At 72.7% G+C, this 57,671-nt stretch carries 47 protein-coding genes, 2 pseudogenes and 1 riboswitch (2 of these 50 cut by a window edge); of the genes and pseudogenes, 16 read left to right on the forward strand and 33 right to left on the reverse strand.

The window, feature by feature from the left end; all coding sequences use genetic code 11:
• From tsaD to tsaB, 3 genes are all read right to left on the reverse strand, one after another.
• Positions 1-454 carry the start of a tRNA (adenosine(37)-N6)-threonylcarbamoyltransferase complex transferase subunit TsaD gene (gene tsaD / locus ACWDVW_RS00255; protein ID WP_449942938.1) on the reverse strand. It extends 593 nt beyond the left edge of the window, so the window shows 454 of its 1,047 coding nt (coding positions 1-454); its start codon is at positions 452-454; the stop codon falls past the left edge of the window.
• A 6-nt stretch (positions 455-460) separates the two neighbouring features.
• A complete protein-coding gene (gene rimI, locus ACWDVW_RS00260) occupies positions 461-904 on the reverse strand; it encodes a ribosomal protein S18-alanine N-acetyltransferase (protein ID WP_449943491.1) in 444 nt (147 codons plus the stop codon).
• Positions 905-987: 83 nt separating this feature from the next.
• A complete protein-coding gene (tsaB, locus tag ACWDVW_RS00265) occupies positions 988-1,665 on the reverse strand; it encodes a tRNA (adenosine(37)-N6)-threonylcarbamoyltransferase complex dimerization subunit type 1 TsaB (protein WP_449942941.1) in 678 nt (225 codons plus the stop codon).
• Positions 1,666-1,845: 180 nt separating this feature from the next.
• Here tsaB and ACWDVW_RS00270 point away from each other — a divergent pair, with 180 nt between their 5' ends.
• The gene (locus ACWDVW_RS00270; protein ID WP_449942943.1) at positions 1,846-2,379 is read left to right on the forward strand and encodes a SigE family RNA polymerase sigma factor; all 534 of its coding nucleotides are present in this window, start codon (positions 1,846-1,848) and stop codon (positions 2,377-2,379) included.
• Positions 2,363-3,529: a hypothetical protein gene (locus tag ACWDVW_RS00275; RefSeq protein ID WP_449942945.1), complete on the forward strand. Its 1,167-nt coding sequence runs from the start codon at positions 2,363-2,365 to the stop codon at positions 3,527-3,529. Before ACWDVW_RS00270 ends, ACWDVW_RS00275 begins: the two co-directional genes overlap by 17 nt.
• Before the next feature lie 94 nt (positions 3,530-3,623).
• Here ACWDVW_RS00275 and ung read toward each other — a convergent pair whose 3' ends face one another.
• The 5 genes from ung to ACWDVW_RS00300 all read right to left on the reverse strand — a co-directional run bounded on the left by ung (position 3,624) and on the right by ACWDVW_RS00300 (position 8,649).
• Positions 3,624-4,325 (reverse strand): uracil-DNA glycosylase, encoded by a 702-nt coding sequence (gene ung, locus ACWDVW_RS00280; protein WP_449942948.1) that lies wholly within the window; start codon positions 4,323-4,325, stop codon positions 3,624-3,626.
• Between the two features lie 74 nt (positions 4,326-4,399).
• A complete protein-coding gene (tsaE, locus tag ACWDVW_RS00285) occupies positions 4,400-4,888 on the reverse strand; it encodes a tRNA (adenosine(37)-N6)-threonylcarbamoyltransferase complex ATPase subunit type 1 TsaE (RefSeq protein WP_449942950.1) in 489 nt (162 codons plus the stop codon).
• On the reverse strand, positions 4,885-5,979 hold the full coding sequence (locus tag ACWDVW_RS00290) for an alpha/beta fold hydrolase (protein WP_449942952.1): 1,095 nt from the start codon (positions 5,977-5,979) through the stop codon (positions 4,885-4,887). Before ACWDVW_RS00290 ends, tsaE begins: the two co-directional genes overlap by 4 nt.
• Complete coding sequence (alr, locus tag ACWDVW_RS00295; RefSeq protein WP_449942955.1) at positions 5,976-7,094, reverse strand: alanine racemase; 1,119 nt, start codon at positions 7,092-7,094, stop codon at positions 5,976-5,978. Before alr ends, ACWDVW_RS00290 begins: the two co-directional genes overlap by 4 nt.
• 85 nt (positions 7,095-7,179) lie before the next feature.
• A complete protein-coding gene (locus tag ACWDVW_RS00300; protein WP_449942958.1) occupies positions 7,180-8,649 on the reverse strand; it encodes an NAD(P)H-hydrate dehydratase in 1,470 nt (489 codons plus the stop codon).
• 219 nt (positions 8,650-8,868) lie between these two features.
• On the opposite strand from ACWDVW_RS00300, the gene ACWDVW_RS00305 reads away from it, so the two are divergent.
• Together ACWDVW_RS00305 and ACWDVW_RS00310 are read left to right on the forward strand one after the other, a co-directional pair.
• On the forward strand, positions 8,869-9,165 hold the full coding sequence (locus ACWDVW_RS00305) for a hypothetical protein (protein ID WP_449942960.1): 297 nt from the start codon (positions 8,869-8,871) through the stop codon (positions 9,163-9,165).
• Positions 9,162-10,775 (forward strand): alpha/beta hydrolase, encoded by a 1,614-nt coding sequence (locus ACWDVW_RS00310; RefSeq protein WP_449942963.1) that lies wholly within the window; start codon positions 9,162-9,164, stop codon positions 10,773-10,775. The genes ACWDVW_RS00305 and ACWDVW_RS00310 overlap by 4 nt, the downstream gene beginning before the upstream one ends.
• An 11-nt stretch (positions 10,776-10,786) precedes the next feature.
• Here ACWDVW_RS00310 and glmS read toward each other — a convergent pair whose 3' ends face one another.
• The gene (gene glmS / locus ACWDVW_RS00315) at positions 10,787-12,700 is read right to left on the reverse strand and encodes a glutamine--fructose-6-phosphate transaminase (isomerizing) (RefSeq protein ID WP_350692812.1); all 1,914 of its coding nucleotides are present in this window, start codon (positions 12,698-12,700) and stop codon (positions 10,787-10,789) included.
• 156 nt (positions 12,701-12,856) lie between these two features.
• Here glmS and ACWDVW_RS00320 point away from each other — a divergent pair, with 156 nt between their 5' ends.
• On the forward strand, positions 12,857-14,050 hold the full coding sequence (locus ACWDVW_RS00320) for a pyridoxal phosphate-dependent aminotransferase (RefSeq protein WP_350692814.1): 1,194 nt from the start codon (positions 12,857-12,859) through the stop codon (positions 14,048-14,050).
• Positions 14,051-14,058: 8 nt separating this feature from the next.
• On the opposite strand, the gene ACWDVW_RS00325 is transcribed toward ACWDVW_RS00320, so the two are convergent.
• The 8 genes from ACWDVW_RS00325 to ACWDVW_RS00360 all read right to left on the reverse strand — a co-directional run bounded on the left by ACWDVW_RS00325 (position 14,059) and on the right by ACWDVW_RS00360 (position 20,621).
• Positions 14,059-15,099: a hypothetical protein gene (locus ACWDVW_RS00325; RefSeq protein ID WP_449942966.1), complete on the reverse strand. Its 1,041-nt coding sequence runs from the start codon at positions 15,097-15,099 to the stop codon at positions 14,059-14,061.
• Positions 15,100-15,221: 122 nt separating this feature from the next.
• The gene (gene glmM, locus ACWDVW_RS00330) at positions 15,222-16,574 is read right to left on the reverse strand and encodes a phosphoglucosamine mutase (RefSeq protein ID WP_449942969.1); all 1,353 of its coding nucleotides are present in this window, start codon (positions 16,572-16,574) and stop codon (positions 15,222-15,224) included.
• A 117-nt stretch (positions 16,575-16,691) separates the two neighbouring features.
• Positions 16,692-17,156 (reverse strand): 30S ribosomal protein S9, encoded by a 465-nt coding sequence (gene rpsI / locus ACWDVW_RS00335; protein ID WP_102658823.1) that lies wholly within the window; start codon positions 17,154-17,156, stop codon positions 16,692-16,694.
• A gap of 20 nt (positions 17,157-17,176) precedes the next feature.
• A complete protein-coding gene (gene rplM / locus ACWDVW_RS00340) occupies positions 17,177-17,620 on the reverse strand; it encodes a 50S ribosomal protein L13 (protein WP_350692820.1) in 444 nt (147 codons plus the stop codon).
• Positions 17,621-17,827: 207 nt separating this feature from the next.
• Positions 17,828-19,198 carry an MFS transporter gene (locus ACWDVW_RS00345; RefSeq protein ID WP_449942973.1) on the reverse strand — a complete coding sequence of 457 codons (1,371 nt, stop codon included), beginning with the start codon at positions 19,196-19,198 and terminating at the stop codon, positions 17,828-17,830.
• Between the two features lie 105 nt (positions 19,199-19,303).
• On the reverse strand, positions 19,304-19,609 hold the full coding sequence (locus tag ACWDVW_RS00350) for a type II toxin-antitoxin system PemK/MazF family toxin (RefSeq protein ID WP_449942975.1): 306 nt from the start codon (positions 19,607-19,609) through the stop codon (positions 19,304-19,306).
• Entirely contained in the window at positions 19,587-19,874 is a 288-nt protein-coding gene (locus ACWDVW_RS00355; RefSeq protein ID WP_387260316.1) for a hypothetical protein, read from the reverse strand. The genes ACWDVW_RS00350 and ACWDVW_RS00355 overlap by 23 nt, the downstream gene beginning before the upstream one ends.
• Positions 19,875-19,901: 27 nt before the next feature.
• The gene (locus tag ACWDVW_RS00360; RefSeq protein ID WP_449942979.1) at positions 19,902-20,621 is read right to left on the reverse strand and encodes a class I SAM-dependent methyltransferase; all 720 of its coding nucleotides are present in this window, start codon (positions 20,619-20,621) and stop codon (positions 19,902-19,904) included.
• Between the two features lie 163 nt (positions 20,622-20,784).
• Between ACWDVW_RS00360 and ACWDVW_RS00365 the strand changes: the two are divergent.
• From ACWDVW_RS00365 to ACWDVW_RS00390, 6 genes and pseudogenes are all read left to right on the forward strand, one after another.
• Positions 20,785-22,290 (forward strand): annotated as a pseudogene (locus ACWDVW_RS00365) (molybdopterin oxidoreductase family protein); the annotation flags it as partial.
• Positions 22,291-22,485: 195 nt separating this feature from the next.
• Positions 22,486-23,064, forward strand: a pseudogene (locus ACWDVW_RS00370) (molybdopterin oxidoreductase family protein); the annotation flags it as partial.
• 149 nt (positions 23,065-23,213) lie between these two features.
• Entirely contained in the window at positions 23,214-24,653 is a 1,440-nt protein-coding gene (locus ACWDVW_RS00375) for an FAD-dependent oxidoreductase (RefSeq protein ID WP_449943493.1), read from the forward strand.
• A complete protein-coding gene (gene nirB, locus ACWDVW_RS00380) occupies positions 24,650-27,172 on the forward strand; it encodes a nitrite reductase large subunit NirB (RefSeq protein WP_449942981.1) in 2,523 nt (840 codons plus the stop codon). The genes ACWDVW_RS00375 and nirB overlap by 4 nt, the downstream gene beginning before the upstream one ends.
• Positions 27,169-27,519 (forward strand): nitrite reductase small subunit NirD, encoded by a 351-nt coding sequence (nirD, locus tag ACWDVW_RS00385; RefSeq protein ID WP_396741657.1) that lies wholly within the window; start codon positions 27,169-27,171, stop codon positions 27,517-27,519. The genes nirB and nirD overlap by 4 nt, the downstream gene beginning before the upstream one ends.
• Positions 27,520-28,608, forward strand: coding sequence for a uroporphyrinogen-III synthase (locus ACWDVW_RS00390; RefSeq protein ID WP_449942984.1), 1,089 nt, complete (start codon positions 27,520-27,522; stop codon positions 28,606-28,608).
• A gap of 70 nt (positions 28,609-28,678) precedes the next feature.
• Here ACWDVW_RS00390 and ACWDVW_RS00395 read toward each other — a convergent pair whose 3' ends face one another.
• From ACWDVW_RS00395 to ACWDVW_RS00410, 4 genes are all read right to left on the reverse strand, one after another.
• Positions 28,679-29,302 (reverse strand): GTP-binding protein, encoded by a 624-nt coding sequence (locus ACWDVW_RS00395; protein ID WP_117226207.1) that lies wholly within the window; start codon positions 29,300-29,302, stop codon positions 28,679-28,681.
• On the reverse strand, positions 29,283-29,648 hold the full coding sequence (locus tag ACWDVW_RS00400; protein WP_117226208.1) for a DUF742 domain-containing protein: 366 nt from the start codon (positions 29,646-29,648) through the stop codon (positions 29,283-29,285). Before ACWDVW_RS00400 ends, ACWDVW_RS00395 begins: the two co-directional genes overlap by 20 nt.
• A gap of 86 nt (positions 29,649-29,734) precedes the next feature.
• Positions 29,735-30,142: a roadblock/LC7 domain-containing protein gene (locus ACWDVW_RS00405; protein ID WP_007465177.1), complete on the reverse strand. Its 408-nt coding sequence runs from the start codon at positions 30,140-30,142 to the stop codon at positions 29,735-29,737.
• Positions 30,139-33,267, reverse strand: coding sequence for a sensor histidine kinase (locus ACWDVW_RS00410; protein WP_449942987.1), 3,129 nt, complete (start codon positions 33,265-33,267; stop codon positions 30,139-30,141). The genes ACWDVW_RS00405 and ACWDVW_RS00410 overlap by 4 nt, the downstream gene beginning before the upstream one ends.
• Before the next feature lie 447 nt (positions 33,268-33,714).
• Here ACWDVW_RS00410 and ACWDVW_RS00415 point away from each other — a divergent pair, with 447 nt between their 5' ends.
• Positions 33,715-34,896, forward strand: coding sequence for an ABC transporter substrate-binding protein (locus tag ACWDVW_RS00415; RefSeq protein ID WP_449942990.1), 1,182 nt, complete (start codon positions 33,715-33,717; stop codon positions 34,894-34,896).
• Between the two features lie 6 nt (positions 34,897-34,902).
• Here the strand turns inward: ACWDVW_RS00415 and ACWDVW_RS00420 are convergent, their stop codons facing one another.
• The gene (locus tag ACWDVW_RS00420) at positions 34,903-35,763 is read right to left on the reverse strand and encodes an ABC transporter permease (protein ID WP_449942993.1); all 861 of its coding nucleotides are present in this window, start codon (positions 35,761-35,763) and stop codon (positions 34,903-34,905) included.
• Between the two features lie 105 nt (positions 35,764-35,868).
• On the reverse strand, positions 35,869-36,891 hold the full coding sequence (locus ACWDVW_RS00425; protein WP_449942996.1) for an ABC transporter substrate-binding protein: 1,023 nt from the start codon (positions 36,889-36,891) through the stop codon (positions 35,869-35,871).
• 267 nt (positions 36,892-37,158) lie between these two features.
• On the opposite strand from ACWDVW_RS00425, the gene ACWDVW_RS00430 reads away from it, so the two are divergent.
• The 3 genes from ACWDVW_RS00430 to ACWDVW_RS00440 all read left to right on the forward strand — a co-directional run bounded on the left by ACWDVW_RS00430 (position 37,159) and on the right by ACWDVW_RS00440 (position 41,594).
• Positions 37,159-37,941, forward strand: coding sequence for an ABC transporter ATP-binding protein (locus tag ACWDVW_RS00430; RefSeq protein ID WP_449942999.1), 783 nt, complete (start codon positions 37,159-37,161; stop codon positions 37,939-37,941).
• Positions 37,942-37,943: 2 nt separating this feature from the next.
• The gene (locus ACWDVW_RS00435; RefSeq protein WP_449943002.1) at positions 37,944-38,894 is read left to right on the forward strand and encodes an LLM class F420-dependent oxidoreductase; all 951 of its coding nucleotides are present in this window, start codon (positions 37,944-37,946) and stop codon (positions 38,892-38,894) included.
• A 144-nt stretch (positions 38,895-39,038) separates the two neighbouring features.
• Entirely contained in the window at positions 39,039-41,594 is a 2,556-nt protein-coding gene (locus ACWDVW_RS00440) for a hypothetical protein (RefSeq protein ID WP_449943005.1), read from the forward strand.
• Positions 41,595-41,607: 13 nt separating this feature from the next.
• Here ACWDVW_RS00440 and thiC read toward each other — a convergent pair whose 3' ends face one another.
• The 7 genes from thiC to ACWDVW_RS00475 form a co-directional block, all read right to left on the reverse strand.
• Positions 41,608-43,200 (reverse strand): phosphomethylpyrimidine synthase ThiC, encoded by a 1,593-nt coding sequence (gene thiC / locus ACWDVW_RS00445; protein WP_449943007.1) that lies wholly within the window; start codon positions 43,198-43,200, stop codon positions 41,608-41,610.
• A gap of 15 nt (positions 43,201-43,215) precedes the next feature.
• Positions 43,216-44,007, reverse strand: a complete 792-nt coding sequence (gene thiD / locus ACWDVW_RS00450) for a bifunctional hydroxymethylpyrimidine kinase/phosphomethylpyrimidine kinase (RefSeq protein WP_350692845.1) — start codon at positions 44,005-44,007, stop codon at positions 43,216-43,218.
• Between the two features lie 431 nt (positions 44,008-44,438).
• The gene (locus ACWDVW_RS00455; protein ID WP_449943495.1) at positions 44,439-45,143 is read right to left on the reverse strand and encodes a thiamine phosphate synthase; all 705 of its coding nucleotides are present in this window, start codon (positions 45,141-45,143) and stop codon (positions 44,439-44,441) included.
• Positions 45,144-45,202: 59 nt separating this feature from the next.
• The gene (locus ACWDVW_RS00460; protein ID WP_449943009.1) at positions 45,203-46,021 is read right to left on the reverse strand and encodes a thiazole synthase; all 819 of its coding nucleotides are present in this window, start codon (positions 46,019-46,021) and stop codon (positions 45,203-45,205) included.
• Between the two features lie 5 nt (positions 46,022-46,026).
• Positions 46,027-46,227 (reverse strand): sulfur carrier protein ThiS, encoded by a 201-nt coding sequence (thiS, locus tag ACWDVW_RS00465; protein WP_396690286.1) that lies wholly within the window; start codon positions 46,225-46,227, stop codon positions 46,027-46,029.
• Between the two features lie 14 nt (positions 46,228-46,241).
• Positions 46,242-47,387 (reverse strand): glycine oxidase ThiO, encoded by a 1,146-nt coding sequence (gene thiO, locus ACWDVW_RS00470; protein ID WP_449943013.1) that lies wholly within the window; start codon positions 47,385-47,387, stop codon positions 46,242-46,244.
• On the reverse strand, positions 47,381-48,007 hold the full coding sequence (locus tag ACWDVW_RS00475; protein WP_449943015.1) for a thiamine phosphate synthase: 627 nt from the start codon (positions 48,005-48,007) through the stop codon (positions 47,381-47,383). Before ACWDVW_RS00475 ends, thiO begins: the two co-directional genes overlap by 7 nt.
• A riboswitch (TPP riboswitch) is annotated at positions 48,002-48,111 on the reverse strand. Its footprint overlaps the gene before it by 6 nt.
• 391 nt (positions 48,112-48,502) lie before the next feature.
• Between ACWDVW_RS00475 and ACWDVW_RS00480 the strand changes: the two genes are divergently transcribed.
• On the forward strand, positions 48,503-54,280 hold the full coding sequence (locus ACWDVW_RS00480) for a ThuA domain-containing protein (protein ID WP_449943017.1): 5,778 nt from the start codon (positions 48,503-48,505) through the stop codon (positions 54,278-54,280).
• Between the two features lie 96 nt (positions 54,281-54,376).
• Here ACWDVW_RS00480 and ACWDVW_RS00485 read toward each other — a convergent pair whose 3' ends face one another.
• The 3 genes in view from ACWDVW_RS00485 to ACWDVW_RS00495 are tightly spaced (at most 56 nt apart) and all read right to left on the reverse strand, a layout consistent with a single transcriptional unit that may run on beyond the window.
• Positions 54,377-55,327: an aldo/keto reductase gene (locus ACWDVW_RS00485; RefSeq protein WP_449943498.1), complete on the reverse strand. Its 951-nt coding sequence runs from the start codon at positions 55,325-55,327 to the stop codon at positions 54,377-54,379.
• A gap of 19 nt (positions 55,328-55,346) precedes the next feature.
• The gene (locus ACWDVW_RS00490; protein ID WP_449943019.1) at positions 55,347-57,035 is read right to left on the reverse strand and encodes an ABC-F family ATP-binding cassette domain-containing protein; all 1,689 of its coding nucleotides are present in this window, start codon (positions 57,033-57,035) and stop codon (positions 55,347-55,349) included.
• A gap of 56 nt (positions 57,036-57,091) precedes the next feature.
• On the reverse strand, positions 57,092-57,671 hold the 3' portion of the coding sequence (locus ACWDVW_RS00495; RefSeq protein ID WP_449943021.1) for a class I SAM-dependent methyltransferase. The gene runs 23 nt beyond the window's last position; only the last 580 of its 603 coding nucleotides appear in the window; its start codon lies beyond the right edge, outside the window; its stop codon occupies positions 57,092-57,094.

Genomic DNA, 57,671 nt, shown 5'->3' on the forward strand with positions numbered 1-57,671 from the left:
CCAGGTCGTCGACGAGCAGCAGCGACGAGTGCCCGCCGGAGACCAGCAGCGCGATCGCCGGCTCGGGCAGCGGCCCGTGTTCCAGCGTGTCCACCGCCACGTGGGCGGCCAGGTGGTTGACCCCGTAGACGGGCTTCTCGGCGGCGACCGCGTACCCCTTGGCCGCGGCCACCCCCACCAGCAGCGCACCGGCCAGCCCCGGACCGGCGGTGACCGCGATCGCGTCGACGTCGGCGAGGGTCACCCCGGCCTCGGTCAGCGCCCGCTGCATGGTCGGCACGATCGCCTCCAGGTGCGCTCGGCTGGCCACCTCGGGCACCACGCCACCGAACCGGGCGTGCTGGTCCACACTGGACGCGAGCGCGTCGGCGAGCAGGGTGTGCCCGCGCACGATGCCGACACCGGTCTCGTCGCACGAGGTCTCGATGCCGAGGATCAGTGGTTCGTCAGCCATGGGTTCTCAGTCCTGGTTGCGCTGCATCACCAGCGCGTCGGTATTGCTCGGTTGGTAGTAGCCGCGCCGCACGCCGATCGGTTCGAAGCCGTACGACGCGTAGAGGTGCTGGGCCGGCGCGTTGTCCGCCGCGACCTCCAGCAGCACGCTGCGTACGCGCCGCCGGGCGGCCTCGGCGAGCAGGGCCTCCAGCAGCACCCGCCCCACGCCCCGGCGCTGCGCGTCCCGCCGTACCGCGATGTTCTGCACCCACGCCTCGTCGGGCGGCGCGACGGCCAGCCCGGCGTAGCCGAGCACCGCGCCGTCGTCGTCGGTCGCGACCAGATAGAAGTGCCCGTGGGACAACTCGTTCCAGAACATCGCCGCGGACCACTGCTCGGCGCCGAAGAGGTCCACCTCGATCGGCAGCACCTCGTCGATGTGCCACCACCGGAGCCGCCCGAGCCGCACCGGGCCGGGCCGCACCAGATCGGGCCGCACCAGATCGGGCCGCACCGGATCCGGCCGCACCGGTTCGGTGCGCTGCGGCTCGGTCATGGCAGGACCGGTTTGCGGGCGGTGGCCGCCACGGCGTCCGGACGTCGCAGGTAGAGCGGGGTCAGCGTCTCGCCGGGTGCACCGGCCCGGATGCGCTCGGCGGCCAGGGTGGCCAGCGCGGACGCGTCCGGGTAGCGCGGTTCCGGTCGCAGCGGCAGCCCGAGCGTCTCCGCGTACCGGTGCGCGCCGTCGCCGACCGCCGCCGTGACACCTAGCTCCCGGGCCCGCTCGGCGGCGACCGCCGGCGCGCCGACCTCCGGCCCGACGAGCCGCTGCCCGGCACCGTCGTAGACCGCCCAGTAGACCTCCCGCCGTCGCGCGTCACCGGCGGCCAGCACCGGCTCGCCGCTCGCCGCCGGGTACCCGATCGCGTCCAGCGAGCAGACACCGTACGTCGGGACGTCGAGCACCTGGCCCATCGTGGCGGCGGTGACCAGCCCGACCCGCAGCCCGGTGAACGGCCCCGGACCGAGTCCGGCGACGATCGCGTCGAGGTCGGCCGGGCGGACGCCGACGTCGGTCAGCACCGCGTCGACCTGAGGCGCGAGCAGCTCGCCATGGGCGCGGGCGTCGACGGTGCACCGGTGTGCCCGGGTCGTCACCGCCGTCGCGGTGACCTCGACCAGGGCCGCCGTCACCGCCGGCGTCGAGCTGTCCACCACGAGTACGAGCACAATGAGCCAGCCTAGCCGCACCGCCGACCGCCCCGTGGCGCCCCGCCCGCCCTCGATGGAAGCCGCCGCTCCGACGACCACCGCCGCTACCGGGAGTTGCCGGGCAAGTACTTCTGTTCGCCGAGCAACTTCTGCTCCCGCCACCACCGTCCCACCTCCGGACAGAGGAGGAATGTCGATTTGAAGGCCGCAGACGAGCAAGCGTTCCGGGAGTTCGTGACGTCCGAGATGGCGTCACTGCGCAAGCTGGCCTATGTGACCTGCGGGGACTGGCACGCGGCGGATGACGCGGTGGCCAACACACTGATCAAGCTGTACCCGCGCTGGCGCAAGGTGGAGCGCCCGGACCTGTACGCCAAGACCATGGTGTACCGGGCCGCCGTCGACGAGACGCGCAGGCCCTGGCGTCAGGGGCGGGAGCGGTCGGCCGGCTACGGCATTCCGGACGTTGCGGTGGACGACCCGAACGGCGCCACCGACGAGCGGCTACGGCTGCGGGCGGCGTTGAACGCCGTACCCACCGGCCAACGGGCCGCCGTGGTGCTGCGCCACTATCTCGGACTCAGCCTGGAGGAGACGGCCCAGGTCCTGGGCTGCACCGTCGGCACGGCGAAGAGCCAGACGTCGCGCGGTCTCGCCAAGCTCCGCGAACTACTCGGAGCCGACCGGCTCACCAACATCGAGGACAAGGAATGGAATGTCGCAATTGCATGAGATCGTGGCGGCGGTGACCGTGGACGAGCCGCCCATGTCGCGTTCCGTCGACCAGATCGTCACGGCCGGTCGCAAGGCCGAACGTCGCCGTCGGGCGGGATTCGCTTCCGCAGGTGCCGCCGGCCTGGTCGCGGCCGTGGTCGCCGGCACGTTCGCGCTGACGCCGGGCGCTCCGGGGACCGCCGAGCCGCCGACCACCATCGTCGCCGGGGCCGCACCGGACGCGGAAGCCACCTGGTCGGACGCGCCGCCGTTCAGCTTCACGTTCCGCGCGTTCGACGCCGGTCCGCTGCGCGTGCAGGACCCCGTGGTGGTCTCCACCGCCTATCAGATCGCCTCGGTCTACATGGACGGCAGAGTCACCCACGACCGGCCGGTCGAGGACTCCGAGACGCCCGTCCGTCGGAATGGGAAGCGCCCCCCGGCTGCCGGCACCGACTCGACCCAGCGACCGCTGTACGCCTACCTGACGCTCTACCGGCCGGGCGCGTTCGACCCGGCGGGGATCGTCGGCGGCACCTCGTCGACGATCGCCGGCCGCCAGGCCGTCGAGTCGACCGTCGAGCCGGCCGGCCGGCAGTTGGCCTGGGAGTACGCCGACGACGCGTGGGCCGTGGTGACCGCGTACACCGGCACCCCCGAACCCTCCATCGCGGACCTGTCGGCGCTGGTGACCGCCCTGAAGCCGAGCCCGGCGGTGCCCGCCACGCTGCCGTTCCGGGTCGGCTACCTGCCCGCCGGCCACACCCCGGTGGAGGTCGGCACGCACGCCCTGCCCGGCCTGGTCGGCATCTCGCAGGCCCGCGCGGGCAACTTCGGCGGCGCGACCTACGCCGACCCCGCCCCGGCGACCACCGGACTGACCGCGCCGTACGGCGACAACGAGAGCGACACCATCCCGGACAGTGTCAGCATCCACGTCACGCCCGCCTCCTCCTCGAACCAGCAGGCGAAGGCCGGCAAGACGAAGTGCTACCAGGTGTCGGGTGACCCGTTCTGCAACCGCTGGACCGCCGACGGCACGGTGCAGGTGCAGGTCCTCAGCACCGGCGGGCTCTCGGTCGCGGAACTGACCAGGATCGTCGAGTCGGTCGAGGTGGTCGACGTGAACGACGGGAACACCTGGGTTCCGGTGCTCCAGGCGCGGTAGCCCCTAACCCACATCGGCGACCCCGCACGTCCGGCGCCGTGTCCCCGCCCCCGGGGGCACGGCGCCGGACGTCTCGGGCGCAGCGCCGGACGGCTCAGCCGGCGCTGCGCTCCCAGTCGACGGTGGGCAGGCCGGCGTCGGCGAGCGCCTTGTTGGCCGCGCTGAACGGACGACTGCCGAGGAAGCCACGCGGGTTCATCGGGCTGGGGTGCCCCGCCTCCAGCACCACGTGCTGCGGGTTGGTCACCAGCGCCGCCTTCTTGCGTGCGTAACCGCCCCAGAGCAGGAACACCACCCGCGACTGCTGGGCGTCCAGCGCCCGGATCGTGGCGTCGGTGAACTCCTCCCACCCCCGGTTGGCGTGCGAGCCGGGAGTGCCCTGCCGCACGGTCAGCACCGAGTTGAGCAGCAGCACCCCCTGTGCCGCCCAGCCGTCCAGGTTGCCGCTGCGCGGCTTGGGCACGCCCAGGTCCTCGCCCAACTCCTTGAAGACGTTGCGCAGCGACGGCGGCACCGAGACCCCCTCGCGCACACTGAAGCTCAGCCCGTGCGCCTGGCCGACCCGGTGGTAGGGGTCCTGCCCGAGGATCAGCACCCGGCAGGCCGACGGCGCGCAGAGCCGGTAGGCGGAGAAGAGGTCCTCCACCGGCGGGAAGACCGTCTGCGTCGCGTACTCCCCGGCGACGAAGTCGGCCAGCGCGGCCGTACGGGCCGGGTCGAGGTGCGGGGCGAGCACCTCGCGCCACTGCTCGGGAAGCAGAGCCGGCAGGTCGAGAGCGGGGGTGTCGTCGGGCATCGGCGGCCTTTCACCGGTCGGATCGTTTCCGGGCACTGTAGGCAGTGGGTACGACAGCGCTGGGCGCAGGGCGGTCAGCGCGGCACGGTCAGGACGGCCAGTCGCGTCGCCCAGTCGCCGCCGCCCGGCTCCAGCTCGACGACCCGGGTGTCGTCGTCGCGCCGGTCGAGGCGGACCCGTAGGTGCGCGTCGACCAACTGCTCGACCAGCCCCTCGCCCCACTCGACCACGGTGACCGAGTCCTCCACCGAGGCGTCCAGGTCCAGGTCGTCGATCTCGGCCCGGGGATCGCTCGCCGCCCCCAGCCGGTACGCGTCGGCGTGCACCAGGGCCACCCCGCGCCCGGTGGCCGGGTCCGGCCGGTGCACCCGGGCGATCACGAAGGTCGGCGAGGTGATGTCGCCGAGCACGCCCAACCCGGCACCGATCCCCTGGGTCAGCGCGGTCTTGCCGGCGCCCAGCGGGCCGGTCAGCAGCACCAGGTCACCGGCGCGCAGCAGCCCCGCGAGGCGACGCCCGAAGGCGTGCGTGTCCGCGACGGTCGGCAACTCGACGCGGGTCACGGGCGGTCCCGCTCACACGAGTCGAGAAACCGGCTGACCGCGATGTTGACCTCGTCGGCGTGCTCCAGCATCACCACGTGCCCACTGTCGTGGATCTTGACGAACTCGGCGTGCGGCAGCCGCCGGACGATCTCCTCGGAATGCGTCACCGGCGTGATCATGTCCTTGTCTCCGACGATCACCAACACCGGCGTGTCCTCCAACGCGGCCAGCGCCGGGAACCGCGAGTGCGTCGCCAGCGTACGCAGGTAGCGGGTCACCGTGTCGGCCGAGGTACGCGAGTTCATCTCCTCCACGTACGACACCAGGGAGGGGCTCGGCTTGCGGGTGCCGAAGCCGTACCTGCGGGTGAGCAGCCAGGCCACGTTGCTGGTGGACTTGCGGGCCCGGTCGATCACCGTCCCGCCGTAGCGGGTGACGTAGCCGGCCGTGTAGAGCACCGGCGCGCCGACGCGCCCGAGCAGGGCGGGCGCGACCAGCTTCGTCTCCGCCAGCAGACCACCGGAGGTGGCCATCAGCACCGTGCCGACCACCCGGTCGTCGAACATCTCCGGGTACAGCTCGGCCAGCGACATGATGGTCATGCCGCCCATCGAGTGCCCGATCAGCACCAGCGGCCCGTCCGGTGCCACCTCGTCGATCACCCGGCGCAACGTGTGCCCGAGCGCGACCAGGTCGTACTCGCCGCCCTCCAGCCGCCCCGAGCGGCCGTGCCCGGGCTGGTCGTACGCCACGATCCGGTGCTCGCCCCGCCCGGCCAGCATCTTGCGTTGGAAGTGGAAGGTGCCCATGTCCAGGCAGAAGCCGTGCACCAGCACGACCGTCGGGTTGCCCGCGACGGGACGGATCGGCTCGACCACCTCCACGTGCACGTCGGTGCCGTCGGGCAGCTCCAGCCGGTACGCCGCGTCGTAGTGCTGCTCGCCGAAGACCTCGTCGACGTACGGGTCGGCGGGATCGGCCTTGAGCCGGCGGACCAGGGCCCGTTCGGTGGCGACACCGGCGGCGAGCCCGGCGGCGGCCACGCCGAGCGCCGCACCGACCAGCCCGGCGGCCCGGCCGGCGGCGGTACGCGGTCGGGGGACCCTCACGCCGACCCGCCGTCATAGATCCGGGGCACCCGCGTGCTGCCGAACCGGGTGACGATCTCGTAGTTGATGGTGCCGGCCGCCTCGGCCCAGTCGTCGGCGGTGGGCGCGCCGTCCGTGCCGTCGCCGAAGAGGGTGACCACGTCACCGGCGACCACCGGATCGTCGCCGCAGTCCAGCACGAACTGGTCCATGCAGACCCGGCCGGCGACGGTCCGCCGCTTCCCGCCGAGCTGCACCGGGCCGGTGCCCGAGGCGTGCCGTGGCACCCCGTCGGCGTAGCCCAGCGGCACCACGGCCAGTGTCGCGTCGCGCTCGGTGAGGTAGGTGTGCCCGTAGGAGACACCGGCACCGGCCGGTACCCGTTTGGTCAGCATCACCCGGGCCCGGGCGGTCATCGCCGGCCGCAGCCCGTACGTCTGCCCGGCCACCGGGCAGAGGCCGTACACGGCCAGCCCGGGACGGACCAGGTCGAAGTGGGTGTCGGGCCGGGTCAGCGTGGCCGCCGAGTTGGCCAGGTGCCGGTAGCGCGGGCGCAGTCCGGCCCGCTCGACCATGGCCAGCCCCTCGTGGAAGACCGCCAGCTGCCGGTCCGTGGTGGGGTGGCCGGGCAGGTCCGCGTAGACGAAGTGGCTCCACACCCCGACCACCTCGACCAGCCCGTCGGCCTGGGCCTTGGCGGCGGCGTCGAGCAGGGCCGGCCAGTCGGCGACGGTCGCGCCGCCCCGGGCCAACCCAGTGTCGATCTTGAGATGCAGCCGGGCCGGGCGTTCCGCGCGCCGGCTCGCCTCGACCATCTCGTCGAGCTGCGCGAGGCTCGCCACCCCCAGGTCGACGCCGGCCGCGACGCCGGTGTGCAACGGCAACCCGGGCACCAGCAGCCAGGCCAGCACCGGAGCGTCGATGCCCGCCGCCCGCAGGGCCAACGCCTCGTCCAGGGTGCAGACCCCGAGCCAGTCCGCGCCCGCCTCCAGGGCGGCACGGGCGGCCGGGACCATGCCGTGGCCGTAGCCGTCACCCTTCACCACCGCCATCAACTCGGCGCTGGTGCCGGTGCGCAACCGGTCCACGTTCTCCCGGATCGCGTCGAGGTCGACGCGTACCTCGGCCTGCCACATGCCTCCCACCCTACTTCCGCGCTGATCACCCGGGGTCGCCCCCGGCCGAGTACGGGGTGTCGGGCGGGTCCCGCGACGACGGAGGTCAGGTGATCCGGGCCAGTACGGGCCGCAGCGCGTCGGCCACGTCCGCGGCGGCCACCGGACCGCCCCGCGCCGCCTCGCGACCGGCCAACCCGTGCAGGTACGCCGCCGCCGCGGCGGCACGCTCCGCCGCCAGGCCGGACGCGAGCAGCGCACCGAGCAGCCCGGCCAGGACGTCCCCGGTGCCGCCGGTGGCCAGGGCCGGAGTGCCGGTCGGATTGACGTACGCCCGGCCGTCCGGCGTGCCGATCACCGTGCGGTTGCCCTTGAGCAGCACCACCGCGTTCGTCCATGCTGCCAGCCGCAGCGTCGCGGCGACCCGGTCCGCGCCGGGCTCCTCGCCGCAGAGCCGGCTGAACTCCCGGTCGTGCGGAGTGATCACGATGGGCGCGTCACGGCGCCGGAGCTGGTCGGCGAGCCGGCCGTCGACCAGCAGCGTCAGCGCGTCGGCGTCCAGCACCACCGGCACCGGCGCGGCGAGCACCGCGCGCAGCTCGGCGGCGGCCCGCTCGTCCGTGCCCAGGCCCGAGCCGCACACCCACGCCTGCACCCGGCCCGCGTCGACCACCCGGTCGGTGGCGATCACCGACGGGTAGCGGCGCACCACCTCCTCGCGGGCGCCTCCCGCGTAGCGGACCAGGCCGGTCGGCCCGGCGAGCGCGCCGCCGACCGACAGCACCCCGGCACCCGGGTACGTCGCCGACCCGGTGGCCACCCCCACCACGCCCCGGGTGTACTTCTCCGAGGCCGCGCCGAGCCGGGGCCACCAGTCGACGACGTCGGACTCCTCCACCACGTGCAGCGCCGGGCTGCCCCGCAGCCACGGTCCCAGCCCGATGTCGACCAGCTCCACCTGTCCGGCCAGCGCGGCGGCGGGGCCGACCGCCAGGGCCGGCTTCCACGCGCCGAAGACCACCGTCACGTCGGCCCGCACCGCCTTGGGCCGACCGGACGAGGTCAACGGCACCGCCCCGGTGTCCACCTCGACACCGCTGGGCACGTCCACCGCCACCACCGTCGCCCGGCCGCCGTCGCGCCCGTGCTGCCGCAGCAGGCTCGCCGCCAGTTGCTCGGCGGTCTCCCGCAGCCCGCCACGCCCACCGATGCCCACGATCCCGTCGAGCACCAGGTCGACCACGACCGGCGGACGGTCCACCACCCGGCCACCGGCGGTCCGCAACGCGGCCAGCCCCGGCGCGTGTACGCGCTCCGGGTCGAGCAGCAACGCCGACACGGCCGCACCGCGCCGGGCCAGCCGGGCGCCTGCGTACAGGGCGTCGCCGCCGTTGTCGCCGGAGCCGACGAGCAGCAGCACCGGTGCCGCGTACACCCCGCCCCGGTCGGCGAGCAGCAACGCGCACCGGCGGGCCAGCCCGGCGGCGGCGCGCTGCATCAGCGTGCCGGGGGGCAGCTCGGCCATCAGTGCCTTCTCGGCCGCGCGTACCTCCGCCACCCGCCAGACCGGCCGCATGTCACACCCCGTCTCCCGCGCCCCGCACGCGATCGGTACCGACGATCACGCGCCACCCTACCGGCGGGCGGGCCGCAGGATAGCCCCTTGTCCACATACCTCACGGCCCCTGTGGACGACGGTCGGGTACGCCTGCCGCCGTCGTCCACAGGGCACGCGACCGACGCCCGGCCCCGCCTAGCGTCTGCGCCGTGCGGGAGCCGAGGGCGGGAGGGGCCGATGGCGCAGGAGGAGTTGACCGTGCGGCCGGAGACGCTGCACCGGGTCGGGCGAGCGCTGGGCGACACCGCCTACCGGCTGGCCCACGGGCCGGCGGGCGTACCGGGATTGGCGGCACCGGACCGCCAGTGGGCAGCGGCGGGGGCGCTGGCCGCGCTGGAGAGGTCGGTGCACACCTGGTGCGGGCGGCTCGGCGCGCAGGTGGCCGAGACCGGGGACGCGGTACGCGCCGCCGCCGGGGCGTACGAGTCGGTGGACGGTCGGGCCGCTACCCGGCTCTCCGCGGTGACCCGGTGACCGGCGCGACGCCGACCCGGCCCACGGCCGTCGGTTACGTCCAGCTCTCCACGGCCGACCCGGGCGGCTGGCGGACCACCGGCACCGCCTGGTCGAGCCTGGCCGGGCTCGCCCGGCGACGCGCCGACGAACTCGCCGAGGGCACGACGGCACTGCGCACCGGCTGGTCCGGTCGGGCCGCCGGGTCGGCCGGGACCCGGCTGGGCGGGCTGCGGACCGAGCTGACCGCGCTCGTCCCGGCCGCCGTCGAGGTCGACCAGGTGCTCGCCGGGTTCGCCGCCCGGCTCGCGGCGGCCCGGGCCCGGCTCTCCTCGGCCGTCGAGCTGGCCGCCGCCACCGGAGTGCTGATCGACCGGTCGGGTCGGGTGCGCCCCGACCCGGCGCGGGTGCCGCCGGAGCGGGCCGCCGCCACGGTGGCCCCGGTCGCCACCGGCCTCCGGGACGCGCTCGACCTGGCCGGGGCGGCCGACCGCGAGGCCGCCGGACGCCTCGGGCAGTTGTCGCGGGACGCCGCCGCCGGCTGGGTGGTCCCGCCACCACCGGGCCGACCCGCACCACACACCGACCCGGGCCGGGTGCGGCTCTGGTGGGCCGGGCTCAGCTCGGCACAGCGCCGCTGGCTGGTGCTGCACGAACCGGAGCTGGTCGGTCGGCTCGACGGGGTGCCGGCGACCGACCGGGACCAGGCCAACCGGTCGTTGCTGGGCACGCGGCGGAAGGAGCTACGGGCGCGCTGGGAACGGCTGCTCGCCCGGGTGCCGCGCGGGCCGGCGGAGATGGCCGGGCTGCGGGCGGTGGACGCCGCACTGACCGGGCTGGACGCGCTCGCCACCCGGCTCGACGCGACGGAGTCGCCCCGGGCCTACCTACTCGGGTTGGACGTGGGCGGCGAGGGACGCACGGTGGTGGCGCTGGGCGACCCGGACCGTGCCTCCGGCGTGGTCACGTACGTGCCGGGGATGACCGCCGGGCTGGACGACGCCACCGGCGAGCTGGGCCGGGCGGCGCGGGTGCTGTCCCGCTGCGCCGACCTGGCACCGGGCCAGGAGACCTCGGCGGTGCTCTGGCTGGACTACGACGCACCGGACTTCCTGCACGAGGCGGCCCGGGACGGGCAGGCCCGCGACGCGGGCGACGCACTGCACCGGTTCCAGGAGGGACTGCGGGCCACCCACGACGGGCCACCGGCCCGGCAGACGGTGCTCGGCCACAGCTACGGGTCGCTGGTGGTCGGCACCGCCGCCCGCGACCACGGGCTCGCCGCGGACGCGCTGGTCTTCGTCGGCTCGCCCGGCGTCGGCGTGGGACACGCCTCCGAGCTGGGCGTACCGCCCGAGCAGGTGTGGGCCAGCACCGCGCCGGACGACGTGATCCGGCTGACCCGCCCACCGGACGAGCTGGCCCGGCAGTCGGTGCTCGGTGCCTCCCCGGTCGGCACGATCGTCGACTGGCTGGCCGGGCCGCGCGACGAACGCTGGTTCGGGCGCGACCCGGCCGAGCCGGGTTTCGGGGGCCGGACGTTCCCCAGTGGCCGGTACGGGCACACCGGCTACTGGGACCCGGCCAACCCCGCCCTGGACGGTATGGCGCGAGTGGTGCTCGGCCGGTGAGCGTCCGCGTGCTACTCGACGGTGACCGACTTCGCCAGGTTGCGCGGCTGGTCGACGTCGTGTCCCCGGGCGGCGGCGATCTCGGCCGCGAGCACCTGCAACGGCACGGTGGTCACCAGCGGGGCGAGCAGCGTCGGGGTACGCGGGACGTAGATCAGATGGTCGGCGTAGCGGACGACCGCCTCGTCGCCCTCCTCGGCGATCACGATGGTGCGGGCGCCCCGGGCGCGTACCTCCTGGATGTTGGAGACGACCTTGTCGTGCAGCAGCCCGCGACCGACCGGCGACGGCACCACGCAGATCACCGGGGTGCCCTGGTCGATCAGCGCGATCGGGCCGTGCTTGAGTTCACCCGCGGCGAAGCCCTCGGCGTGCATGTACGCCAACTCCTTGAGCTTGAGCGCACCCTCCAGCGCCACCGGGTAGCCGACGTGGCGGCCGATGAACAGCACCGTCGGCGCGGACTTCAGCTCCCGGGCCAGCTCCCGGACCGGCTCGATCCGCCCGAGCAGTTCCCGCAGCTTGTCCGGCACCTGGTGCAGTTGGTCGAGCACGGCCGCCACCTCGTCGGCGAACTTGACCCCTCGCACCTGGGCCAGGTGCAGACCGATCAGATAGCAGGCGGCCAACTGGGTGAGGAACGCCTTGGTCGAGGCGACGGCGATCTCCGGCCCGCCGTGGGTATAGAGCACCGCGTCGGACTCCCGGGGGATGGTGGAGCCGTTGGTGTTGCAGATGGCCAGCACCCGGGCCTTCTGCTCCTTGGCATGCCGCAACGCCATCAGGGTGTCCATGGTCTCGCCGGACTGCGAGATCACCACGATCAGGGTGGACCGGTCCAGCACCGGGTCGCGGTAGCGGAACTCGCTGGCCAGCTCCACCTCGCAGGGGATCCGGGTCCAGTGCTCGATGGCGTACTTGGCGACCATGCCGGAGTGGTACGCGGTGCCGCAGGCGACGATGAAGATCTTGTCGACGTCGCGCAGGTCCTGGTCGCTGAGGCGGACCTCGTCGAGCATGATCTCGCCGGTCTCGGTCATCCGGCCCAGCAGCGTGTCGGCGACGGCCTGCGGCTGCTCCTCGATCTCCTTGAGCATGAACCAGTCGTAGCCACCCTTCTCCGCGGCCGAGGAGTCCCAGTCGATGTGGAAGTCCTTGCCGGTGGCCGGCTGACCGGCGAAGTCGGTGATCTCGATGGTGTCGGCGGTGATCAGGACGATCTGGTCCTGGCCCAGCTCGACCGCCTCGCGGGTGTGCTCGATGAACGCGGCCACGTCGCTGGCGAGGTAGTTCTCCCCGTTGCCGCGTCCCACCACCAGGGGCGAGTTGCGCCGCGCGCCGACGACGGCCCCGGGCACCCCGGAGTCCACCGCGAGCAGCGTAAAGGCGCCCTCCAGCCGCTGGCAGACCACCCGCATGGCGGCGGCGAGCAACTGCGGCCCGTCCGGGTGGCCGGCGGCCCGCAGCTCGGCCAGCGCCTTGGCGAGCAGGTGCGCGGCACACTCGGTGTCGGTGTCGCTGGCGAACTGGACGCCGTCGTCCTCCAGCTCGGCGCGGAGCTTGGCGAAGTTCTCGATGATGCCGTTGTGGATCACCGCGACCCGGCCGTCGGGCGACAGGTGCGGGTGGGCGTTGCGGTCCGTGGGGCCGCCGTGGGTGGCCCACCGGGTGTGTCCGATGCCCGTGGTGCCGTCGCCGATGCCGATCGGGCTGGCTCCGCAGGCGTCCGGGTCCTCGGCGGCGCGCTCCGAGAGCACCTTCTCCAGGTTGGCCAGCTTGCCGGCCTTCTTCTCGGTCAGCAGTTGCCCGTCGCAGACCACGGCGACGCCCGCCGAGTCGTAGCCGCGGTACTCCAGCCGCCGCAGGCCGTCGAGCACGATACCGAGCGCCGGCCGACTGCCGGCGTACCCCACGATTCCACACATGGGTCGCAGCCTAACTAGATCCGCTCACGATGTCTGCGCGAAAGCGGGGTAAACAATCACTGAATTTGAGCGATTAGCGCAACACCGGTGATCAGCGTCACCGAACACCCAGCCGGGCCGGGGCGGGACGACCGGGCCCACCCGTACCCTGACGGTGTGACGAGCACCGATGTCGACCCGCTGGTGAGCCGGATGCGCCCGTTCGGGACGACGGTTTTCGCCGAGATGTCCGCTCTGGCCGTCCGTACCGGTGCGGTGAACCTCGGGCAGGGTTTCCCGGACACCGACGGCCCGCCCGAGATGCTGGCCGCCGCCGCCGAGGCGCTGCGTTCCGGACGGAACCAGTACCCACCCGGCCCCGGCGTCCCGGAGTTGCGCGCGGCCGTGGCGGCACACCAACGTCGCTTCTGGGGCCTGGAGTACGACCCGGACGGCGAGGTGGTGATCACCGCAGGCGCCACCGAGGCGATCGCCGCGGCGATCCTCGGCCTCTGCGAGCCGGGCGACGAGGTGGTCTGCTTCGAGCCCTACTACGACTCGTACGCCGCCTCGGTCACCCTGGCCGGCGCGGTCCGGCGACCCGTCACGCTGCGGCCCGCCGACGACGGCCGGTACGCCTTCGACCCGGCGGAGCTGCGGGCCGCGTTCGGGCCCCGGACCCGACTGGTGCTGCTGAACTCCCCGCACAACCCGACCGGCAAGGTCTTCACCCCGGCCGAGTTGTCGCTGATCGCCGAGCTGTGCCAGGAGCACGGCGCGTACGCGGTCACCGACGAGGTGTACGAGCACCTGGTCTTCACCGACGCGTCGACCGGGCACGTCCCGCTGGCCACGCTGCCCGGAATGCGCGAGCGCACGTTGCGCGTCTCGTCGGCCGGCAAGACCTTCTCCTGCACCGGTTGGAAGGTGGGCTGGGTCAGCGGCCCGGCGGCCCTCGTCTCGGCGGTGCTGCGGGTCAAGCAGTTCCTCACCTTCGTCAACGCCGCGCCGCTGCAACCGGCCGTCGCGGTGGCCCTCGCCCTGCCCGACGCCTATTTCACCGAGTTCCGGGCCGGCATGCAGGCCCGCCGCGACCAGCTGATCAGCGGGCTCGGCGACGCCGGCTTCGACGTGCTCACGCCGGAGGGGACGTACTTCGTCACCACCGACATCACCGGGCTCGGCGGCACCGACGGTGTCGACTTCTGCCGTACGCTGCCGGACCGCTGCGGCGTGGTGGCGGTACCCACCCAGGTCTTCTACGACGATCCGGAGGCGGGCCGACGGCTGGTGCGGTTCGCGTTCTGCAAGCGCCCCGAGGTGCTGACCGAGGCGGTGGCCCGCCTACGCCGGGCAGGCGCGCACGCCTGACCCGGCGGTCACTGTGCCCGGGTCCGGCGGCGCGCCGCCGACCAGGTCAGCACCATCGCGACGAGAAGGAGCACCGGCGCGAGCTGAGCCAGCTCGGCGGCGGACCGGATGTCGTGGGTGACCGCGAGGAAGCGGGCCCGCTCGGCGGCGTCCTGCCACTGCTCCGGGTTCAGCCGGAGGAAATCGTGGGCGATGAAGAGCGCGAGCGCCACCGGCACCGTCACGAGCAGCAGCGGCAGCCGCCACCGGGTCGACCGGCGCGCCGCAGCCCACCAGACCAGGGCGGCCAGCGCCACGGTGCCGACCATGACGACCACCGAGGCGGTGCCCAGGCCGAACCATCGGTAGGTGCTGCGGTCCAGCTCGGTGGCGGTCACGCCGTACACGGTCACCCACGGTGCCGCGAGGCCGGCGAGCAGGGCCACGGTGCCGGCGCCCGCCACCACGAACCGGCCGGCACCCGGCCACCAACTTGCCAGGACGACCCCCGCCAGGGTCGCCACGCCGAGCACCGCGAACGTCAGGCCCAGGCTGTCGTAGCCGAACCGGATCGCCCCGTAGTCGTCGTCGAGCACCGGCGTCAGCCGCCGGACGACCTCCGCCCAGCGGGTCGCGGCCTCGTCCGGCCCGGACGAGACCCGGTGGGCGGCACCGACCAGCACCGTCGACATGGCCAGCAGGGCGCCGCCCGCCGCCACGGCCGCCGCGCGTCCGGCCCGCCCGTCCAGCACCGTCGCGGCCAACGCCAGCATGATCAGCGGCAGCAGTACGGCCAGGTAGGCCCAGCCCCAGCCGCCGATCTCGGTGAGACTCAGCGCGGCGGTGGAGTCCTGGTGGATCAGCGAGTCGTCCCGGCTGCCCAGCACCCGCAGCGACACCTCGGACCACGGCACCGCCACCGAGGCGGCGATCAGCCCCAACGCCAGCAGGATCGCGAGCAGCCGTCCCCAGCGGGCCCCGAGCCAGCTCTCCGGCGCGTCCGACGCGGTCGCGTCCGACGGGAGGTCGGCGGGCTGGTCGACGGCGCCGAGGGAGCCGGGGTGAGACACGGTCACCTCCAGGAAAGGGGGCGGTCGGGCGGGACGGCGGTCGTCATGGTCGCACGACACACCTCCGGGCAGGGGGCAGCACGGCCGTCATGCCGCGTGTAGCGGCTCGGCCGTCACCTCGGTCAGGCCGGGCTGGCCGTGCGGACGTGTTCGGCGATCCGCTCGGCGACCTCCCGCGCGGTCGCCTCGGTGGCCGCCTCGACCATCACCCGCACCAGCGGCTCGGTGCCCGAGGGCCGCAGCAGCACCCGTCCGGTCTCACCCAGCTCGGCCTCGGCGCGTTCCACCTCGGCGCGCACGGCGGGCGCGGCGGCACCGACGGTGCGGTCACCGACCGGCACGTTGATCAGCACCTGCGGCAGCTTGGTCACCACCGCCGCGAGGTCCGCCAGGGTACGGCCGGTGGCGGCCATCCGGGCCATCAGGTGCAGCCCGGTCAGCACCCCGTCGCCGGTGGTGGCGTACGCGGGCAGGACGATGTGTCCACTCTGCTCGCCGCCCAGCGCCAGCCCGGAGGCGCGCAACTCCTCCAGCACGTACCGGTCGCCCACCTTGGTCTCGACTAGCCGGATGCCCTCGGCGGACATGGCCAGGCGCAGACCGAGGTTGCTCATCACGGTGGCGACCAGGGTGTCCCCGGTCAGCGTGCCGGCCTCCCGCATGGCCAGCGCCAGGATCGCCATGACCTGGTCGCCGTCGACCTCGTCGCCGTCGGCGGTGACCGCCACGCAGCGGTCGGCGTCGCCGTCGTGCGCGATGCCGAGGTGCGCGCCGTGCTCGACCACGGCCTGTTGCAGGGCGGCGATGTGGTTCGAGCCGCACTCGTCGTTGATGTTGAGCCCGTCCGGCTCGGCGTAGATCGCGACGACCTCGGCACCGGCCTCCCGGTACGCGGCCGGGGCGACCTCGGCGGCGGCGCCGTTGGCGCAGTCCACCACGACCTTGATCCCGTCGAGCCGATGCGGCACGGTGCCGGCCAGGTGCTGCACGTAGTGGTCGGCACCGTCGAGCAGGTCGTGCACCCGCCCCACCCCCGCGCCGACCGGCCGCTTCCAGGCGGTGGTGGCGTTGGCCTCGATGGCCGCCTCGATCCGCATCTCGATCTCGTCGGGCAGCTTGTGCCCACCGGCCGCGAAGAGCTTGATCCCGTTGTCCGGCATCGGGTTGTGCGAGGCGGAGAGCATCACCCCGAGATCCGCCTTGGCCTCGGCGGTGAGGAACGCCACCGCCGGGGTGGGCAGCACGCCGACCCGGACCACCGTCGCACCGGCGCTGGTCAGTCCGGCGACCACGGCCGCCTCCAGCATCTCGCCACTGGCACGGGTGTCCCGACCGACCACGGCGATCGGGGCGTGACTGCGATCCGACTCGGCGAGGGTGTGCGCGGCGGCGACGGCCACCGAGAGCGCCAACTCCGGGGTGAGGTCGACGTTCGCCCGCCCGCGTACGCCGTCCGTGCCGAACAAGCGGCCCATACCCACCAACCTCCGATGAAACTGCCGTTGTAGGTGAAAAGCGGACGGCCGGTCCACCTCCCCGTGTCGAGGGAGGTGGACCGGCCGTCCGTCAGAAGTACAAGGTGCGGCTGGAGATCAGCGCTTCGAGTACTGAGGAGCCTTACGGGCCTTCTTGAGGCCGTACTTCTTGCTCTCCTTGACCCGGGCGTCACGGGTCAGGAAGCCGGCCTTCTTCAGGGCCGGGCGGTCGTCGGGCTCGTTGACGATCAGCGCCCGGGCGATGGCCAGCCGCAGCGCACCGGCCTGGCCGGTGGTGCCGCCGCCCCGCAGGTTGGCGATCACGTCGAACGCCTCGGGCTTCTCGGCGGTGACCAGCGGGTCCTTGATGAGCTGCTGGTGCACCTTGCTCGGGAAGTACGCTTCGAGGTCGCGCCCGTTGCAAGTGATCTTGCCCGTGCCCGGCACGATCCGGACCCGGACGATGGCTTCCTTGCGCCGACCCACGGTCTGGATCGGGCGGTCACCACGAGGCGCGCGGGCGACGGGCGCCGGCGCCTCGGTGGCCTCGGGGGCGACCTCGGTGGCGGTGATGTCGGTCATGCTGCTTCCTTCGCCCGCGCTCACTGCGCGATCTGCTTGATCTCGAACGGCGCCGGCTGCTGCGCGCCGTGCGGGTGCTCGGCACCGGCGTAGACCTTCAGCTTCTTGATCAGCTGACGGCCGAGCTTGTTGTGCGGGAGCATCCCCTTGACAGCCAGCTCGATGGCCCGCTCGGGGCGCTTGGCGAGCAGCTCCTCGTAGCCGACCTGCTTCAGGCCGCCCGGGTAGCCGGAGTGGCGGTAGGCGATCTTCTGCTGACGCTTGTTACCGGTCAGCGCGACCTTGCCCGCGTTCACGATGACGACGAAGTCGCCCGTGTCGACGTGCGGCGCGAAAGTCGGCTTGTGCTTGCCCCGCAGCAGCGTGGCGGCGTGGGTGGCCAGGCGGCCCAGCACGACATCAGAGGCGTCGATGACGTGCCACTGACGCTCGATCTCACCCGGCTTCGGGCTGTACGTACGCACAGGTCTACCTTGTCTCGTCGTCGGTCTGGGGTAGCGCGCCGAGGTGACCAGGGCTTCCCGGTCGGACCAGCGCGCACGAACGACCAAGCGTACCTTAGGCGGCACGCCCACAGATGTCGTACAACAGCAGGCAACGATACCCGTAGCCCCGTCGGCCGGTCAAAACGGGGGTCCGGTTGGCGCGCCGGATGGAGGGACAATACCCCCTCAGACCCGGGCCCGCGCCATCCGGGACCCCGGTCGCAGGTACGCCACCCAGGTGACCGCCAGCAACACCAGGAAGAAGCCCACATAGAAGCGCAGTGCCGGCTGGATCCCGCCGTAGGTCGACCGGGCCCAGGCGTAACAGATCGGCACCAGGAAGCCGCCGAAGGCGCCGACCGAGGAGATGATGCCCAGCGCGCCGGCGGCCTGCCGGCGCATTGCCAGCATCACCTCCGGGGTACCGCCGAGGTCCTCGCCCTTGACGCGGAAGATCTTGCTGATCATCCGGTAGGTCGAGCCGTTGCCCACTCCGGTGGCGACGAAGAGCAGCAGGAAGGCCGCGAAGAAGAGGGTCATGCTGCGCCGCTCCACCGACCAGAGGGCGGCCAGCGCGCCGACGGCCATCAGCACGAAGCTGACCACGGTGACCCGGGCGCCGCCGACGAGGTCGGCCAGGCGACCGCCGAAGGGCCGGCAGAACGAGCCCACCGCGGCACCGAGGAACGCCCAGGCCAGCGCCGTGTCCGGTCGGCCGAACACCGAGGTGAGCAGCGTCGGGAAGGCCGCCGAGTAGCCGATGAACGAGCCGAAGGTGCCGATGTAGAGCAGGGACATGACCCAGGTGTCCCGGTGCCGCAACGACGACCAGACCGGCCCGACGTCGGCCTTGGCCTCGACCAGGTTGTCCATGAAGAGGTACGCGCAGACCGCGGCGATCACCGCGAGCGGGATGTACATCAGCCCGGCCCGGGCCAGCACGAGCCCGCCGCCGAGCACGATCACCTGCGGCACGACGAACTGCACCACCGCGACGCCGATGTTGCCGCCGGCCGCGTTGAGTCCCAGCGCCCAGCCCTTCTCGCGTTCCGGATAGAAGAAGGAGATGTTGGCCATGCTGGAGGCGAAGTTGCCGCCACCGAAGCCGGCGCTGGCGGCGATCAGCAGCAGCGGCAGGAAGCCGATCTCGGGATACTCGACCGCCCAGGCCAGACCGGCGCAGGGCACGATCAGCAACAGCGCGGAGACGACCGTCCAGTTCCGTCCGCCGAACACCGGCACGGCGAAGGTGTACGGCAGCCGCAGCAGCGCACCCACCCCGCTCGGTACGGCGGTCAGCCAGAGCGCCTGGCTGGTGGTCAACTGCCATCCGGCGTCACCGAGCCGGACGACGACGATGCTCCAGAGCAGCCACACCGAGAAGCCGATGTGCTCGGCGAAGATCGACCAGATGAGGTTGCGCCGGGCGATCCGACTGCCGGTCGTACGCCAGAATCCCGGATCCTCCGGCGTCCAGTGCCCGATCCAGCGACCGGGTCGGCGGTCCAGGTCCGGCTTGTCCTCGATAACCTCGGGGCGCGCGCTCGTGGTGGTCATGCGCCGAAGCTAGGAATCGAGCGTTACCGTGGCGTTCGTCCTCGGGGTCGGCGGCGCAACGGGGAGCGCACCGGCGCCGCGCGTCGGTGGTGAGGAACGGGACGGTCAGAGCTGCTGGAGGATGCGCAGCGCCCGGTCGATCTGCCGCATGGTCTCGACGTCGGCCACGTCCACGCACTCGGCGAACCACTTCTTCATCGGTGACGAGATCCGGTCCGGCATCACCACCCAGCCGCCCATCCGCACCGCCAGGGGCGAGTCGCGCAGCAGCGCCGCCTCGACCACCTCGGCGACGATGACGATGGGCACCGCGGTGGAGTTGTAGACGTCCGAGCTGATCACGAGCCCGAGTCGCTCGCGGGCCCCGGCGATCCGCCAGACCTCGCCCCTACGCAGCACGCGGGCGACCACCGAAGAGCAGATCGTCGACCATGCCCACCTCCTGTGCGTCGGCCAGCGAGGCCGACTCCAGGTCCAGTCCCGCCCGCCCGACCGCGGCGGCGTGCGCCGCGAAGACCTCACGCAGGGCCTTCTCCCGGGCCGCCTGGTCCATCCAGGCCGACAGGGAGAGCCCTTCGCGCTTGGCGAACCGCCGGGCCTCCGCGATCGTCTCGTCGGAGAACGACAGAGTCACCTTGGCTGTCATGCCGGTCAGACTACCCGCTGGTATGACCATCAGTCATCCATCGGATACCGCGAGCGGTCACCCGACGGTCGGGCCGGTGACGCCCGGGGCCCGGCCGCCGAAGACGGCGAATCGCCACGCCTTGAAGAAGCAGTCCACCTCGGTCAGCCCCGCCTCGGACAGCCAGCGGCACTGCTCCCCCACGGACGCGGGCCGGTCGTACGCCATCCGCTGCGCGGCGGCGGCGATCTCGTCGGCGTCGGAGCCGCGCGCGGTGATCTGCGCCAACCAGACCTCGTGGTAGCGCCGGTCCAGCTCGGCCGTCGGGCCGGCGACCTGCTCGGCGTTGACGAAGACGCCGCCGGGCACCAGGGCCTCGGCGGCCCGCCGGTAGAGGTCCCGCTTGCCGGCGTCGTCGAGGTGGTGCACGGCGAGCGCGCTGACCACGGCGTCGTAGCGTCCGTCGGGCAGCGGGTCGGTCAGGTCGGCCACCACCACCCGGTGCGGCACGCCACGACCGGTGAGCTGCTCGGCGGCGACGGCCAGCATCTTCGGCGCGGCGTCGACGAGGGTCAGCCGGACGCCGGGCACGGCGGCGGCGACCAGCGACGACAGCAGACCGGTGCCGGCGCCCAGATCCAACACCTCGGGGGTACGCCCGGCGGCGCGGGCGGCGCGCAGCGCCGGCTCGACGACCTCGACGGCGGTGCCGTAGAACCCGTCGAAACAGGGCACCAGTCGTCGCCGCGCGGCGTCGTAGCTGCCGGCCACCGCGTCGAACGCCTGAGCCACATCCATGTCGATACCCTTCGCCGAGACCTTCCCGAATATCAGGATTCTTGTCCCATATTGTAGACCCCTCGACCCCGCGCGCAGCCGACGTGCGGTGTGAGGCGCTCTTGACAGGGCCGAAACAAACGGGACGCTGACCGGAAACCGCCCAACGGCACGCTTTGCCGACATGACAGACGGTGCACGGTTCGCGACTCGACCGGGGCGAGCGCCCCGGGAGGTGGCGACACACTGCCCGTACTGCGCCCTCCAGTGTGGGATGACGCTGCGCCAGGAAGAGGCCCGGATCTCCGTACTCCCCCGGGACTTCCCGACCAACCGGGGCGGCCTCTGCCAGAAGGGCTGGACCTCCGCCGAGCTGCTCGACCACCCCGACCGGCTGACCACCCCGCTGCTGCGCGACCCGGCCACCGGCCGACTGCAACCGGCGAGCTGGGACGCCGCGCTGGACCGCATCGTCACCGGACTGGGCGAGGTGCAGCAGCGGCACGGCCGCGACGCCGTGGCCGTCTTCGGCGGCGGCGGGCTCACCAACGAGAAGGCGTACACGCTGGGCAAGTTCGCCCGCGTGGCGCTGCGCACCCGGCACATCGACTACAACGGACGGTTCTGCATGTCCTCGGCCGCCGCCGCCGGGATGCGGGCCTTCGGGGTCGACCGGGGACTGCCGTTCCCGCTGGCCGACCTGGGCCGGGCGGACACCCTGCTGCTGGTCGGCGCGAACCCGGCCGAGACCATGCCACCGCTGGTGCGCTGGCTGACCGAGCAGCGGCAACGCGGCGGCACGCTGATCGTGGTCGACCCGCGCGCCACCGCCACCGCCCGGCAGGCGGACCTGCACCTGCAACCCCTGCCCGGCACCGACCTGGCGGTCGCCAACGCGCTGCTGCACATCGCGCTGACCGAGGGCTACGTCGACGGGTCGTACGTCGCCACCCGAACCCGGGGCTTCACCGACGTACGCCGTACCGTGGCGGGCTGGTGGCCGGCCCGGGCCGAGGCGCTCTCCGGCGTGCCGGTGGCCGACCTGGAGGCGACCGCCCGAGCCCTCGGCACCGCCGAACGGGCGATCATCCTCACCGCCCGGGGCGCGGAGCAGCACGCCAAGGGCGTCGACATGGTCACCGCCTTCGTCAACCTGGCGCTCGCCCTCGGGCTGCCCGGACGGCCCGGCTCCGGGTACGGCTGCCTGACCGGGCAGGGCAACGGCCAGGGTGGCCGGGAGCACGGGCAGAAGGCCGACCAGCTCCCCGGATACCGCAAGATCGACGATCCGGCGGCCCGGGCGCACGTCGCGGCGGTCTGGGGCGTACCCGAGGACGAGTTGCCCGGTCCCGGCGTGCCGGCGTACCAGTTGCTCGATTCGCTGGGCACCGCCGACGGGCCCCGGGCGTTGCTCGTCTTCGGCTCCAACCCGGTGGTCTCCGCGCCGCGCGCGGCCCGGATCGAGAACCGGCTGCGCGACCTGGACCTGCTCGTCGTCGCCGACTTCCTGCTCTCCGAGACCGCCGCGCTGGCCGACGTGGTGCTGCCGACGGCGCAGTGGGCCGAGGAGGACGGCACCATGACCAACCTGGAGGGACGGGTGCTGCGCCGACGCGCGCTCCGCCCCCCGCCGACCGGCGTCCGCACCGACCTCGCCATCCTCGCCGACCTCACCACCCGCCTAGCGATGAAAGGAAGGGTCCCTTCCTATCGCCTCGTGCATAGCAAGGGTCCCCTCCTAACATCCGCCGCAGGCGCAGGCGCGGGTGCAGGTGCCGACGCGGGTGCGGGTGCAGGTGCCGACGCGGGTGCGGGTGCAGGTGCCGACGCGGGTGCGGGTGCGGGTTCGGGTGCCGACGCGGCTGCGGGTCCGGCGGGGGCGGATCCGCAGGCCGTGTTCGAGGAACTTCGGCGGGCCTCGGCGGGCGGGCTCGCCGACTACGCCGGGATCAGTTGGGACCGTATCGACGAAGCAGACGGGGTGTTCTGGCCCTGCCCTCGCAGTGACGAGCCGGACTCGCCCCGACTCTTCGCGGACCGGTTCGCTACTCCGGACGGGCTGGCCCGGTTCCACCCGGTGGAGCACCGGCCGGCGGCCGAGGAGGTCTGTCCGGAGTATCCGCTGTACTTCACCACCGGCCGGGTACTCGCCCAGTACCAGTCGGGCACCCAGACCCGCCGGGTGGCGGCGCTGCGCCGGGCCGCTCCCGACGCGTTCGTGGAGCTGCACCCCGACCTAGCCGACCGGCTCGGGGTGACCGACGGCGAGCCGCTCCGGGTGGTCTCCCGGCGGGGCGAGTTCCGGGCGCCTGCCCGGCTGAGCCCGGCGATCCGGCCGGACACCGTCTTCGCGCCGTTCCACTGGGGCGGCGCGGCACGGGCCAACTCCGTCACCAACGACGCGGTCGACCCGATCTCCGGCATGCCCGAGTTCAAGATCTGCGCCGTCCGCCTGGAGAAGGTCCCTCAAGAGGACGCGGAGCGCAGCGGAGCGGGAGCAAGCGAGCACCAGCGAGCGACCGGACAGGACGCCGGACGTCATGGCGACGCGGAGCGCAGCGGAGCGGTGACATGACCGAGCGCCAGCGAGCGGATCAGCAGTCCAGCGGCGGCATGCGCGGCGATCGGGTGGTCGTGGTCGGCAACGGGATGGCCGGTGCCCGGTTGGCGAGCGAGCTACGCGGGCGGGGCGGGGACCTGAAGGTCACCGTGCTCGGTGCGGAGCCGCACCGGGCGTACAACCGGATCATGTTGTCCACGCTGCTCACCGGCAAGATCAGCGAGCTGGACGTGGAGCTGGCGGAGGCCGCCGGGCGGGGTGTCGACGTCCGCACCGGGGTCGCCGTCCGGGCCGTCGACCGGACCGCCCGGGAGGTACGCACCGACGACGGCGACCGGATCCGCTACGACCACCTGGTGCTCGCCACGGGTGCGCGGGCGGTGGTGCCGCCGCTGCCCGGGCTCGATCCGGCGCACCTGCCGGACCGGGTGATCGCGTTCCGCACCCTGGACGACTGCCGGCGCATCATCGCGACGGCCCGAGGCGCCCGGCGGGCACTGGTGCTCGGTGGCGGGCTGCTCGGCCTGGAGGCGGCCCGGGGACTCGCCGCCCGGGGACTCGACGTCGCGGTGGTGCACCGGGTGCCGTACCTGATGGAGCGGCAGCTCGACGCCGTGGCCGCCACGATGCTGGCCGGTACGCTCGCCGGCCTGGGGGTGACCACCCATCTGGCCGTCACCCCGACGGCGCTCGCGGCGGACGCCACCGGGGTACGCATGGAGCTGTCCGACGGCCGGTCCCTCGACGCCGACCTGCTGGTGCTGGCGTGCGGGGTACGCCCGGAGACCGCCCTGGCCGAGGCGGCCGGATTGGCGGTGGACCGGGGCGTGCTGGTCGACGACCGGCTGCGGACCGACGACGAGCGGATCTCGGCGATCGGTGACTGCGCCCAGCACGGCGCCGCACCAACGGGGCTGGTGGCACCGGCCTGGGCGCAGGCCCGGGTGGTCGCCCACCTGCTGACCGGGGAGGATTCGTCGGCCCGGTACCGGCCCCGGCCGGTGGTGACCCGGCTCAAGGCGGCCGGCATCGACCTGGCCTCGATGGGTGACCCGACCGGTGGCCCCGGCGAGGAGCTGACCTTCGCCGACCCGGCCCGGGGCACGTACGCGCGGTTGCGGATCCACGACGAGCGACTGGCCGGGGCGATCCTGCTCGGCGACAACCCGTCGGTGGGCACCGTGGTCCAGCTCTTCGACCGGGGTCAACCGGTCCCCGCCGACCGGCGGGCGCTGCTGCTGGGCCGGTCGCTCGGTGGTGCCGTCGCCGCCCCGGCCGCCTCCCCGGCGCTGATGCCGGACGCGGCCACGGTGTGCCAGTGCAACACGGTCAGCAAGGGCGCCCTGGTGGCCTGCTGGCGCGGCGGAGCCCGCACCGTCGACGAGGTCGTCGCCGGGACCAGGGCCGGGACCGGCTGCGGCGGATGCCGCGACGCGGTCGCCGGCATCGTCGACTGGTTGTCCAGATCGGATCCGGTGGAGGTGGGACGATGACCGGCGGCAGCGTGGTCGTGATCGGCAACGGCATGGTCGGGCAACGGTTCGTCGACGCGGTGCGGTCGCGCGATCCGCAGGGACGGTGGCGGGTCACCGTCCTCGCCGAGGAGACCCGACCCGCGTACGACCGGGTGCGGCTCTCCGCGTACTTCGACGGGGCCGACGCGGACGAGTTGAACCTGCACACCCCGCACGACGGCGTCGAGTTGCGCCTCGGCGAGCCGGCCGTCGGTGTGGACCGGGCCCGCCGGGTGGTGACCACGGCGAGCGGCGAGCACCCGTACGACGTGCTGGTCCTGGCCACCGGTTCGTCGGCGTTCGTGCCGCCGGTGGCGGGTACGGATCTGCCGGGGGTGTTCGTCTATCGGACGCTGGACGATCTCGCGGCGATCCGCGAGCACGCCCGGGGCCGACGTTCCGGCGCGGTGATCGGCGGCGGTCTGCTCGGCCTGGAGGCGGCGAACGCGCTGCGCCTGCTCGGGCTGGCCACCCGCGTGGTGGAGTTCGCACCCCGGTTGATGCCGGTGCAGGTCGACACGGCCGGTGGCGCGATGCTGCGCCGCTACGTCGAGGAGCTGGGCGTGGCCTGTCACCTGGGGGTGGCGACCACCGCGTTGCGGCCGGGCCCGGACGGCACGGTCGGCGCCCTGGAGTTGGCCGACGGCACGCTGCTCGACACCGACCTGGTGGTGGTGGCCGCCGGCATCCGGCCTCGTGACGAGCTGGCCCGTGCGGTCGGGTTGGAGGTCGGCCCGCGCGGCGGCGTACTGGTCGACGACGCCTGCCGCACCTCCGACGAGCGGATCTACGCGGTCGGCGAGTGCGCGGCGGTGCAGGGCACCTGCTACGGGCTGGTCGCCCCCGGGTACGCGATGGCCGAGGTGGTGGCCGATCGGCTGGTCGGCGGGGAGGCCACCTTCCCGGGTGCGGACACCGCCACCAAGCTCAAGCTGCTCGGTGTCGACGTGGCCTCCTTCGGTGACGCGCACGGCACCACGCCCGGGTGCCTGGACGTGACCTGGACCGATCCGGCCACCCGGGTCTACGCCAAGCTGGTCCTCTCCGACGACGCGACGACGCTGCTCGGCGGGGTGCTGGTGGGCGACGCGTCGGCGTACCCGACGTTGCGGGCCAGCGTCGGCGGGCCGTTGCCGGCCGCACCGCTGGCGTTGCTCGCCCCCGAGCAGGCGGCGGGTGCGGCGGCGAGCGCGCTGCCCGCGTCCGCCCAGGTCTGCTCCTGCAACGCGGTCACCCGGGGCGACGTGGACGCGGCGATCGCGGCCGGCTGCGCGGACGTGCCGGCGGTGAAGGCGTGCACCCGGGCCGGCACCAGTTGCGGCTCGTGCGTCCCGATGCTCAAGCAGTTGCTCGACGCGGCCGGTGTGGTCCAGTCCCGGGCGCTGTGCGAGCACTTCGACGTCAGCCGCCAGGAGCTGTTCGACATCGTCCGGGTACGCGGCATCCGGACGTTCTCCCGGCTGATCGCCGAGCACGGTCGGGGGCGGGGCTGCGACATCTGCAAGCCGGTCGTCGCCTCGATCCTCGCCTCGCTCGGCGGCGGGCACATCCTCGACGGCGAGCAGGCGTCCTTGCAGGACACCAACGACCACTTCCTGGCGAACCTGCAACGCGACGGCAGCTACTCGGTGGTGCCGCGGATCCCGGGCGGGGAGATCACCCCGGAAAAGCTGATCGTCATCGGTGAGGTGGCCCGCGACTTCCGGCTCTACACCAAGATCACCGGCGGGCAGCGGATCGACCTGTTCGGCGCGCGGGTCGACCAGTTGCCGCAGATCTGGCGTCGACTGGTCGACGCCGGTTTCGAGTCCGGGCACGCGTACGGCAAGGCGCTGCGGACGGTGAAGTCCTGCGTGGGCTCCACCTGGTGCCGGTACGGGGTGCAGGACGCGGTCGGGCTGGCCGTCACGCTGGAGCTGCGCTACCGGGGACTACGCGCGCCACACAAGCTCAAGTCGGCGGTCTCCGGCTGCGCCCGGGAGTGCGCCGAGGCACGCAGTAAGGACTTCGGCATCATCGCCACCGAGACCGGCTGGAACCTCTACGTCGGCGGCAACGGAGGCTTCCGGCCCCGGCACGCCGACCTGTTCGCCACCGACCTGTCCACCGAGGCGCTGATCAGGACGATCGACCGGTTCCTGATGTACTACGTCCGCACCGCCGACCGGCTGCAACGCACCGCCGCCTGGATCGAGGCGATGGAGGGCGGCCTCGACCACCTCCGGTCGGTGATCGTGGACGACTCGCTCGGCCTCTGCGCGGACCTGGACGCCGCGATGGCCCGGCACGTCACGTCCTACTCGGACGAGTGGCGGGACGTGCTCGACGACCCCGACCGGCTGCGCCGGTTCACCTCCTTCGTCAACGCGCCGGACGTACCCGACCCGTCGATCACCTTCGCCACCGAACGCGGACAACCCGTCCCGGTCGGCGGTCGGTCACCCGCATCCGACGTCCGCCAGCCGGTCACCCTCGGACTGCCGGAGGTACGGCGATGAGCATCGCGACGACGACGCTGCGCTGGCACGCGGTCTGCCCGCTGGACCGGCTGGACCCGGACCGGGGCGTCGCCGCCCTCGTCGACGGGGTGCAGGTGGCGCTCTTCCGCACCGAGGACGGGCTGTACGCGATCGACAACCGCGACCCGGTCGCCGAGGCGTACGTGCTGTCCCGGGGCATCGTGGGCAGCCGGCAGGGCGTGCCCACGGTCGCCTCGCCGCTGCACAAGCAGGTGTACGACCTGCGTACGGGGGTTTGTCTCGACCTGCCCGGCGTCGCCGTGGCCCGGCACGAGATCCGTTGCCGGGACGGCATGGTCGAGGTGCGGCTGCGACAGGAGGGGTGAATGGGCGAGGAACTGGCCGGCTTCACCATCGGGGTGACCGCCGACCGACGGCGGGACGAACTCGCCGCGCTGCTACAACGGCGCGGTGCCCGGGTGGTGCTCGCTCCCGCCCTGCGGATAGTGCCGCTCGCCGACGACACCGAGTTGCGCGAGGCGACCCGGACCTGCCTGGACCGTCCACCGGACGTGTTGATGGCGAACACCGGGATCGGTATGCGCGGGTGGCTGGAGGCCGCCGAGGGCTGGGGCCTGGCCGAACCGCTGCGCTCGGTGCTCGGCGGCGCGTACGTGGTGGCCCGGGGCCCCAAGGCCCGGGGCGCGATCCGGGCCGCCGGGCTGCACGACCAGTGGTCCCCGGAGTCGGAGAGCTGCGACGAGGTGGTCGACCACCTGCGTCGGCGGGGCGTGGCCGGGCAGGTGATCGCCATGCAGTTGCACGGCGAGCGGCAACCGGAGTGCACCCGCGCGCTGGAGGACGCCGGAGCCACGGTCATCGAGATCCCGGTCTACCGGTGGGCCCCGCCCACCGACCCGGCCCCGCTGCACCGGCTGGTCGACCTGGTGGCCGGCCGGTTGGTGGACGCGGTCACGTTCACCTCGGCGCCGGCCGCGGAGGCGTTGCTGCGGGCCGCCGGTGACCGCACGGAGACGGTGCTGGAGGCCCTGCGCGGTGACGTGCTGGCCAGTTGTGTCGGCCCGGTCACCGCCGAGCCGCTGGTGCGCCGGGGCGTGCCGGTGAGCGCGCCGAGCCGGGCCAGGTTGGGGGCGCTGGTCCGCACCATCGTCGACGAACTGCCCCGCCGGACGGTCACCATCAAGGCCGCCGGACACCTGCTCACCCTGCGGGGACACGCGGCGGTGATGGACGGCGAGTTGAGACCGCTCGCCCCGGCGCCGATGGCGGTGCTGCGGGCGCTGGCCCAGACGCCGGGCCGGGTGCTGTCGCGTACCGCCCTGCTGCGGACGTTGCCGCGCGGTGCCGACGAGCACGCGGTGGAGATGGCGGTGGCCCGACTGCGCGCCGGCCTCAAGGCCCCCCGGGTGGTGCAGACGGTCGTCAAACGCGGTTACCGGCTGCGGGTCGACTGACCGCACCGACCGCACCGACCGCACGAAGGAGCCCGCCGGTGGAGATCCACCGACGGGCTCCCGCCGACACTCAGCCGACCGGGGTCGGGAAGCCCCGGTCGTGCTCGGCCTGCAACCGCGCCATGGCGTGCTCGACGACGGTCATCAGCACCCGCTTGACCGAGTCGCGCTGCCGGGCGTCGGTCAACACCAGCGGTACGTCCGGCGAGATGGCCAGCGCCTCGCGGACCTCCTCCAGTTCGTACTGCTGCGCGCCGTCGAACCGGTTGAGCGCCACCACGTACGGCAGCCGGCGGCTCTCGAAGTAGTCGAGCGGAGCGAACGCGTCGGTGATCCGGCGGGTGTCCACCAGCACCGTGGCACCCACCGCGCCCCGAATGATCTCGTCCCACATGAACCAGAACCGGGTCTGCCCGGGTGTGCCGAAGAGGTACAGGATCAGGTCCTGCGCCATGGTGATACGGCCGAAGTCCATGGCGACCGTGGTGGTCTCCTTGCCCGGCACCTTGGACGGGTCGTCGATCCCGACGCCCGCCGCGGTCATCACCGCCTCGGTGGTCAGCGGTGTGATCTCCGAGATCGCGCCGACCAACGTGGTCTTGCCGACACCGAAGCCACCCGCGACGACGATCTTCGCGGAGATGATTCCCCGGCTCTGGCGGGCCCCGGCGGGGTCATAGCTCGCGAAGTCCACTCAGCACCCTTCCCAGCATTTCCATCCGCTCCTCGAATCCTGTGGCGGGAGCGGCCGTCTGAAGCGTCAACAGGCCCTCGGCCACCATGTCGGCGACCAACACCCGGGCGACACCCAGCGGTAGCCGGGTGTACGCGGCGATTTCCGCCAGCGATTCGGGCCGGCTCTCGCAGACCATGGCGATGCGATGCTTGTCATGCCCGGCAAACCGCGACTCGGCGATCTGGGTGGGGCTGGCTACCAGCACCGCTTCCAAGGCGATGTCCTGCCGCGGCTCGGTCCGTCCCCGGGTGACCGCGTACGGCCGCACCAGTGCGCCACGCGGGTCACGTCGGTGTTGCTCCATCCGCGATCACCTCCTCTCCCCTCCGCCGGCATGTCGCCACCGGATCTCCTCCGTACCGACGCGGGATTGCGCCGGTGCTGTCCCTGTTATGACCGCACCGCGTCCCGGGGCAGCGGCACCAGCGCTGCTCCGACCCGCTCGACCAGCAGTGCCATCTCGTAACCCACCTGCCCGACGTCGCAGCTACGCGCCGCGAGCACGGCCATCGACGACCCGTCGCTGATCGACATCAGGAACAGGTAGCCGCTGTCCATCTCGATGACCGTCTGCAGCACCCCGCCGGCACTGAACATCCGCGCGGCACCCTCGGTCAGGCTCACCACGCCGGAGGTGATCGCGGCTAGCTGGTCCGCCCGGTCCCCCGGCAGGTCGCGGGAGGAAGCGAGTAGCAGTCCGTCGGCGGACACCGCCACCACGTGGGCGATTCCCGCCACGCTGTCGGCGAAGTTGGTGAGCAGCCAACCCATGTCCTGCATGGCCGCTGGCCTGTTCATCGGCTCGTCTCCTTGGTCGAGGTGCTGTCCTGACTCGCTCCGGCCGTCCGTCCGCGCTGCACGCCACGGTGGTAGGCCGAGAGCAGACCGCGTACTTCGTCCGGCGTACGGCGGCTGCGCTCACGTCCGCCCCGGGGCTCGATCCCACCGGGGACGAGCTGTTGCTGCGGCACCCGCTTGGGCAGTCCGGACCGGGTGGTGCCGGCCGGGGTCGGCTCGGCCGCCTTGCTGGCCCGCGTCCAGCCCTCGTCGGCGGCGGTCCGCCAGGCGTCGGACTCCGGTGCCGGGGACGCCGCGGGGGACGCCGCCGGGGGCGGGGTGGCCGGCGCGGCGCGCGGCGGCATCGGCGGTGGCGGCGCGGCGGCCGGAGTCACCGTGGGCAGCGGCGTGGTCGCGGCGGTCGTCGCGGTCGACGCAGCCGGTGACGACTGGTACGGGGGTGGTGGCGCGGGCTGCGCGGCGGCTGCCGCACCGGGTGTACGAGTGGGCAACGGGCTCCGTCCCCGAGTCGGCTCGACGGCCGGCGTGGGTGGGCCGGCAGCCGGTTGCGGCGGCTCGTCGAACTGCGGTCGGCTGAAGATGGCGGTGGCGTCGTTGCCGTGCGAACGGAACCAGACCGCCTCCATCTCGCGGAAGATCGGCGCCTCGGCCTGGGTTTCCGGCGGGGCGGTGATCGGCGCGGTGGCCTGTGGCGCGGTGGCGGCCAGGCTTGCGCCCAGGCCACGGAAGGGGGTGTCGGACTGCGGGGCGGCACCCACACCGAACGCGGTGGGTGCGCTCATCGGCGCCCCGGCGACCGGACCGGCCGGCAGCACCGGATCGGGTCGGGCGGCGGGCGGCGCGCTGCGCTGCGGCAGCGGGTCGAGCGACGGCTGGGCGACCGTCGGCGTACCGGCGTTGAAGCCACCGGCGAAGGCGGGCGGCGCGGTACGGGCCGGCGGAGCCGGCGGCTCCGGTGTCGGGGCCGGGTTCGCGGCCGGCCACGGCGCCGTCGTCGAAGGGGTGCTGTCACGCCACCGCTCGGTCGTCAACGTGGCGAGATTGCTGCGACCGGCGCCGGTGAGCGGCTCGGTAGGGGCCGCCGGTGGCGGCGGCGGGGTCTGCTCGACGGCGAGCGGCTGACGCGGCCGGTTGATCTGGTCGCGGCCCCGCAGGCTCGGCAGGATCACCGTCGAGGCCGGCAGGGTGATCTGCGCCACGGTGCCGCCCTCGACGTTGCGGCGCAGCTCCACCCGGATGTTGTAGCGGGCCGCGAGCCGGCTGACCACCGCGAGACCCATCAGCCGGAAGGCGGCCACGTCGACGGTGGACGGCGCGGCGAGCCGCCGGTTGAGCGAGTCGAGCTGCTCGTCGCTGAGGCCCAGGCCCCGGTCCTCGATCTGGATGAGCACGTAGTCGCGGATGCGGCGTCCGTCGGCGACCACGGTGGTGTTCGGCGGCGAGAAGCGGGTGGCGTTGTCGAGCAACTCGGCTACCAGCCGCACCACGTCGTTGACCGCGTGCGCGGCCACCGAGACGTCGGTGTCGACCGTGCCGAACTCGATCCGGTTGTAGAGCTCCACCTCGGACTGCGCGGCGCGCAGCACGTCCACCAGCAACGCGTCGTCGCGACGCGGCACGGCCGAGTCCGCGCCGGCCAGCACGAGCAGGTTCTCGTCGTTGCGGCGCATCCGGGTGGCGAGGTGGTCGAGCTCGAAGAGCTGGGCGAGCCGCTTCGGGTCCTCCTCGCCACGCTCGATCGCGTCGAGTTCGCCGATCATTCGGTCGACCAGGGTCTGACTGCGCCGGGCCAGGTTGAGGAACATCGCCGAGACGCTGGTCCGCAGGGCCGCCTGTTCGGCCGCGACCCGGACCGCCTCCCGGTGTACGACGTTGAAGGCCAGGGCGACCTGCCCCACCTCGTCGCGGTTGTTGAGCTGGATCGGGTCCCGTACCTCGCGGACGATCTCGTCGACGCTGCCGTCGCTGACGTTGCCCATGCCCTGGAGGCGGCGCACCGCCTCGGGCAGGTCGTGGTTGGCCACCGAGAGCGCGCCCTCACGCAGCCGCCGCAGCGAGTGGTTCAGCGAACGGGCCAGCACCACGGCCAGCGTCACCGCGATGATCAGGGTGAGCAGGACCAGCGTCGACTCGACGATGGCCTGCCGGATGACGTTCGTACGAGCCTGCTCGGCCTGGGCGAGCAACTGGTCCTGGAGCTCGATCTCGGCCCAGCGCATCAGCTCGTTGACCGCGCCGATCGCCGCGGTGGCGTCCTGGGCGCTGATCGGCGAGCGGTTGCCCACCGAGCGGCTGATGTCGGTGGCGATCCGGTCGGCCAGCACCACCGCGTCACCGGAGACGGTGGTCTCCACCAGAGCCCGCTGAGTGGGGTCGGCGGCCAGCGAGAAGGCCAGCAGCGCCTCCTGCTGCCCGGTCAGGGTGGCCACGAACGCGGAGAACTGCTCGTTGTCGAGCCGGCCCCGGCTCAACGCGGTGAACGCGATCGACTGCTCCTCGGCGACGGCGGCCTTCGCCCGGGCGAAGGCGGCCACCGCGCGGCGGCTGTCGGCCAACTGCTCCTCGCCCGGCAACTGGGCCAGGCCGTCGCCGTAGGCGACCAGGTCGGCCAGGACCACGCCGTACCGCAGGGCCGCCTCGGCGACCTCCATCTGGGAGCGGTCGAGCACCTCCTGCCGGGTGCCGTCCAGGGTGTCCAGGTGCGTGTCGATGGTCCGCAGGCGGTCGCCGACCGCGCTGGGCACCTCACCGATCTTGGACCGCTCCGCGCGGTACGCGTCGATCCGTTGCTGGGTCTGGCGGACCCGCAGGTTGTACGCGTCGGCCTGCGGCTGCGGCTGGGCCAGATAGGCCGCCGCCGCCATCCGTTCCGCGTGCAGGTCGTTGGTGAGCGCGGAGATGTTGATGGACAGTGCGGTCAGCGACCGCGCCTGGGTGGCGTCGTAGGCGCCCTCGCCGACGGAGACGAGACGGACGGTGGCCAGCGCGATGACCGCGGCGACCGGCACGACCAGGATCAGCGCCAGCTTGGACCGGATCCGCGCGTCACGCAGCCGGAACAGGCGGCGAGGCGCCTTCGGCGCGGCGTCACCGCTGGCGGGCAGGGTCGTCGGTCCGGTGCTCACGACATCGCCTCCGTCGTTTTCTCCACGCCTGGCCCGTCGATCCGTGCATGGAGCGACGGCCAGCGCCACGCGCGGCACGGCCGCGATTTCATCAGACGAGATCGTGTTTGGGAAGCCGCAGGCGGGCAGGAATCGGTCGGACGTCGCGCATCCCGTGATCCGGTCAACTAATACCTACATTTCCACAGCGCCCTGAACAGGGCATGTAACTCCAGAGTGGCGAAGCATGTCGCCACAGTGAGCAACGGAAAACATCTGGTTACCCCAACATGTGGGATCGGCGTCCCGAAACGCCTCCAGTGGTCCCGCTTGACCGCAGCGCCCGGCATTGGCAAGGTTTTGCAGGCTTCGCGCACACGGTACGGCAGACCCTTCCCGATTATCCACTGAGGACGGTTGCCGCCACCAGTGACCGGGCCCCGCCCGCGCCACACCAGGAGGACTGAGTTGACCCCCTTCCGCTCCGCGACCGCCACGGCGCTCGCATCCACCCTGCTGGCTTCTCTGCTCGCCGGCTGCCAGTTCGGCGGGGAGGCGAAGGACACGAGCCCGATCGTCATCGCCGCCGACCTGGAGCTCTCCGGAGCGGCGGCCGGAGTCGGCAAGGCGTACCGGCAGGCGCTGGAACTCAAGGTCGAGCAGTTGAACGCGTCGGGTGCGTTGAACGGCCGTTCGATTGATCTGCGGGTGAAGGACAATCGTTCCGACGCCAGCGAGTCGCTGCGAAACATCGCGGACTTCAGCAACGATTCGGCGGTCAGCGCCATCATCATGGGCGGCTGCAACGAATGTGCGGTCGGCGCGGTGCGCACCATCAACGAAAAGCAGATCCCGACCATCGCGCTCGCCGCCGCCGGTGCCATCACCAGTCCGGTCGCAGAACGACGGTACGTGTTCAAATTGGCACCGAACGCAGCGGACAGCGCCGACGCGCTCACCGTCGAACTGCGTCGGCGCAACATCGACACGGTCGGCATTCTGCACACCGAGGACACGTACGGCCGGGAGGGCGTCACCGCGCTTCAGCGCGAGTTCGACAACGCCGGTATCCGGGTGGTGGCCCAGGCCTCGGTCCGGGGCACGGACACCGAGGTGGACGGGCAGGCCGCCACGCTGGCCGCGGCCGACCCGGACGGGGTCATCATCTGGACCTCGCCGGATCAGGCGATGCTCGCCGCCGCAGCGGTGAAGCGGGCCGACTTCACCGGGGCGCTGTACCTCGACGCCGCCGCTGCCGGCGACCTCTTCCTCGGGTCGGCCTCCCGGGCGGCGGAGCGGGCGACCCTGGTGTTCACCCAGACCATGGTGATCGACGACGTCATCGCCACCACCCCGGCCAAGGCGGCCCGCCGCCAGTGGTTCCAGGACTACACCGCCCGCTTCGGCGGCTACCACGGTTCGTCGTCCTTCGCGGCGGACGCCGTCCAGCTCATCGCCGACGCCGAACTGCGCTCCGGCGGACCGGTCGGACAGGTCAACCGCGACGGCCTCCGCGACGTGCTGGAGACGTCCCAGTTGGACGGCCTGTCCGGACCGATCCGGATGACGCCGGACAACCACTCCGGGCTGATGCCGCAGGCGCTCACCACGCTGGTCGCCCGGAACGGTCGGTGGCGCCTGGCGGGCTGAGCGAGCTCAGCGGCTGGAGGTGGTCTCGCGCACCCACGGCAGGCTGCGACGCTCGACGAACGCCAACACGGTGTACAGCAGGATGCTGACCAGGGCGACGAGCATGATCGCCGCCCACGCCGTGGCGGTGTCGCCGATGCCCGCGTACTGCACGATGACGAAGCCGAGACCAGCCTCACCGGCCTGGAACTCGCCGATCACCGCGCCGATCGCGGCCAACGGCATGGCGACCTTGAGCCCGATGAAGATCTGCGGCAGCGCGGCCGGGAAGCGGACCTTGCGGAACGCCTGCCAGCGGGAGGCGTTCCAGGACCGGACCAGCTCGGCCAACTCGGCCGAGGTGGTGGTCAGGCCGGTCGCGGTGGAGAGCACGATCGGAAAGAAGCAGAGCAGGAAAACCATCGTCAGAATGGGTTTCTGACCCCAGCCGAGCGCCACCACCAGCAGCGGTCCCAGGGTGATCTTCGGGACCGCGTTGACGGCGACCAGCAGCGGGGTGAACATCCGCTCGACCGTCCGCGAGGCGGCCAACGACAGGCCGATCAGCACGCCGGCCACCGCCGAGAGCAGGAAGCCGAGCAGGATCTCGCCGGTGGTGGTGATGGTGTGTTCGAGCAGTCGGTCCTGACCCAGCCGGAAGGCGTTCAGCACGTCACCGGGCGGCGGCAGGGCGGCCGGGTGGACCAGCTCCAGCCGGGCGACCAGCCACCACACACTGAACGCGACCAGCAGGCCGGCGGCCGGCAGCAGCGCGGCCGTCGCGCCGTCCCGCAGGTCTCCCGGCCGCCACCGCCGGCCACGTGGTGCGGCCGGGGCCGGCTCCGGGGCGGGTGCCGCCTCCGGCTGCCGTGAGCGGACGTCGGTCATCGGATCCTCCTGCGGTTCGGGTGGTCAGACGCGGGATCGGGGTACGCCGTACCGGCTGACCGGCACGGCGTACCCCGTGGTGGAACTGGTGTGGACTGGTCGACCTCAGGCCTTGGGGGCCAGGTTGAAGTCGACGATCTGGTCCGGGCTGAGGTCGGACTTCAGGGCACCGGCGCCCCGCAGGATCGCGATGCTCTTGGCCACCCGGCCACTGTCCAGCGCACCCAGGGCGGTGCCGGAGTTGCTGGAGCGCACGTACCCGGCCATCAGTTCCAACTCGGCGGCGGCTGCGGCGGGCACCACGGCCTCGACGTTCTTGGCCAGGATCTCGGCGGCCTCCTGCGGGTGCTCCAGGGCGTACTCCAGGCCCTTGAGCAGTGCCTCGGTGAACCGCTTGACCATGTCCGGCTTGTCGGTGGCGATCTGCTTCGAGGTGATCAGCACCATGCCGTAGAGGTCCTGCATGACGTTGCTGTACGGCAGCAGGACGGCCTTCTTCTTGGTCACCGCCTCGATGGTGGGCTGGCCGACGACGAACTGGCCGATGCCGTCCACCGAGCCGGCGGCCAGCGTGCCCATCAGGCTCTGCGGGTCACTGTTGACCCAGGTCACCTTCTCGTAGTCGATGCCGGCCAGCCGCGCGTACGTCGGGAAGAGGTTCCGGACGACGGAGCCGGGGGCGTCGGCGAGCTTCTTGCCCTCCAGGTCCTTCGGCGTGCTGATGCCGGTGCCCTCGACGGTCGCGATGGCGGCCATCGTGCGCTGCTGGATCGCCGCCACCGCGACGAAGTCCTTGGCCTCGCCGTTGCCGAGCTGGAGCAGGCCACCGGTCAGGTCGATCGGGCCGAACTGCGCCTGACCACCGACGATCGTCTGGATCACACCGTTGGTGCCCTGGCCGGGCTTGATCTCGACGTCGAAACCGGCGTCCTTGAAGAAGCCCTTCTCCTTCGCCACCCAGGCGTAGGAGTCACGCCCGAAGTTGCCGAACGAGGTGAGGTAGGTCACCTGCTCCAGCGAGGAACCGACGTTCTCGTCGGCACCGTCCGAGCCGCTGCTGCACGCGGAGGCAAGAGCGAGCGCGGTGGCCATGGTGGCCGCGGCGACCGTACGGGTCAGCCTTCTCATCAGTACACCTTGTCCTTTCCCACCGGGGCGTCGCGGGCCTCCGGGAGGGGATGTTGGGGCGGTACCGGCAGCCTGGACGGAAGCCGACACCGCGTATCGAGGGGACTCTTCGCGGGCACAGCGTACGAGAACCCCACCTTTGCGACGCCAGGCATACCGGGTTGCGGAACGGAAACAACTCACCTCCACCCCGGACGGTGAGATAACGGTGGAGACCGCTAACCTTTGCACCGAATCCTGACCACCCACTCAGGGAGGCCGCCGGAGATGATCCGCCTGACCGAGGTGTCACGCACCTTCGACGGCCGTAGCGGCCGCGTAGAGGCGTTGCGCGGCATCAACCTCGACGTGGCCGACGGCGAGTTCGTCGCCGTACTCGGCCGCTCCGGTTGCGGCAAGTCGACCCTGCTCCGGCTGATCGCCGGACTGATCCCGGTCACCTCCGGCCAGGTCACCGTGGGTGGCGAGACGGTCACCCGGCCACGCCGGGACATCGCCATGCTGTTCCAGCGGCCGGCCCTGCTGCCGTGGCGCACGGTGCTGGACAACGTCCTGCTGCCGGTGGAGATCTTCGGCTGGAAGCGCGCTGACTACCGGGAGCGCGCCCGGCAACTACTCGACGTGGCCGGCCTGGCCGGTTTCGAGAAGCGGCTGCCGCACGAGTTGTCCGGCGGCATGCAGCAGCGGGTGTCGCTGTGCCGGTCCCTGATCGGTGACCCCCGCGTGATGCTGATGGACGAGCCCTTCTCGGCCCTGGACGCGCTCACCCGGGAGGAACTGTCCGGGGAGTTGCAGCGGGTGCACATGCGCAACCGCGCCACGGTCGTCTTCGTCACCCACTCCATCGACGAGGCGGTGCTGCTGGCGGACCGGGTGGTCGTGCTCAGCCCGCGCCCCGGCCGGGTCCGCAAGATCGTCGACGTGACCATCCCCCGCCCCCGCACCCTCGGCCGAAACGCGCACCTGGCGGAGGTCGCCCAGGTCAGCGCCGACCTGCACGAGCTACTCATGGAGCGGGACCACCCGGCGGCCGCCGGTACGCCGAGGTAGCCGTGCGGGTCACCGTCTTCACCGAGCCGCACCGGGGCGCCAGCTACGACGACCAGCTCCGCTTCGCCCGACTCGCCGAGGACGGCGGCTTCGAGGGCTTCCTCCGCGCCGACCACTACCAGTCGATGAGCGACGGTCCGGCACTGCCCGGCCCGACCGACGCCTGGCTGACGCTCGCCGCGCTCGCCCGGGAGACCCGCCGGATCCGACTCGGCACGCTGGTCACCTCCGCGACCTTCCGGCTGCCCGGCCCGCTCGCGGTGATGGTGGCCCAGGTCGACCAGATGAGCGGCGGCCGGGTCGAGCTGGGCATCGGCGCCGGCTGGTACGCCCGCGAGCACACCTCGTACGGCATCCCGTTCCCCAGCACCAGCGAGCGCTTCGACCGGCTCACCGAGCAGCTCGACGTACTCACCGGACTGTGGCGCACCCCGTCGGGCAGCACGTACCACTACACCGGTGACCACTACCGGCTGGTGGACGCCCCGGCGTTGCCGAAGCCGGTGCAGACCCCGGGACCGCCGATCATCATCGGTGGACGCGGTCCCAAGCGCACCCCGGACCTGGCGGCCCGCTTCGCCGACGAGTTCAACGTGCCCTTCACCGATGTCGCCCGGACCGCCGAGGCCTACGAGCGGGTACGCGAGGCGTGCGACCGGGTCGACCGCGCCGACACCGGACGGGCACCGCTGGTGCTCTCCGCCGGCATCGCGGTGGCGATCGGGCGCACCGACGCCCAGGCCCGCCGACGGGCGGCACCGCTGCACGAGACCAGCGCCCTGCCGCCCGAGGAGGCGGTGGTCGGCTCGCCGGAACGACTGGTCGACCGGATCGGCGAGTTCGCGGCGGTCGGCACCACCCGCGTACACCTGCGGCTGGTCGACCTCGACGACCTGGACCATCTGGAGCTGATCGCAGCCGAGGTGCTGCCCCGACTGTCGGAGACCCGATGAGGCGGTGCACCCGCCGATCAGCGTCGGCGACACGACATACCCGGCTCACCAGTTCGAGTTCAAGTAGACCCGCCGGGCGCAGGTAGCAGCCGTCCCACGGCGCGCCGGTGGCGATCGGTCGCCACGGACCGTAACGTGCCGACCATGGCCCATCGGACCTTGAGCCGGCTACTGCTCACGGCGTTCGGCGTCAGCCTGCTGGCCGCCGCCGGTCAGTTGGGAGTCGCCTTCGGCTTCGGCATCCTCCGACTCACCGGCACCTTCACCGGCGCCACCGTCAACCAGTGGCCGGCCCAACTCGTCTGGGCCGGCTGGTTCGCGGCGAACGCCGCCGTCGTCGGAGCGGTACTCACCGAACGTCTCGCCGAGCGCCACGGTGGGCTCACCGGTTCGCATCGCCAACTGGCCGTGGCGTGCAGCGCCGCGCTGGGCGCCGTCGTGGTGGCACCGCTGTGCATGCGACCGGCCCGCGCTGTCGAACTCGTCTCGGTCGACCCGGTCTGGGCCGTCGCCATCTGCGCCGTCCTCGGTGCAGTGGTGGGCGCGGGCGCCGCGCTGGCCGCCCTGCTCCGGCGGGCCTTCGCCTGGAACATGGCCGGCATCGCCGGCACGGTCTGGCTGCTCGCGCTGCTGTCCGTCGCGCCGTCGCTCGCGGCGACCGGTCCACTGACCCCGGTACGCCTCGGCGTGCTGGAACCGAGCTGGCTCTCCGCCGACGCGGCGCAGCGCCTGGCCCTGCTTCTCCTGCCGCTGCTCAGCCTGCTGGCCGGTGCCGCGACCGGTGCCCTGGCCCGGTGGCGCGGCCAGCCGCCGCTGATCAGCGGGCCGAGCGGGGTCGCCGGGCCGATCCTGGTGGCGTTCGCCTACCTGGCCGCCGGGCCCGGTGACGCGAGCGACCGATACCAACTCGCGCCCTACTACGGCGCCCTGATCGCGGTCGCGGTCGGTGCCCTCGGGTCGGCCGCCGCCGCGTTGCTCCCCGTCGCCGCCCTCGACCGCAACACCGCCGGGACCGCCATCGAACCGACCGCGATCCTGCAGCCCCTGCCGGCCTCCCCCACCCTGCCGACGTCGGCCGATCGTCCGGGCGGCACAGGTGCCGGCACGTCGGCAGCCGCCGGTGCCGTCGTGGTGGCCGACCCGCCCGGCGGTACGCACGCCGGCCCCGACCTGCCGGGCACCGGCGACACGTCGCCACCCCACTGGCACTGGCCCGGCGAGCCGGCTCCCCCGGTGCCCGCCGCGCCGGACAGGCTGCCGATCGCCCCGGCATCCGAGACCGCACCGGGGCCCGGACTTCCCCTCGCCACCGGCCCGACCATCGACGGTGACGTCGCACCGGCCGTCGACGGCACCGCTTCCCTCGCGGCATCCGAGGACTCGCCCACCGGCGCCCCGTCGACCACGCGCATGAGCCGACCGGACGAGTCGGACGCCGACGCCGGTCCCACCGCAGCCGGTCCCACCTCCGTCGACACCGCCTCCGGCACCTTCCCCGCCGCTGACCCCGGCTCCGCCACCAGCGCCGCAAACACCCCCGACCACGACGCGGCCACGACCTCTGATCTCGACACGGCCACCGCCGTCGTGCCCACCGCCGTCGGGCCAGCCGGTACCGACCCAACCGCCGTCGGACCCACCGCCGCCGTCGGACCCACCGCCGCCGAACCAACCGGTCGCGGGTCCACCGTCGGCGGCCCCGACACTGTCCGCCCCGACACTGTCAGTCCCGCCGTCGTCGGGACGCCGGCCCTCGCGGTGCAGGCGACGGATCCGGCGGCGAGCGGTGCGGCCGGGCCCGACCCGGTAGACGACGGCGGTGACCTCACCCCGGCGACGGGCACGGCGGACCGGGCACCCCGGCGTACCCGCACGACGCGCCCCCTGGTCGAGGCACCGAACCGGGCCGTGCCCGCGACCCGGGACGGCGACCAGACCCGATCGCCGAGCCCGTTCGACACCGCGAGACCGACCGAGCACACGGACCGGACCTCGGTACCCAGCCAGGCCGGTGGTATGGATGCCGCCGACGCCACGCCCGTACCCCCGGGAACCGATCCCGGTCCGACTGTCCACGACGCCGCGCCGGGCAGCGGCGGTCTACCGGGCAGCGCCGTGGCACCGGCCACTCGTCCGGTCGAAGGGCAGGAGACCGCGCCCTGGCCCCGGCACCGGCTCCCGATGCCCGACCTGAACACCACGGAGACCTGGAACGCCTTCGCGCCGGCCCGCCGCCCCGACCCGGCGGACGAGGCCGCGTCACCGACCGGGCCGGGCGCCGACGGACCGTCGGATGCGGACGGCGCCACCGACCGGGTCGAGTCGAGCGCCGGCCCCGACCCGGCGACCGCCGCCCGGGACGTCTCGGCGGCCTTCGCCAGCTCGGCACCGGCTGTCTCCACCGACCCGGCGGCGGCCGCCCGCGACCTGACGGCCGCGTTCACCAAACCGCCGACCCCGCGCGCCGAGCCGGCCCCGCAGAAGCACGACCGTGAGAAGGGCCGGCGGGGCCTGTTCCGGCGCAGCCGGCCCCGCCCCGCGGAGACCGACCCCGCGGAGCAGGAGGAACCGCTGGCCGAGCAGGACGAGGAGTACGTGGACTGGGTGGCCGGACTCGGCCGCCCGTCGTCCGACGACGAGCCACTCCCGAAAGAGACCCGCCGACGGCTGCGGCCGACCGGCCGGCACCATCGGGAGTAGCCGGCCGCGACCGTCAGGCCAACGGCAGGTAGACCCGCCCGCCAGAGGCGAGGAACTCCTCGGACTTGTCCTGCATCCCTCGGGCGGCGTACTCCTTGAGGTCCTGACTGATCTTCATGGAGCAGAACTTCGGCCCGCACATCGAACAGAAGTGTGCGGTCTTCGCCGGCTCGGCGGGCAGCGTGGCGTCGTGGTACGACCGCGCCGTCTCCGGGTCGAGCGAGAGGTTGAACTGGTCCTCCCACCGGAACTCGAACCGCGCCTTGGAGAGCGCGTCGTCCCAGGCCTGCGCGCCCGGGTGCCCCTTGGCCAGGTCCGCCGCGTGCGCCGCGATCTTGTACGCGATGACCCCCGCCTTGACGTCGTCGCGATCCGGCAGCCCCAGGTGCTCCTTGGGTGTGACGTAGCAGAGCATCGCAGTGCCGAACATGCCGATCATCGCCGCGCCGATGGCCGAGGTGATGTGGTCGTACGCGGGCGCGATGTCGGTGGTCAGTGGACCGAGCGTGTAGAACGGCGCCTCGTGGCACCACTCCTGCTGGAGGTCCACGTTCTCCTTGATCTTGTGCATCGGCACGTGGCCCGGACCCTCGATCATCACCTGCACGTCGTACTCCCAGGCGACCCGGGTCAGCTCGCCGAGCGTCCGCAGCTCGGCGAACTGTGCCTCGTCGTTGGCGTCCGCGATCGAACCGGGCCGCAACCCGTCGCCGAGCGAGAACGTCACGTCGTAGCGGGACAGGATCTCGCACAGCTCCCGGAAGTTCGTGTAGAGGAAGTTCTCCTCGTGGTGCGCCAGGCACCAGGCCGCCATGATCGAACCGCCCCGCGACACGATGCCGGTCACCCGGTCGACCGCCAACGGCACGTACGGCAGCAGCACCCCGGCGTGCACCGTCATGTAGTCCACGCCCTGCTCGGCCTGCTCGATCACGGTGTCCCGGAACACCTCCCAGGTCAGCTTCACCGGGTCGCCGCCGACCTTCTCCAACGCCTGGTAGATCGGCACCGTACCGATCGGCACCGGCGAGTTGCGCACGATCGACTCGCGGGTCTCGTGGATCCGCTTGCCGGTGGACAGGTCCATCACGGTGTCCGCGCCCCACCGGGTGGCCCAGGTCAGCTTCTCCACCTCCTCGGCCACCGAGGAGGTCACCGCCGAGGTGCCGATGTTGGCGTTGACCTTGACCAGGAACGCCTTGCCGATGATCGCCGGCTCGCACTCCGGGTGGTTGATGTTCAGCGGCAGCACCGCCCGACCCGCCGCGATCTCGTCCCGGACGAACTCCGGCGTCATCCCCTCCCGGATCGCCACGAACTCCATCTCGGGGGTGACGACCCCGGCCCGCGCGTACGCGAGCTGCGTCGGCCGTTTGCCGTCCACCCCGCCCAACGGCGTGCCGGCACCGCGTACCGGGGCCACGTCGCCCCGCTCGGCGATCCACGGTCCCCGCAGCGGCGGCAGACCGACCTCCGGGTCCGAACCCGGCCCGGCGGTGTCGTACAACCGGACCGGCGGGTTGTCCCCGGTCAGCTCGACCTCCGCGAACGGCACCCGGACGTCCGGTCGCGAACCCTCGACATAGACCTTGCGACGTGCCTGCATGACAGCCTCCCTCGCCTAAGCGGACCAGCCGAAGTGGTCCATCGGGCCGCGTCCCGCGCCCAACTCCCAGTCCCGCGCACCGGCCAGCGCACGGGTCACGTACTCCTTGGCGGCGGCGACCGCCACCGGCACCGGATCGCCCAGTGCCAGCCGCACGGCGGTCGCCGCCGAGAACGAACAACCGGTGCCGTGCGTGTGTCGGGTCGGCACCCGGGGTGCCCGCAGCACCGTCGTGCCGTCCGGGCCGTGCAGCACGTCCACCGCCTCGTCGCCGGTGTCCACGTCACCGCCGGTCACGATCACCCACTCGGCACCGCCCGCCGCCAGCGCCCGCGCCGCCGCCGTCATCTCCGCCACGCCGGTCACCGGCGCCCCGGTGAGGGCGGCGGCCTCCGCGCTGTTCGGCGTCGCCACCCGGGCGTACGGGAGCAGCCGCTCCACCGCCTCCACCACCCCGAGTCGGTGTCCACTGGTGGCCACCAGCACCGGATCGACCACGAGCTGCGGCAGTCGACCGGCCGCCGCCGCCTCGGCGATCGCACCCGCCACCGCCGGCGTACCGAGCATCCCGGTCTTGACCGCGCGCACCGTGAAGTCGGACAACACGCTGTCCAACTGGTCGCTGACCGTCTGCGGCGGCAACGGCAGCACCGCGTCCACCCCCCGGGTGTTCTGCGCGGTCACGGCGGTGAGCACACTCGTGCCGTACGCACCGAGCGCGGCGAAGACCTTGAGGTCGGCCTGGATGCCGGCACCGGCACCGGAGTCCGAACCGGCGACGGTGAGGACGGTCGTTGGGGTTCTCACGTGTCTCCTCTTGGCTTGTTCTTGACTCTGGTTGCGGTTTGGGGCTGCGGCCGACCGTGCCCACTCCGGGCGGTCAGGCTTGATCCCTGCGTGGGCACGGTCGGCCGCAGCCCCGTCGTGGTCGACGCCCGTCGAGACGGATGGGTGGCGGCTTTGGGTGTCCTGCCTTGGGAGAGGCTGGTGGGGTGGGGCTTCGTGTGTCGCCCGGCGAGGGGATGGTGGGGGCTTCGGGTGTCCTGCCTTGGGAGAGGCTGGCGGGGTGGGGCTTCGTGGGCGTCGCCTGCCGAAGGGCTGGTGGGGGCTTCGGGTGGCCTGCGGTGGGCAGGGGTGGCGGGGTGGGGCTTCGTGGGCGTCGCCCGGCGAGGGGCGGGTGAGGGCTTCGGGTGGCCGGCGGGATGGGGCCGACGGGGTGCGGGCCGGCGGGGTGGGGGTCATTGCTGGGCGGGGGTGGTGGGGGCGGGGCCGGGGCGGTGGGGGGTCTGGGGTGAAGTCGTCTGGAGAAGCTCGTGGTGGGCGGTGGTGAGGGTGGTGGCGACCTGCCGGGGGTTTCGGGCCCGCATGATGGCGCCCTGGACGGCCACGCCGGTGGCGCCGGCCTCCACGCAGGCGCGGACCTGGGCGGGAGTCTCGATGCCGCCGAGAGCGAGAACGGGCACCGGGCTGCGACTCACCAGGGCGGCCAGACCGTCGGGGCCCAGCGGTGGGCCGTAGCCGGGTTTGCTGCGGGTGGGGAAGACCGGTGACAGGGTCACGTAGTCCTCGGTGGTGAGTCGGTCCAGCTCCGCCTCGTCGTGGCAGGAGCGGCCGACCAGGTCGGCGACGGGTGGCGGGTACGGACCGGCGGCCGGCAGGTGGAGCGCGACGAATGCCCCGCCGAAGGTGCTGGGGATCCGTGGGGCGGGCTCGGTCTCGGGCAGGAGCGGATCGGGGCCGGCGACGATCAGGGTGCCGCCCGCCTCGGCCAGGATCGGTCGCAGCTCGGCGGCGAGCACCAGGCGCTCGGCACGCGGCAGGTCCTTCTCGCGCAGCACCACGCACCGCACTCCCCCGGCCACCGCCTGCGCCACCGCATCGCACAGGTCCCCCCGCACCGCCCGGCGGTCCGTCAGCAGCACCACACCCGAGACCGGTTGGATCCTGGTGCGAAACGGCCCCTGGAGGGGCGGTCTCGCACCGAGATCGGCGAGGTGGCGGGTCACAGGTCGGGTCGACCGTCGTCGGGGGTGGAGGCGAGCGCGTGGAAGCGACGCGGGATGCGTCCCGCGCCGTACGCGAGGCGGCCCGCCTCGATCGCGTACCGCATCGCGGTGGCCATCGCGACCGGGTCCGCGGCCCGGGTGACGGCGCTGGCCAGCAGCACCGCGTCGCAGCCCAGCTCCATGGCCAGGGCCGCGTCCGAGGCGGTGCCGATGCCCGCGTCCAGGATCACCGGGACCGTCACGTCCTGACGGATCAGCCGGATGTGGTGCGGGTTGTTGACGCCCAGCCCGGAGCCGATCGGCGCGCCGGCCGGCATCACCGCCGCGCAGCCCACGTCGGCCAGCCGTCGGGCCAGCACCGGATCGTCCGACGTGTACGGCAGCACGGTGAACCCGTCGTCGACCAGTTCCTCGGCGGCGCGCAGCAACTCCACCCCGTCGGGCAGCAGCGTGCGCTCGTCGCCGATCACCTCCAGTTTGACCCAGTCGGTGTCGAACGCGTCCCGGGCCAGTCGGGCCACCTTCACCGCCTCACCGGCCGTGTAGCAGCCGGCCGTGTTCGGCAGCAGGCGTACGCCACAGCGGTCCAGCAGGTCGAGCAGGCCACCCGAGCCGACCGCCACGGTGTCCACCCGGCGCAACGCCAGCGTGACCAGCTCGGTGCCGGAGGCGCGGATGGCCTGCTCCAACACGTGCAGGTTGGCGGCTCCGCCGGTGCCGAGGACCAGCCGGGATGAGAACCGGACGCCGCCCAGCTCGAAGCCCTTCGCCCCGGAGTCCGTCTCGGGCCCGTCGATCGACGGTGTGTGGTCCATCCCGCTCACCCGCCCTGGGCGGCGCTGAGCACCTCGACCCGGTCGCCGCCCCGCAGCACCGTCGCCGGCCAGTCGGTACGCGGCACCACCTCGCCGTTGACCGCCACCGCCACGCCGCGCTGCTGCGGGGTCACGTCCCGGACCAGCTCGGCGACCGTGACCTCGTCCGGCACGCTGCGCCCGACACCGTTCACCGTCAACTCCATCAGGACTCCTCCGTTCACTGCGTGGGTCGAGTGGCGTCGCCGACGGCGACGAAGCGTTCGGGGCGGAACGGGCTGCCGATCGCGTCGGGGGAACCGCCGGTCACCAGGTCGGCGATCAGGTCGGCGGTCACCGGGGTGAGCACGATCCCGTGCCGGTGGTGGCCGGTGGCGACCAGCACGTCCGGCCGGCCCGGCAACGGACCCAGGATCGGGGCGTTGTCCGGGGTGCCGGGACGCAGCCCGGCGATCGCCTCCACCAGGTCGTACTCGGCCAACTCCGGCAGCAGGTCGATCGCGGCACGCAGCAGCCGCAGCACCGCACCGGCACCGACCGCCAGGTCGGAGCGCTCCTCGACGGTCGCCCCGACCACCACCTCACCGTCGGCGCGGGGCACCAGATAGACGTGCTCGCCGTCGGCGTACCCCCGGATCACGTGCCGGAAGCCCGGCGGACCGCCGTCGGGCGCGCGCAGCCGCAACACCTGGCCCTTGACCGGGCGGACCGGTAGCCCGGTGAGCGCGGCCGAGCCGCAGCCGGCGGCGACCACGGTCACCCGGGCCCCGACGTCGGCCAGGGTCCGCACCGGCTCGGGGACCAGCGTCGCACCGGCCCGCTCGGCGGCGAGCCGCAGCGCCGGCACCAGCCGGCGCGGGTCGACCTGGTGATCGGTGGCGGCGAGGGCGCCGCCCCGGACCCGGACGGCGAGCGCCGGCTCACGGTCGCGAAGCTGCGAGGGGCGCAGCGGCGTCACCGGCAACCCCAGTTCCTGCTGGTACGCCCAGAGTCGACGCGCCTCGGCGAGGTCGTCTGCGGTCAGCCCGACCATCAACGTGCCCTCGGTGCGGTAGCCGATGTCGGCGCCGGTCGCCTCGCTCAGCTCGGCGGCGAACGCCGGCCAGCGGGCGGCCGACTCGGTGAGCAGGGCGGTCAGCTCGTGCTCACCGAAGTACGCCTCGGCCACCGGCGCGAGCATCCCGGCGGCGACGTGCGAGGCACCCGAGCCCGGCGCGGGATCGTGCACGACCACCCGCAGTCCGCGCGCCGCGCAACGCCAGGCGATCGCCAGCCCGATCGGGCCCCCACCGGCCACCGCAAGGTCGGGGGGAAGGAAGGGCCCCCTGTTAACGCCTCCGGTATAGGAAGGGCCCCCTGCTAACACGTCAACGCCCCGATCAGCTCGCCCGCGACGCGGCCGGGATCGGCGGCGGCGGAGAGCGCACCGACCACCGCCACCCCGTACGCCCCGGCGGCGCGCAGCGCGGGCACGTCCGCCACCGTCACCCCGCCGATGGCGTACACCGGCACGGTGACCGCCTCGGCCACGGCCCGCAGCCCGGAGACGCCGATCGCCGGCGGCAACCCGTCCTTGGTGGTGGTGGCCCGGCACGGACCGACGCCCAGATAGCTCGCGCCGGCACCGACCGCCTCGGCTGCCGTCGCCGGTTCGCGGGCGGTGGCGCCCAGCACGGCGGCCGGGCCGAGCACCTGCCGCGCCGCCGCGACCGGCAGGTCGTCCGCACCCACGTGGCCACCGGCCGCGCCGGTGGCCAACGCCACGTGCAGCCGGTCGTTGACCAGGCAGTCGACCGCGTACGGCGCGCAGAGGGCGAGCACCCGTCGGGTCAGGTCGTACGCCTCGCGGTCGGTGGCGGAGTCCTCCACCCGCACCTGCACCAGCAGTTCGGTACGCGCCACCGGGAGTACGGCCCGGAGCACGGCGAGCGGATCCCGCCCGGGCCGGGTGTCGGTGATCAGATGCAGTCGTCCCAGGGACGGCACGGCAACTCTCCTCCCTGCGCCGGCATTACCCGGATCAGGTTCGACGGTCGGGGGCTCACAGCCCCCCTCTCAGCCCGGTCGACCGGGCTCCCGTGGGTCACTTGCGTGGCCACCGTACGACAGATCCGCTGACCTGCCAAGGTGCGTCCCGCAGGGACGACGGCTCTGCCGCTGGTGTTAGCAGGGGTCCCTTCCTATACCGCAGGCGTCAGCAGGGGACCCCTCCTTTCATCGGTGGAACGCGTACTTCGTACATATAAACGGTAATTACAGCCCACCGATACCGAAACGTTACCCATCGAAACCTTGCCATGGATCGATTCAGCGGAATTAATTTGTTCAGCGATTCGACATAATGCCGCAACGGAAGCCCTGGCACGGCCCTCCGGCTGCGGCTCCATCAGGGACGGTCTTCGGCGAGCCGGCCCCCGCGACCCCTGTCCGGCAAGGATCAAGGAGACCGGAGTGTTCCGACCACGCCGTATGCGCGTGCCCATGACCGCCACCCTTCTCACCCTCGGACTGGCCGCGACCACGCTCGCCGGTGCACCCGCCGCCCAGGCCGCCCCCGCCCGGACCGTCCCGGTCGCCCAGGCACCGGCCCCGCAGGCCGACGCCGACCCGTTCTCGGTGCTGGTCTTCTCCAAGACCGCAGGCTTCCGGCACGGTTCGATCCCGAGCGGCATCGCCGCCATCCAGCAGCTCGGCGCGGAACACGGTTTCACCGTCGACGCCACCGAGGACAGCACCGCCTTCACCGACCAGAACCTCGCCGGATACCAGGCCGTGATCTGGCTCTCCACCACCGGTGACGTGCTCAACGCCGACCAACAGGCGGCGTTCGAGCGCTACATCCGGGCCGGTGGCGGGTACGCCGGCATCCACGCCGCCTCCGACACCGAGTACGACTGGGAGTGGTACGGCGGTCTGGTCGGGGCGTACTTCAACAGCCACCCGGCCAACCAGCAGGCCACGGTCAAGGTGGAGGACCCGGCGCACCCGTCCACGGCGGATCTGCCGGATCGCTGGTCCCGGTTCGACGAGTGGTACAACTACCGCACCAACCCGCGCGGCAAGGTGCACGTGCTGGCCACGCTGGACGAGACCAGCTACTCCCCCGGTTCCGGCGCGATGGGTCACGACCACCCGATCGCCTGGTGCCAGGACTACGACGGCGGCCGGGCCTGGTACACCGGTGGCGGCCACACCAACGAGTCGTACGCGGAGCCGCAGTTCCTCGGCCACCTGCTCGGCGGCATCCGGACCGCGGCCGGGGTGCAGGACGCCGAATGTGGCGCCTCGTTGACCGCCAGCTTCGAGAAGGTGACGCTGGACAGCAACACCAGCAACCCGATGGAGCTGGACGTGGCCTCGGACGGCCGGGTCTTCTACATCGAGCGCGACGGCCGGGTACAGATCGTCAAGCCGGACACCGGCAACACGGTCACCGCCATCGACCTCGACGTCTTCACCGGCAACGAGGACGGGCTGATCGGCATCCGCCTCGACCCAGACTTCGCCACCAACAACTGGGTCTACCTCTACTACGCGCCGAACGACGGGGTGGCGCGTAACGTGCTGTCCCGGTTCACGGTAAGCGGTGACGCGATCGACGCGGCCTCCGAGAAGGTCGTCCTCCAGGTCGACACCCAGCGCAACACCTGCTGCCACGCGGGCGGCACCATGACGTTCGACTCGGCCGGCAACCTCTACCTGGCCACCGGGGACAACACCAACCCGTTCCAGTCGGACGCGTACACGCCGATCGACGAGCGGCCGGGCCGCGCCGACTACGACGCGCAGCGCACCTCCGGCAACACCAACGACCTGCGCGGCAAGGTCCTGCGGATCCACCCGGAGGACGACGGGACGTACACCATCCCGGAGGGCAACCTGTTCCCGCCGGGCACCGAGAAGACCCGGCCGGAGATCTACGGCATGGGCTTCCGCAACCCGTTCCGGATCGGCATCGACCCGGCCACCGACACCCTCTACGTCGCCGACTACGGTCCGGACGCCGCTTCGGCCAACCCGAACCGTGGCCCGGCCGGTCTGGTCGAGTGGAACATCGTGGCCGAGGCCGGCAACTACGGCTGGCCGTACTGCCACGGCGGGAACCAGGCGTACAACGACTACCAGTTCCCGTCCGGCCCGAGCGGGCCGAAGTTCGACTGCGCCGCCGTGGTCAACAACTCGCCGAACAACACCGGCCTGACCAACCTGCCGCCGGCCATCGCGGCCACCGTCGACTACGGCTACGCGGGTGACCCCCGGTTCCCGGAGATCGGTGGCGGCGGCGCGCCGATGGGCGGCCCGGTCTACCGGTACGACGCCGACCTCGACTCGGACCGCAAGTGGCCGGCGTACTACGACGGCAAGGCGCTGCTCGGCGAGTGGAACCAGTCCAAGATGTACACGATGCAGGTCAGCGCCGACGGGCGGGAACTGGTCGACATCAACCAGTTGCTCACCGGGATGACCTTCATCCGGCCGATGGACTTCGAGTTCGGCCCCGACGGCGCGATGTACCTGATCGAGTGGGGCAGCGGCTTCGGCGGCAACAACGACAACTCCGGCGTCTACCGGATCGACTACATCGCCGGTGACCGGGCCCCGATCGCGGTGGCCTCCGCCGAGCCGACCTCCGGTCCGGCGCCGCTGACGGTCGAGTTCTCCAGTGCCGGGTCACGTGACCCGGACGGCGGCGTGCTGACGTACTCCTGGGCGTTCGGCGACGGCGGCACCTCCACCGAGGCGAACCCCACACACACGTACGCCGAGGCCGGCAACTACACCGCCCAGCTCACCGTGACCAACCCCAACGGCCGTACGGCGGTGGCGAACGTCCCGGTGACCGTGGGCAACACCGCGCCGACGGTGGAGATCGAGTTCCCGCCCAACGGTGGCTTCTTCAACTGGGGCGACCAGGTCAAGTACTCGATCACCGTGACCGACCCGGAGGACGGCGAGATCGACTGCGCCGACGTGCAGCTCCAGGTGCTGCTCGGGCACGACGAGCACGCGCACCCGCTGGAGCAGCACACCGGATGCACTGGCACGGTGCAGACCCAGCTCGCCGCCGGGCACGGCGCCGAGGCGGACGTCTTCACCGTCCTGGAGGCGACCTACACCGACAAGGGTGGCTCCGGCGGCGCCAGCCCGCTGACCGGCCGGATCATCGAGATCCTCCAGCCGAAGCGCAAGCAGGCCGAGTACTTCAGCGACACCGGCCGCACCGCGGACGGCACCGGCGGTGGTGAGCCCGGCGTGCAGCGGGAGACCACCGGCGACACCGCGGGCGGCGGCGAGAACATCAGCTTCATCGAGGACGGCGACTGGTGGTCGGTGGACCCGGCCGACCTGACCGAGATCGACCAGATCCGGTTCCGCGCTTCCTCGGGCGTTCAGGGCGGTGTGATCGAGGTCCGGGCCGGCGCGGTCGACGGACCGGTGGTCGCCACGGCCACCGTGCCGGGCACCGGTGACTGGCAGACGTACACCGACGTCACCGCAGAGGTCACCGGGCCGGCGAGTGGATCGCTGTTCTTCGTGGCCCGGCACCCGAGCGGCGGCTCCGGCTCGCTGTTCAACGTCAACTGGGCGGACTTCGTCGGCAAGGGCGTCACCGACAACGCCCCGCCGACGGTCACCGCCACCGCCACGCCGGGCACCGGCACCGCGCCGGTCACCATCGCGTTCGGCGGCACGGCCGTCGACCCGGAGGGCGACACCCCGCTGACGTACGAGTGGGACTTCGGTGACGGTGGCACCGCCGACACGCTCCAGGCCGAGCACACGTACGAGCGGCCCGGCAACTTCACCGCCACCCTGACGGTGACGGACAGTCGGGGCGCGTTCTCGTACGCCACCGTGCCGGTCCGGGTCGACGCGCCGAACACCTCCTGCGTCGGCACGCGCTCGGACGACTTCGGCGGCACCACCCTGGACCGGGAGCGCTGGACCAGCGTGGTGCGGGAGAACCAGCTCCTGTCCGTCGGCGACGGCGCGCTACGCCTGCCCACCTCGGCCGGTGACCTGTACGGCAGCCGCAACGACGCCACCAACCTGGTGCTCCAGCCGGCGCCGTCGGGCGCCTGGTCGGCGACCACCAAGGTGACCCTGCCGGTGACGGCCGACTACCAGCAGGCCGGTCTGCTGGTCTACGGCGACGACGACAACTACGCCAAGGTGGACCTGCTCTACAACGGCAGCCGACGGGTGGAGTTCATCCGCGAGACCGCGGGTACGCCTCGCAACGAGGGTGCCGACAGCACGGCGGCACCGGCCGGTGACACCGTCCACCTGCGGATCAGCAGCGACGGCACCAGCCTGACCGCCGCGCTCTCGTCCGACGGGCTGACCTTCACCCCGGTCGGTCGGGCGGCGGCGCTGGAGGGCATCGAGAACCCCCGGATCGGTCTGTTCGCCCTCAACGGCGGCACCACCGCGCCGGTGGTGGACGCCGCGTTCGACTGGTTCCAGGTGACGCCGGACGAGCCGGCCGGACCGGTCGACCCGTCCGACGAGTTCACCGGCGCGGCGCTGGACAAGTGCCGGTGGAACGCGATCCTCCGGGAGGACGCCACCGCGTACCTGGTGGCCGACGGGGCGTTGCACATCGACGTACCCAACGGTGACATCTACGGCACCGACAACACCGGGCCGACGAACTTCATCCTGCAGAACGCGCCGGACGGCGACTGGACGCTGGAGACGAAGGTCGACGGCAGCCTGCTGGACGAGCAGTACCAGCAGGGCGGGTTGATCGTGTACGGCGACGACGACAACTACGTCAAGTTCGACTTCGTCGTCGACAACCAGGCCGGCTCGCCGGTGTCGCGACGGATCGAGTTGCGCAGCGAGATCGACGGGGTGATCCAGAACCCGCAGCCCGGCGCGGAGGGCCTGACCGAGTCGGTGTGGCACCTGCGGCTGGCTCGCAGCGGCGACACCTTGACCGGGTCGTACTCGGCGGACGGGGACACCTGGACGACGCTGACCGAGCTGACCAACGCGGCGGTCGGGCCGACCCCGAAGGTGGGCCTGTTCGCCCTCGGGGGCAACCAGACCGCCTCGAAGCAGGTGTCGTTCGACTACTTCCGGCTGAGCACCGGCACGGTCGACGACACCGCGCCGGTGACCACCGCCGAGGTCGCCGGCACGCCGGTGGAGGGCTGGTACACCGGCCCGACGACGGTCACGCTGACCGCCACCGACGAGGGCGGCAGCGGGGTGGCCCGCACCGAGTACCAGCTCGACGACGCCGACACCTGGACCGCCTACACGGCTCCGGTGGCGGTCTCCGGGGACGGTGAGCACGAGCTGCGGTTCCGCTCGGTCGACGAGGCCGGCAACGTGGAGGAGACCCGGACGGTCGACGTCCGGATCGACACCACCGCGCCGGTCAGCACCGCGGCGTTCGCCCCGGCGAACGACGCGGGCTGGCACGACGGCACCGTTCCGGTGGTGCTCTCCTCGACCGACGCCGGGTCCGGGGTGAAGTCGCTGGAGTGGTCGCTGGACGGCGGCGACTGGACGCCGTACACCGAGCCGGTGGAGATCAGCGGCGACGGGGCCCACGAGTTGCTCTACCGGGCCACCGACAACGTCGGCAACGCCGAGACGCTCAAGTCGGCGGTGGTCCGGATCGACGGCACCAAGCCGACGCTGCTGGTCTCCGGCATCGCCGACGGCCAGCTCTACGGCGACAGCCAGGACGTACGGGTGTCCTGGCAGGCGGTGGACCCCACCTCGGGGATCGCCACCGTGGTCGGCCGGCTCGACGACCGCCCGTACGTCAGCGGCACCCTCCAGGCGATGTACGAGCTGCCGCTGGGGCTGCACGAGCTGACCGTGACCGCGACCGACAAGGCGGGCAACGCCACCACCACGACGGTCCGGTTCTTCGTCACCACCTCGTTCCGGGACATGCAGAACCTGCTGGACCGGTTCAAGGCGACGGGCCGGCTCTCCACTCGGGCGCACACCCAGTTGTCGAACCGGCTCTCCAACGCCCGTACGGCGGAGGCGGCCGGCAACGACCAGCGGGCGATCAACCAGCTCACCGCGTTCCGGGGGCTGGCCGCCGACGCCTCGCTGGTCGGCGAGGCGGAGATCCGGGACGTGCTGGTCCGGGACACCGATGCCATGATCGTCCGGCTCGGCGGCACGGCCAGCAAGGCGGGCGTACGCGCCAACGACGGCGAGTCCGTCGCCGGCACCGGACGGCTGGGTGGCGATCCCACCCGGCTCGCGCCCGGCCGCCGGTTGTAGGAGCGACCGCCAGTCCTCCTGACGGTCGTTCTCCGCAGGTGATCGGGGCCCCGTCCGGCGACCAGCCGGGCGGGGCCCCTTCGCGTGCGCTGCCCCCTACCGGTCGAGCACCGCGCGCAGCGCCTTGAGGTCCGCCTCGCCCGGCTGCCAGTTGCCCGCCTCGGCGTTGGCGCGCACCTGGTCGGGCGTGGTGGCTCCGGCGATGACCGAGGTCACCGCGGGCTGGGCGGCCAGTCCGCCGATCGCCACGTGCAGCATCGACACCCCCCGCTCGGCGGCGTACGCCTCGATGCCCTCGATGGTGTCCCAGTCGGCGGCGGCGAGCCGCTGGGCGTACCGGCCGCCTCCGGCGAGGCGGCTGCCGGCCGGCGGTGCCTCGCCACGCTTGTACTTGCCGGTGAGCAGCCCGTTGGCCAGCGGGAAGAACGGCAGCATGCCGAGGCCGAACCGCTCGCAGGCGGGCAGCACCTCGATCTCGGCGTCCCGGTTGAGCAGGCTGTAGTGGTTCTGGGCGCTGACGAAGCGGGCGGCCCCCCGGGTCTTCGCCGTCCAGTCGGCGTCCGCGATCTGCCACCCGGCGAAGTTCGAGTTGCCCAGGTACCGCACCTTGCCGGCCCGGACCAGGTCGTCCAGGGCGGCGAGCGTCTCCTCGATCGGGGTGCCCGGGTCAGGCTCGTGGAACTGGTACAGGTCGATGTAGTCGGTGTCCAGGCGACGCAGGGACGCCTCCACCGCCCGGATGACGTACCGCCGCGAGCCGCGTACGCCGAAGTCCCGCCCGTTGTCGCCCCCCATCGACATGCCGAACTTGGTCCCGATCACCACGTCGTCGCGACGGCCCTTGAGGGCCGCGCCGAGCTGAGCCTCCGACGCGCCGTGCGGCTCGCCGTAGATGTCGGCGGTGTCGAAGAAGTTGATCCCGACGTCGAGGGCGGCGTCGACCACCGCGCGGGTGCCGTCCAGATCGAGTTTGCGGCCGAAGTTGTTGCAGCCGATCCCCACGACGGACACCACGAGCCCGGAGTCGCCCAACCGGCGATAGGTCATCTCAGTCACGAGATCAACCCTATGTCGATCGCCCGACCTCCCACACCGGCTCCGGCGTCTCCACCACCTCACCGTCACCTCTGAACAGCAGAAAGCGGTCGAAGGTCCGGGTGAACCAGCGGTCGTGGGTGACCGCCAGCACGGTGCCGGAGAACGCGGCCAACCCGGCCTCCAACGCCTCGGCCGAGGCCAGGTCGAGGTTGTCCGTCGGCTCGTCGAGCAAGAGCAGGGTCGCCCCGGACAACTCCAGCAGCAGCACCAGGAAACGGGCCTGCTGGCCGCCGGAGAGTGTGCCGAAGCGCTGGTCGCCCTGCCCGGCCAACTCGTACCGGCTGAGCGCGGCCATGGCCGCGTGCCGGTCCATGCCGGCGCGGTGGTCGTCGCCCCGCCACAGGATCTCGGCCAGTGTCTTCGCCATCAGCTCCGGCCGGTCGTGGGTCTGCGAGAAGTGCCCGGGACGCACCCGCGCACCGAGCCGGGCCGTCCCGTCGTGCGCCACCGGCGCGAGCGCCGCCGCCCCGTCGACCGGGCCGTTGGCCGGATCCGGGTCGGTGCCACCCCGGGCCAGCAGGCGCAGGAAGTGGGACTTGCCGGTGCCGTTGGCGCCCAGCACCGCCACCCGGTCGCCATACCAGACCTCCAGGTCGAACGGGTAGGTCAGGCCGTCCATCTCGAGCTGTTCGCAGACCAGGGCCCGCTTGCCGGTCCGGCCGCCGGCCAGCCGCATCCGGATGTCCTGGTCCTTCGGTGGTACGGGCGGCGGCCCGGCCTCCTCGAACTTGCGCAACCGGGTCTGCGCCGACTGGTACCGGGAGGCCATGTCCGAGTTGTACGCCGCCTTCTGCTTGTACATCAGCATCTGCTCGCGCAGCTTGTGGTGCTCCTCGTCCCACCGTTTGCGCAGCTCGTCGAGGCGGGCGTGGCGGGCCATCCGAGCCTCGTGCCAACTGGCGAAGCCGCCCGGGTGCACCCAGGCGCTGCCGCCCTCCACGGCGACCACCCGGTCGGCGGTGTGCGCCAGCAGCTCCCGGTCGTGCGAGACATAGAGCACCGACTTGGCGGACTCCCGCAGCCGCGCCTCCAGCCAGCGCTTGCCGGGCACGTCGAGGAAGTTGTCCGGCTCGTCGAGCAGCAGCACCTCCTCCGGGCCGCGCAGCAGCAGTTCGAGCGCGAACCGCTTCTGCTGTCCACCGGAGAGGGTGCGTACCGGACGCTGCCGGGCGGTGTCCCACGGCAGGTCGAGCACGATGGTGGCGACGGTGTCGAACAGCACCTCGGCGTCGTACCCGCCGGTCTCGCCCCAGGCGGCCAGCGCGTCCGCGTACGCGAGCTGGGCCTTGCCCGCGGTGGTGCTGTACTTGCCGCGCAGCTCGGCCGCGCGCATGGCCGCCTCGGTCTCGGCCAGCCGGCGGCCCGCGTCCCGAAGCGGCGGCGGAGCCAGCGACAGGGCCAGGTCGGCCAGCGTCGACTCGTCGCCGATCATGCCGATGAACTGGCGCATCACGCCCAGGCCACCGGCCCGCGCGATGGTGCCCGTGCGGACCGGCAGGTCACCGGCGACCATCCGCAGCAGGGTGGTCTTGCCGGCGCCGTTCGGCCCGACCAGTGCCACCTTGGCGCCCTCACCGACCCGGAACGACACGTCGGTGAAGAGTTCCCGCCCGTCCGGTAGTACGTGTCCGACCGCTGCCACGTCGACGTATCCCACGCCGGCATCCTGCCGGAGCCGGGCCGGGTGGCCAACCGATTAGTCGCGCCGAACGGTCAGCGGGTGATGCGGAGCACCCGGAAGCCCTTCTGGCTGGCGTGCCGCTCGACCCGCCAGCCTTGATCGACCAGCCAGCGGTGCAGCGAGTCGCCGCCGAGGTGGCGGGCCACCACCAGCCAGGCCACGCCGCCCGGGGCCAGTCGTGGCAGCCAGCGGCCGAGTAGTCGGTGCAGGTCCTCCTTGCCGATCCGGATCGGCGGGTTGGACCAGATCTGCGCGAAGTCGAGGTCCGCCGGCACGTCCTCGGGAGCGGCCACCCGTACCCGGTCCGCGACGCCGAGCCGTTGCGCGTTCCCGGCGGTCAGCTCCCGGGCCCGCTCGTTGACGTCCACCGCCCAGACGGTCGCCTCGGGCGCCACGCTGGCCAGGACGCAGGCGATCGGCCCGAATCCGGAGCCGAGGTCGAGCAGCGGACCGGCGGCCGACGTCGGCAGCTCGGCCTTGCGCAGCAGCACGGCGGTGCCGGGGTCCAGCCGGGTGGCCGAGAACACCCCGCCCGCCGACGCCAGGGCGTAGTCGCGGCCGGCGACGCTGAACTGCACCTCGCGCGCCTGGGCGGGCGTGCTCGGTTCGGCG

The organism is Micromonospora sp. NPDC003241 (genome assembly GCF_053589795.1).

Bases quoted from the DNA above. Each gene is read 5' to 3' on its own strand.
- ACWDVW_RS00275 (WP_449942945.1), top strand. From the start codon at position 2,363: ATGTCGCAATTGCATGAGATCGTGGCGGCGGTGACCGTGGACGAGCCG.
- ung (WP_449942948.1), bottom strand. From the start codon at position 4,325: ATGCCCGACGACACCCCCGCTCTCGACCTGCCGGCTCTGCTTCCCGAG.
- alr (WP_449942955.1), bottom strand. From the start codon at position 7,094: ATGTGGCAGGCCGAGGTACGCGTCGACCTCGACGCGATCCGGGAGAAC.
- ACWDVW_RS00300 (WP_449942958.1), bottom strand. From the start codon at position 8,649: ATGCGGCCGGTCTGGCGGGTGGCGGAGGTACGCGCGGCCGAGAAGGCA.
- ACWDVW_RS00305 (WP_449942960.1), top strand. From the start codon at position 8,869: ATGGCGCAGGAGGAGTTGACCGTGCGGCCGGAGACGCTGCACCGGGTC.
- glmS (WP_350692812.1), bottom strand. From the start codon at position 12,700: ATGTGTGGAATCGTGGGGTACGCCGGCAGTCGGCCGGCGCTCGGTATC.
- glmM (WP_449942969.1), bottom strand. From the start codon at position 16,574: ATGGGCCGCTTGTTCGGCACGGACGGCGTACGCGGGCGGGCGAACGTC.
- rpsI (WP_102658823.1), bottom strand. From the start codon at position 17,156: ATGACCGACATCACCGCCACCGAGGTCGCCCCCGAGGCCACCGAGGCG.
- ACWDVW_RS00345 (WP_449942973.1), bottom strand. From the start codon at position 19,198: ATGACCACCACGAGCGCGCGCCCCGAGGTTATCGAGGACAAGCCGGAC.
- ACWDVW_RS00355 (WP_387260316.1), bottom strand. From the start codon at position 19,874: ATGGTCATACCAGCGGGTAGTCTGACCGGCATGACAGCCAAGGTGACT.
- ACWDVW_RS00360 (WP_449942979.1), bottom strand. From the start codon at position 20,621: ATGGATGTGGCTCAGGCGTTCGACGCGGTGGCCGGCAGCTACGACGCC.
- ACWDVW_RS00375 (WP_449943493.1), top strand. From the start codon at position 23,214: ATGCGCGGCGATCGGGTGGTCGTGGTCGGCAACGGGATGGCCGGTGCC.
- nirB (WP_449942981.1), top strand. From the start codon at position 24,650: ATGACCGGCGGCAGCGTGGTCGTGATCGGCAACGGCATGGTCGGGCAA.
- nirD (WP_396741657.1), top strand. From the start codon at position 27,169: ATGAGCATCGCGACGACGACGCTGCGCTGGCACGCGGTCTGCCCGCTG.
- ACWDVW_RS00390 (WP_449942984.1), top strand. From the start codon at position 27,520: ATGGGCGAGGAACTGGCCGGCTTCACCATCGGGGTGACCGCCGACCGA.
- ACWDVW_RS00400 (WP_117226208.1), bottom strand. From the start codon at position 29,648: ATGGAGCAACACCGACGTGACCCGCGTGGCGCACTGGTGCGGCCGTAC.
- ACWDVW_RS00405 (WP_007465177.1), bottom strand. From the start codon at position 30,142: ATGAACAGGCCAGCGGCCATGCAGGACATGGGTTGGCTGCTCACCAAC.
- ACWDVW_RS00420 (WP_449942993.1), bottom strand. From the start codon at position 35,763: ATGACCGACGTCCGCTCACGGCAGCCGGAGGCGGCACCCGCCCCGGAG.
- ACWDVW_RS00425 (WP_449942996.1), bottom strand. From the start codon at position 36,891: ATGAGAAGGCTGACCCGTACGGTCGCCGCGGCCACCATGGCCACCGCG.
- ACWDVW_RS00430 (WP_449942999.1), top strand. From the start codon at position 37,159: ATGATCCGCCTGACCGAGGTGTCACGCACCTTCGACGGCCGTAGCGGC.
- ACWDVW_RS00440 (WP_449943005.1), top strand. From the start codon at position 39,039: ATGGCCCATCGGACCTTGAGCCGGCTACTGCTCACGGCGTTCGGCGTC.
- thiC (WP_449943007.1), bottom strand. From the start codon at position 43,200: ATGCAGGCACGTCGCAAGGTCTATGTCGAGGGTTCGCGACCGGACGTC.
- ACWDVW_RS00460 (WP_449943009.1), bottom strand. From the start codon at position 46,021: ATGGACCACACACCGTCGATCGACGGGCCCGAGACGGACTCCGGGGCG.
- thiS (WP_396690286.1), bottom strand. From the start codon at position 46,227: ATGGAGTTGACGGTGAACGGTGTCGGGCGCAGCGTGCCGGACGAGGTC.
- ACWDVW_RS00480 (WP_449943017.1), top strand. From the start codon at position 48,503: ATGACCGCCACCCTTCTCACCCTCGGACTGGCCGCGACCACGCTCGCC.
- ACWDVW_RS00485 (WP_449943498.1), bottom strand. From the start codon at position 55,327: ATGACCTATCGCCGGTTGGGCGACTCCGGGCTCGTGGTGTCCGTCGTG.